46 protein-coding genes and 1 pseudogene are annotated in these 57671 nt (G+C 62.1%); 17 read left to right on the top strand and 30 right to left on the bottom strand.

Going from position 1 to position 57671, the window contains the following annotated elements; genetic code table 11:
• Positions 1–423: 423 nt before the first annotated feature.
• From Q5Y72_RS16225 to Q5Y72_RS16210, 4 genes are all read right to left on the bottom strand, one after another.
• Positions 424–1182 carry a glutathione S-transferase family protein gene (locus tag Q5Y72_RS16225; RefSeq protein WP_305964467.1) on the bottom strand — a complete coding sequence of 253 codons (759 nt, stop codon included), beginning with the start codon at positions 1180–1182 and terminating at the stop codon, positions 424–426.
• A 32-nt stretch (positions 1183–1214) separates the two neighbouring features.
• Positions 1215–1478, bottom strand: coding sequence for a DUF4242 domain-containing protein (locus Q5Y72_RS16220; protein WP_305964466.1), 264 nt, complete (start codon positions 1476–1478; stop codon positions 1215–1217).
• 102 nt (positions 1479–1580) lie between these two features.
• On the bottom strand, positions 1581–2192 hold the full coding sequence (locus Q5Y72_RS16215) for a DUF6647 family protein (protein WP_305964465.1): 612 nt from the start codon (positions 2190–2192) through the stop codon (positions 1581–1583).
• Positions 2189–2392 carry a hypothetical protein gene (locus Q5Y72_RS16210; RefSeq protein ID WP_305964464.1) on the bottom strand — a complete coding sequence of 68 codons (204 nt, stop codon included), beginning with the start codon at positions 2390–2392 and terminating at the stop codon, positions 2189–2191. Before Q5Y72_RS16210 ends, Q5Y72_RS16215 begins: the two co-directional genes overlap by 4 nt.
• 118 nt (positions 2393–2510) lie before the next feature.
• Here Q5Y72_RS16210 and Q5Y72_RS16205 point away from each other — a divergent pair, with 118 nt between their 5' ends.
• Positions 2511–3650 carry a LuxR C-terminal-related transcriptional regulator gene (locus tag Q5Y72_RS16205; protein ID WP_371930853.1) on the top strand — a complete coding sequence of 380 codons (1140 nt, stop codon included), beginning with the start codon at positions 2511–2513 and terminating at the stop codon, positions 3648–3650.
• An 87-nt stretch (positions 3651–3737) separates the two neighbouring features.
• Here Q5Y72_RS16205 and pdxR read toward each other — a convergent pair whose 3' ends face one another.
• Positions 3738–5534 (bottom strand): MocR-like pyridoxine biosynthesis transcription factor PdxR, encoded by a 1797-nt coding sequence (gene pdxR, locus Q5Y72_RS16200; RefSeq protein WP_305964463.1) that lies wholly within the window; start codon positions 5532–5534, stop codon positions 3738–3740.
• Positions 5535–5775: 241 nt separating this feature from the next.
• On the opposite strand from pdxR, the gene Q5Y72_RS16195 reads away from it, so the two are divergent.
• Positions 5776–6459, top strand: coding sequence for a winged helix-turn-helix transcriptional regulator (locus Q5Y72_RS16195; protein WP_305964462.1), 684 nt, complete (start codon positions 5776–5778; stop codon positions 6457–6459).
• Between the two features lie 78 nt (positions 6460–6537).
• Here Q5Y72_RS16195 and Q5Y72_RS20040 read toward each other — a convergent pair whose 3' ends face one another.
• The 6 genes and pseudogenes from Q5Y72_RS20040 to Q5Y72_RS16160 form a co-directional block, all read right to left on the bottom strand.
• Positions 6538–7371 (bottom strand): DNA cytosine methyltransferase, encoded by an 834-nt coding sequence (locus Q5Y72_RS20040; RefSeq protein WP_504222736.1) that lies wholly within the window; start codon positions 7369–7371, stop codon positions 6538–6540.
• 47 nt (positions 7372–7418) lie between these two features.
• Positions 7419–7685: pseudogene (locus Q5Y72_RS16180) on the bottom strand (Arm DNA-binding domain-containing protein); the annotation flags it as partial.
• A gap of 202 nt (positions 7686–7887) precedes the next feature.
• Positions 7888–9165 carry a phosphopyruvate hydratase gene (gene eno, locus Q5Y72_RS16175; protein ID WP_305964470.1) on the bottom strand — a complete coding sequence of 426 codons (1278 nt, stop codon included), beginning with the start codon at positions 9163–9165 and terminating at the stop codon, positions 7888–7890.
• Positions 9166–9190: 25 nt separating this feature from the next.
• Entirely contained in the window at positions 9191–10594 is a 1404-nt protein-coding gene (pyk, locus tag Q5Y72_RS16170; RefSeq protein ID WP_305964461.1) for a pyruvate kinase, read from the bottom strand.
• A 19-nt stretch (positions 10595–10613) separates the two neighbouring features.
• The gene (locus Q5Y72_RS16165) at positions 10614–11870 is read right to left on the bottom strand and encodes a glycerate kinase type-2 family protein (protein ID WP_305964460.1); all 1257 of its coding nucleotides are present in this window, start codon (positions 11868–11870) and stop codon (positions 10614–10616) included.
• Positions 11871–11878: 8 nt separating this feature from the next.
• Complete coding sequence (locus Q5Y72_RS16160; RefSeq protein WP_305964459.1) at positions 11879–12952, bottom strand: tartrate dehydrogenase; 1074 nt, start codon at positions 12950–12952, stop codon at positions 11879–11881.
• A 185-nt stretch (positions 12953–13137) separates the two neighbouring features.
• Between Q5Y72_RS16160 and Q5Y72_RS16155 the strand changes: the two genes are divergently transcribed.
• From Q5Y72_RS16155 to Q5Y72_RS16140, 4 genes are all read left to right on the top strand, one after another.
• Positions 13138–14052 (top strand): LysR family transcriptional regulator, encoded by a 915-nt coding sequence (locus Q5Y72_RS16155; protein WP_305964458.1) that lies wholly within the window; start codon positions 13138–13140, stop codon positions 14050–14052.
• Between the two features lie 134 nt (positions 14053–14186).
• Positions 14187–15452, top strand: coding sequence for an SLC13 family permease (locus Q5Y72_RS16150; protein ID WP_216034465.1), 1266 nt, complete (start codon positions 14187–14189; stop codon positions 15450–15452).
• Positions 15453–16138: 686 nt separating this feature from the next.
• Positions 16139–16333, top strand: a complete 195-nt coding sequence (locus Q5Y72_RS16145) for a hypothetical protein (RefSeq protein WP_305964457.1) — start codon at positions 16139–16141, stop codon at positions 16331–16333.
• Between the two features lie 94 nt (positions 16334–16427).
• Positions 16428–17900, top strand: a complete 1473-nt coding sequence (locus Q5Y72_RS16140; RefSeq protein ID WP_305964456.1) for a hypothetical protein — start codon at positions 16428–16430, stop codon at positions 17898–17900.
• Positions 17901–17906: 6 nt separating this feature from the next.
• Here Q5Y72_RS16140 and Q5Y72_RS16135 read toward each other — a convergent pair whose 3' ends face one another.
• The 12 genes from Q5Y72_RS16135 to Q5Y72_RS16080 all read right to left on the bottom strand — a co-directional run bounded on the left by Q5Y72_RS16135 (position 17907) and on the right by Q5Y72_RS16080 (position 30415).
• On the bottom strand, positions 17907–18251 hold the full coding sequence (locus Q5Y72_RS16135; RefSeq protein ID WP_305964455.1) for a DUF2190 family protein: 345 nt from the start codon (positions 18249–18251) through the stop codon (positions 17907–17909).
• 2 nt (positions 18252–18253) lie between these two features.
• Entirely contained in the window at positions 18254–18463 is a 210-nt protein-coding gene (locus Q5Y72_RS16130) for a phage head-tail joining protein (protein WP_104493564.1), read from the bottom strand.
• A 1-nt stretch (position 18464) separates the two neighbouring features.
• Positions 18465–20282: a prohead protease/major capsid protein fusion protein gene (locus tag Q5Y72_RS16125; protein ID WP_305964469.1), complete on the bottom strand. Its 1818-nt coding sequence runs from the start codon at positions 20280–20282 to the stop codon at positions 18465–18467.
• A 22-nt stretch (positions 20283–20304) separates the two neighbouring features.
• Entirely contained in the window at positions 20305–21714 is a 1410-nt protein-coding gene (locus Q5Y72_RS16120; protein ID WP_305964454.1) for a phage portal protein, read from the bottom strand.
• Between the two features lie 92 nt (positions 21715–21806).
• The gene (locus Q5Y72_RS16115) at positions 21807–22292 is read right to left on the bottom strand and encodes a hypothetical protein (RefSeq protein WP_305964453.1); all 486 of its coding nucleotides are present in this window, start codon (positions 22290–22292) and stop codon (positions 21807–21809) included.
• The gene (locus Q5Y72_RS16110) at positions 22292–22801 is read right to left on the bottom strand and encodes a hypothetical protein (RefSeq protein WP_305964452.1); all 510 of its coding nucleotides are present in this window, start codon (positions 22799–22801) and stop codon (positions 22292–22294) included. Before Q5Y72_RS16110 ends, Q5Y72_RS16115 begins: the two co-directional genes overlap by 1 nt.
• A gap of 84 nt (positions 22802–22885) precedes the next feature.
• Complete coding sequence (locus Q5Y72_RS16105) at positions 22886–24115, bottom strand: DNA methyltransferase (RefSeq protein ID WP_305964451.1); 1230 nt, start codon at positions 24113–24115, stop codon at positions 22886–22888.
• 124 nt (positions 24116–24239) lie between these two features.
• Positions 24240–26033 carry a phage terminase large subunit family protein gene (locus Q5Y72_RS16100; protein ID WP_305964450.1) on the bottom strand — a complete coding sequence of 598 codons (1794 nt, stop codon included), beginning with the start codon at positions 26031–26033 and terminating at the stop codon, positions 24240–24242.
• Positions 26023–26535 carry a hypothetical protein gene (locus tag Q5Y72_RS16095; RefSeq protein WP_305964449.1) on the bottom strand — a complete coding sequence of 171 codons (513 nt, stop codon included), beginning with the start codon at positions 26533–26535 and terminating at the stop codon, positions 26023–26025. The genes Q5Y72_RS16100 and Q5Y72_RS16095 overlap by 11 nt, the downstream gene beginning before the upstream one ends.
• Positions 26536–26874: 339 nt before the next feature.
• Positions 26875–29337 carry a DUF7146 domain-containing protein gene (locus Q5Y72_RS16090; protein WP_305964448.1) on the bottom strand — a complete coding sequence of 821 codons (2463 nt, stop codon included), beginning with the start codon at positions 29335–29337 and terminating at the stop codon, positions 26875–26877.
• 79 nt (positions 29338–29416) lie between these two features.
• Complete coding sequence (locus Q5Y72_RS16085) at positions 29417–29677, bottom strand: hypothetical protein (protein WP_305964447.1); 261 nt, start codon at positions 29675–29677, stop codon at positions 29417–29419.
• Between the two features lie 15 nt (positions 29678–29692).
• Positions 29693–30415: a hypothetical protein gene (locus Q5Y72_RS16080; protein ID WP_305964446.1), complete on the bottom strand. Its 723-nt coding sequence runs from the start codon at positions 30413–30415 to the stop codon at positions 29693–29695.
• Between the two features lie 128 nt (positions 30416–30543).
• Here Q5Y72_RS16080 and Q5Y72_RS16075 point away from each other — a divergent pair, with 128 nt between their 5' ends.
• Positions 30544–31647 carry a site-specific integrase gene (locus Q5Y72_RS16075; protein WP_305964445.1) on the top strand — a complete coding sequence of 368 codons (1104 nt, stop codon included), beginning with the start codon at positions 30544–30546 and terminating at the stop codon, positions 31645–31647.
• Positions 31648–32066: 419 nt separating this feature from the next.
• Positions 32067–32513 carry a hypothetical protein gene (locus Q5Y72_RS16070; RefSeq protein ID WP_305964444.1) on the top strand — a complete coding sequence of 149 codons (447 nt, stop codon included), beginning with the start codon at positions 32067–32069 and terminating at the stop codon, positions 32511–32513.
• A 320-nt stretch (positions 32514–32833) separates the two neighbouring features.
• Here the strand turns inward: Q5Y72_RS16070 and Q5Y72_RS16065 are convergent, their stop codons facing one another.
• Positions 32834–33967: a Fic family protein gene (locus Q5Y72_RS16065; protein WP_305964443.1), complete on the bottom strand. Its 1134-nt coding sequence runs from the start codon at positions 33965–33967 to the stop codon at positions 32834–32836.
• Positions 33968–34256: 289 nt separating this feature from the next.
• Positions 34257–34634: an XRE family transcriptional regulator gene (locus Q5Y72_RS16060; protein ID WP_305964442.1), complete on the bottom strand. Its 378-nt coding sequence runs from the start codon at positions 34632–34634 to the stop codon at positions 34257–34259.
• Between the two features lie 126 nt (positions 34635–34760).
• Between Q5Y72_RS16060 and Q5Y72_RS16055 the strand changes: the two genes are divergently transcribed.
• The 3 genes from Q5Y72_RS16055 to Q5Y72_RS16045 are packed head-to-tail and all read left to right on the top strand — an operon-like array spanning position 34761 to position 38157.
• The gene (locus Q5Y72_RS16055; protein ID WP_305964441.1) at positions 34761–36338 is read left to right on the top strand and encodes a recombinase family protein; all 1578 of its coding nucleotides are present in this window, start codon (positions 34761–34763) and stop codon (positions 36336–36338) included.
• On the top strand, positions 36335–37225 hold the full coding sequence (locus tag Q5Y72_RS16050) for a ParB/RepB/Spo0J family partition protein (protein WP_305964440.1): 891 nt from the start codon (positions 36335–36337) through the stop codon (positions 37223–37225). Before Q5Y72_RS16055 ends, Q5Y72_RS16050 begins: the two co-directional genes overlap by 4 nt.
• On the top strand, positions 37222–38157 hold the full coding sequence (locus Q5Y72_RS16045) for a plasmid partitioning protein RepB C-terminal domain-containing protein (protein WP_305964439.1): 936 nt from the start codon (positions 37222–37224) through the stop codon (positions 38155–38157). The genes Q5Y72_RS16050 and Q5Y72_RS16045 overlap by 4 nt, the downstream gene beginning before the upstream one ends.
• 354 nt (positions 38158–38511) lie before the next feature.
• Here the strand turns inward: Q5Y72_RS16045 and Q5Y72_RS16040 are convergent, their stop codons facing one another.
• From Q5Y72_RS16040 to Q5Y72_RS16025, 4 genes are all read right to left on the bottom strand, one after another.
• The gene (locus Q5Y72_RS16040) at positions 38512–39909 is read right to left on the bottom strand and encodes an McrC family protein (RefSeq protein ID WP_305964438.1); all 1398 of its coding nucleotides are present in this window, start codon (positions 39907–39909) and stop codon (positions 38512–38514) included.
• Positions 39906–42767: a DUF8426 domain-containing protein gene (locus Q5Y72_RS16035; protein WP_305964437.1), complete on the bottom strand. Its 2862-nt coding sequence runs from the start codon at positions 42765–42767 to the stop codon at positions 39906–39908. Before Q5Y72_RS16035 ends, Q5Y72_RS16040 begins: the two co-directional genes overlap by 4 nt.
• A gap of 592 nt (positions 42768–43359) precedes the next feature.
• On the bottom strand, positions 43360–43749 hold the full coding sequence (locus Q5Y72_RS16030) for a hypothetical protein (RefSeq protein ID WP_305964436.1): 390 nt from the start codon (positions 43747–43749) through the stop codon (positions 43360–43362).
• A gap of 71 nt (positions 43750–43820) precedes the next feature.
• Positions 43821–44408 carry a YqiA/YcfP family alpha/beta fold hydrolase gene (locus Q5Y72_RS16025; protein ID WP_295015102.1) on the bottom strand — a complete coding sequence of 196 codons (588 nt, stop codon included), beginning with the start codon at positions 44406–44408 and terminating at the stop codon, positions 43821–43823.
• Positions 44409–44819: 411 nt separating this feature from the next.
• Here Q5Y72_RS16025 and Q5Y72_RS16020 point away from each other — a divergent pair, with 411 nt between their 5' ends.
• The 6 genes from Q5Y72_RS16020 to Q5Y72_RS15995 all read left to right on the top strand — a co-directional run bounded on the left by Q5Y72_RS16020 (position 44820) and on the right by Q5Y72_RS15995 (position 56696).
• Positions 44820–46823, top strand: coding sequence for an AAA family ATPase (locus Q5Y72_RS16020; protein WP_305964435.1), 2004 nt, complete (start codon positions 44820–44822; stop codon positions 46821–46823).
• 7 nt (positions 46824–46830) lie between these two features.
• Positions 46831–47859: a helix-turn-helix transcriptional regulator gene (locus Q5Y72_RS16015; RefSeq protein ID WP_305964434.1), complete on the top strand. Its 1029-nt coding sequence runs from the start codon at positions 46831–46833 to the stop codon at positions 47857–47859.
• Positions 47860–47865: 6 nt separating this feature from the next.
• Positions 47866–49461 (top strand): ADP-ribosylglycohydrolase family protein, encoded by a 1596-nt coding sequence (locus Q5Y72_RS16010; protein WP_305964433.1) that lies wholly within the window; start codon positions 47866–47868, stop codon positions 49459–49461.
• Between the two features lie 112 nt (positions 49462–49573).
• The gene (locus tag Q5Y72_RS16005) at positions 49574–52126 is read left to right on the top strand and encodes a PD-(D/E)XK nuclease family protein (protein ID WP_305964432.1); all 2553 of its coding nucleotides are present in this window, start codon (positions 49574–49576) and stop codon (positions 52124–52126) included.
• Entirely contained in the window at positions 52123–55305 is a 3183-nt protein-coding gene (locus Q5Y72_RS16000) for a UvrD-helicase domain-containing protein (protein WP_305964431.1), read from the top strand. Before Q5Y72_RS16005 ends, Q5Y72_RS16000 begins: the two co-directional genes overlap by 4 nt.
• A gap of 179 nt (positions 55306–55484) precedes the next feature.
• On the top strand, positions 55485–56696 hold the full coding sequence (locus tag Q5Y72_RS15995; protein WP_305964430.1) for a PD-(D/E)XK nuclease family protein: 1212 nt from the start codon (positions 55485–55487) through the stop codon (positions 56694–56696).
• A gap of 7 nt (positions 56697–56703) precedes the next feature.
• Here the strand turns inward: Q5Y72_RS15995 and Q5Y72_RS15990 are convergent, their stop codons facing one another.
• Positions 56704–57042 carry a transposase gene (locus Q5Y72_RS15990; RefSeq protein ID WP_371930852.1) on the bottom strand — a complete coding sequence of 113 codons (339 nt, stop codon included), beginning with the start codon at positions 57040–57042 and terminating at the stop codon, positions 56704–56706.
• Positions 57043–57671: the final 629 nt, after the last annotated feature.

The following is a 57671-nucleotide window of genomic DNA, read 5'->3' as shown; positions in this document are numbered from 1 at the left end:
GGGAGGCGGAAGGTGGCGGAAGTCGGTGGGAGGCGTGCCGGTTGGGTGAGTATATGAGGAAAGCGGGCGGTGAGCCGACATGCGGCGGTAGGCTTCGCAACTGCGGCAATTGGCAACAGCCGCTGTTCGCGCGCACTACGGCGGAGCCTTTACAATAGCAGGCACATTGGACTGGTCAGCGGAAGTTCGTCGGGGGTGCGAATACAAAGCTTATCCATGGCGCATGTGGCAATTTGCGACGTTGGATCGCTCAGGACAAGGGAATTTCTGTGTGCGGCTGCGGCACCTTCTTCCCGGCCTGAAATTCAAAACTGACAATGCCGCGTTTCCGCATATCTACCAGTACAAGAACACATCATTGGGCCCGCGTGTCCATCTGGGCTAACTGACCGGAGCTGCATTGGCCCTGCCACCGCCGGATCGTCAATCGTGACGCGGGCGCAGGCGCGCGACGCTGTCCCGTTTTGACACTGCCGCATGCAGGCTTGTCAGACAGGGTTTGGCAGCCAGCGCGATGGGATTGTCGCCAAAGAACTCGATCAGCATATAGACATAGAGATCCAGCGCGCTGATCCCCTCAGCCAGAAAGAACGGCGTGCCGGCGATGGCCTGATCGAGTAGCGTGAACTGGTCGAGCAACCGTTTTCTTGCATTGTCGATCAGGGCCGGATGGGTTCGCGGATCGTCCAGAAACCGCTCGGGGTGGTTGAACTGAACAAAGGCCATATGGGGGCCAGCGGCCATGTAGATGAGCCAGCGCAGGAATGTCGCCCTGTCGGGGTGGTCGGGGCCGGGAACCAGCGGCGTGTCCGGGTGATGTTCGCCCAGGGCAATGATGATCGCGGCGGTCTCTCCGATGACCTCGCCCGTCGAGAATGCCAGGGCGGGAACCTGCCCGGTCGGGTTCACCGCCAGATAGGCCGGCGACCGGTGCGCGCCGGCCGCCATGTCGATCGCGACGCGCCGATAGGGAAGCTGCATCTCTTCCAGCAGAATCTCGATTACCATCGCCCCGGACATCTTCTCCCAGAAAAGGCGGTAATCACCTGCCGCGACCTGAGCCAATTCAGACCTCCGTTCTGCCGTTTCACCCAATGCCGGACGGCCTGCATCGATGGGCCGATCCCTGTTCTGGCCGGATGATCTGGCCGAAGACCCGACCGTCAGTTCGCCACCGGACAAGCCGACCACCCCATGGGTTCAGCCGGAAAGGATCAACTCTTGGCCGTGAGCGGATCGATCACCTGCGGAATCTCCGTGATCGCGGCGACCGGGATGCCCGACAATTCCGAGTGCCTGATGATCGCGTCCTCGCTCTCGGCCAGATAGACGCAGAAGGTCTTGTCGCGCGCCACAAAGCTTTGCACCCACTGAATGCCGTTGCCGATCCGTTCCAGCGCCTGATTTGACGCGCGAGCGGCCCCGCAAAGCTCGGCAGCCGACATCTGGCCAATCGCCGGAATGTCGCGCTCGATCATGAAGCGTTTCAACTCTGTCATCGGATTATCCTTTCTCATGCTGCGTTTCCGGCAGGTCGCCGGCTTTCAGGTTCAGGGGCCATTCCATCGAGCATCCGAGCCTCAATGCGTGCAGACGCTCGAAACGAGCAAGGCTGCGGGATCGATGTTGACCGCGCTGGTTAAGTTCTCCCCAAAGAGCTGCAGCCAGGCGTCCTGCGCCTCATAGGCAAGCCTTTCCCGCTCGGCCGGACATGCGAATCTCATGTCGGCAGAAGCCTGCAGGTGGTGGACCATTTCGTGGACCAGTACCGAAAGCTCGGCCGCGTCATGCCCCCTCCAGCCATCGATCAGATAGATCGTCCGGCTGCCATGATCATAGGCGGCAACCACGTCACCCGGGCTGACGGAGCTGTCCGGTCCGTAGCGGAGCGCAACCAGATCGGCGGCAGTCATGGTCCCCAGCGCCGGGGGGTTTTCCGCCGCCGGGAGGTCAAAATTTGCGACCAGCCACAGTTCGATTGTCTCCAGAAGTGATGGTTCTGATGGCTGCCCTGCGTGAGCCGCGCCAAACGCGGCGCTGAGGCAGAGGGCGGCTGTGACGACAATGCCGGCGGTATAATCCCCCGGCAAAGGCTGGTCAGGGCCCTGGCTCTGCTGCGAGATCACATGACCGCGCTGGCGATCGGAAGCCGGAAGAAATCCGTTACCTTCCGTGATCTGTGGCGCTGTCATGCGTCGGCTCGCGTGGGGTCGAATACCCGACAGAAATGCCGCTGCACCCGCCAGTCCGGATGGTCACTGGCCCAGTCCGCCGCCAGAAACTGCATGCTGGTCATGCACTGGATCAGCGTCAGGTCGGTCAGCAGGCGGGTCTCGGTACGGCAGTTCTCTGGTGCGCCTGACAGGCAGGCGACAAGGATGAATTCAATCATGTTGCCCTCCACGGGGTGGGGGCGAGCTCGCGTTGGATGAGGTTTCAGTCTAGCGAAATGACCTGCCCCGGCAGAGGGCCAGTTTGGCACCGGTTCAGCGGGCCGGTCACACCGCCAGGTGAACATATTGCGTAGTATTGTGCATCCGTGGTCTAATGAACATGGCCAGATCGGGCAGCAAAGGTTCGGATTTCCGCACGAAATTCCGTTGCGGGTGCAGAAAGGGGGCGGTGTGTCCTGGCCCCACGACAGACTGGGAAACCCGAGCGCGCTGTCACCGCGCGAACGAGCGTGCCTCGATCTCGCCGCCCGTGGCTTGACGGCACTCGAGGCGGGAGAGCGGCTTGGCATCAGCGGCTCGACCGTCAACAAGCTGCTGGCAAGTGCGCGCGCGAAGCTGGGCGCTTCACGCACCGCCGAAGCCGTGGCGCTGTGGGTGGCGCGCGGCGAGATCGGCCCGGCGATTCAGGCCTGTCCCGATCCCGTTGAAGCGAGACTGGTCAATGATCGCCATGTGCTGCAGGCTTGTGAGGACCTGGCCTCCGACCTGCGGTCCTGCCCGTGCTTTGCGGACGCCTGGTTCGTCCTGCGGCGGCACATCGCGCGCCAGGGGGCTTCATCGGTGCAGTTCGCGGTTCATGCCGCCCCGAAAGGCAGGTTGACGACGGGCGCGCGGATGATCGCGATGTCATTGCCCGACGAGTTGCTTGGCCTCTATGGTGATGCAGGGGGAATGGAGGCTGACCCCTTCGCGGGATGGTTGGCGAACGGAGGCGGCTGGCTCTCATTGAAGACAGATCGTGTCCCTGCGCCAAATCTGCCGCGGCATTCGCGCGGGATGTACGATTTTGCCAGCGCATTGCCCGATCACGGCTATCGTTGCATCCTTGGAACCGTCATGCAGGATCCTGCGACAGGCGCAAGTTTTGCCCTGCCGTTCGGTTTCCGGTCGGGTGCCGCCGACGATGCGATGCGGCATGAAGATCATTACCGCCGTCTGCAATACATGATGAGCGCGACCTTCTGGCAGGCCATCCAGGAACGGGCCCTACTGCGCGAATTCGTGCCGCTCAGCGCACGGATGCGCGAGGCGCTGCAGGATTCGGCGCGTGGCCTTGGCGCAGCTGAGAGCGCGGCGCGCATGGGCATCTCGCGCCGGGCGGTCGAGAAGCTGCTGTCGGAGACACGACAGGTCTTTGCGGCGCCGACCACCGCGGCGGCAATCTATCGCGCCAATGTTTATCGGGTGCTTGGCTGAGGCGCGGCGCCTGCCGTCCATAGGCCAGCCGGCGCGGCAATCTTCCTGGCGGGTGCGGGGCAATGCGACGCAGCTGCATCAGACTGGTTAAAGGCATGGCCTGACCGCTTCTCGCAGACGCATGATCATATGGTCGATGTCCTCGGCCGGAACCGCCGCAAAACCCAAATGCAACGCTTCGGGTGCGCCGCCAGCATAGCAATAGACACCCATCGGACGGGCGACGAGACCGGCAGCGGCCGCGAGGCGGGCCGCCTCTATGGCCGAGACGCCAGCCGGAAGATGCGCGATGATCTGCAATCCGCCAGCCGGGCATTCGATCCGTAGCAGGTCGCCGAAATGCCGGCGCAGCGCCTCGATCAGCCGGGCGCGGCTCGATCGGTAGCGTTTGCGCATCCGGGTGATATGGCTGGCGAAGGTGCCGTCGCGGATCAGGTCCGCCAAGGCGGCCTGAATATGCAGGGCCGGCTCGACGCCCTGACGAAAGACCTCGGTCTCGAAACGCTCGACCAGATCGGCTGGAACCACGAAATAGGCGGTCCGTATGGCCGGGACCAAGACCTTCGAGAAGGTCCCGACATAAAGGACCTGACCCGGACCCCGCGAATGAAGGGTTGGTAGCGGTGGGCCGTCAAGACGGAACTCGCTGTCATAGTCGTCCTCGATGATCCAGGCCTTGCTGCGCGCCGCCCAGTCCAGCAGCGTGGCTCGCCGTTCGTCCGACAGGGTGGTGCCGGTCGGCCATTGATGCGCCGGGGTCAGATAGGCGCCGGCACAATCGATCCTGCGCCTGATGAGGTCATCGATGCGGGCGCCGCTGTCATCCACCGGCACCAGCAAGAGGTCGTGACCGAGGCTCGCCAGCGCACGCTTGGCCACGACATAGCCCGGATCCTCGACCATGATCCGCGATGCGCGCGGCCACATGATGCTGGCAATCGCGCGAATGGCGGCGCGGGTCGATGTCACCACGATGACCTGCTCGGCACGGCAGACCACGCCCCGCGACATGGTCAGATACTTGGCCAGTTCCTGCCGCAAGGGGGCATAGCCGCCCGGATGCGCGTAGTCGAGAATGGACTGATCGCCTCGCAGCGCATGTTGGCGCAGCAGGCGGGACCATTTCAGCCGAGGGAAGGCATCCAGCGCCGGGATGCCCGGCTGAAAGGCCAGCGCCGCCGGTTCGCCGATATATTCGTCGAGATCCTGCGGCCGAAACTCCTCATGCGCGCGCAGGGTTCGGAACAGTGCCCGGGTCTCTTGGGCGGTTTCCGATCCCAGGGGGGCCTGCGACGGCGCGACGCGCGTGCCGGACCCGCGAATAGACTCCAGAAAGCCGTCGGCCACAAGCTGATCATAGGCCCTCGCGCAAGTGTTGCGCGAGACGCCCAGATCACGCGCGAAGGCGCGTGAAGCGGGCAAATAGCTGCCCGGGCGCAGGTTTCCCTCGACCATTGCAAGACGAAGCTGCTCGACGATCTGGTGGTACAGCGGAACCGGACTCTGACGCTCCAGAACGATCCAGTTCAGCAGCGCGTTCTGTCGGGACGACCGCTTTTCCATCAGCGTTGATCCATGCTTCCAGCAAGCCTTGATGCTCAGGATAGCACATATTCGCGTGCATCCCGCCGCCGTCGGTCTACGGTGAATGACAAACGCCATGACAAGAGACCTGTAGCCTTCGTCACAGAAAGGAGTGAGGGATATCGGTTCGCCGGGCATGTTGACGCTACGATTCCATAGGATCCGCCCGTCAAATGGCGGCAAAGCGGGACAAAGCACACCTCGCTTCCGGCGAACAGTTTTCCTAGCTGCGGGATATTCTGGGATTGGAACGGCTGGATGTTCGAGTGGCAATCCGCCGACGCCGCCAGATTGCAACAATCGATCGAAGTGCCCCCTGAAAGACTTTCGCTCGGGCTGCCTCCATAGATCGTCGATTTCGATCGTAGATATGTCTCATGGCGTCACCCCATCTGACAAGTTACGGGCCTTTGATGCTGACCAGTTTCGCCGCAGGGCTGCTTTCCGGCCAGTGAATGGACGGTATCGCCGCCGGTACAGTATCAGAACTAGGTGAAAGTGGCTGCCGGCGGTTAAGCTGGCTTGGCAGGAGGACAGGGAAATGGGTGAGAAAGGCTACAATCTCTTTTGCCCGCTTGCGATGGCCTGCGAGGCGTTGGAGCCACGCTGGACATTGCTGATTTTACTTGAAATGTGGAATGGTTCAACGCGGTTTAATGAGTTGCGTCGTGGTGTGCCGGGAATTTCGCCAAGCCTGCTATCCAGACGCCTCAAGGATATGGAAGCGCAGGGGTTGATCGAGAGGCTGCACGATCCAGCCAAGGACGCTGTGGATTATCTGCGAACCCCAATGGCTGTCGAACTGGAGCCGATCATCGATCAGCTTGGTAGATGGGCACGGCGACACATGCGGGCTGATGTGGCGCTCGGCGATCTGAACCCGGACTATCTGATGTGGAATCTGCGCAGGAAGATCGATCCGTCCGCCCTGCCCAAACGCAGGACCGTCGTTCGCTTTCACTTCACGGATTGCACTGGCGATCAGGAGCATTACTGGCTGATCGCAATGCCCCGTGGCGAGGTTGATCTTTGCAAGAAGGACCCAAAATTCGAGGTCGATCTGTTCATCGAAGCAACAAGCAGGTCCGTTGCCTCAATCTGGCTGGGCTATTCCTCATGGCAGGCAGAGGTAGCACGCGAGCGCATATTTATTACAGGCGACCGGGTGCTGGCGAAGACAATTGACAGATGGCTGTTGGAGTGCGGCTTTGTTGGCCGGGGCTAGCACGGGTTAGCTTCGTAGCTCATCTTCAAAATGTCACATTGGGCTCGAAGCTGCCTTTGAGCTTGTTAGCCCATCGGATCACCCGTCGTCCAGCAACTGATGCGCCAGAGTTCGGAGCGCATGCGCCGCAACCAAGGGGACCACGCCATTGCCACAGAGGCGGAGCCGGTCCACCCTATTGGCCAGCCCATCAGCGCCTCGACGAATAGCGGGTTCAAGGTCCGGCGCTGATCGCAGGTATCGCTGCCAGCCATCGGCGTCGTGAGGACCTGGCGGCCAAGCAGGCCGTTCACCGGCGTATTCGCCAGTGTCGTCGCCCCATCCTTGTGATCCCGTGCCGTCGGCGTCATCCACATCCGGCTGGCATGGGTCAGATCGGCCGATTTGCGGTTGCCAGCGCTCGGTTTCGCGCCATCCGTCGTCAGTGGCGTCGGCCATTGCGCGGCCGTCGTCGCAAGGTTCATCCCGTGCTTGCCCGCCGCCTGCGATGGCGTCGGTCTGGTCTGCCGGTTCTCGTTGGCGCGGGCCCGGGGCGTCGGCCAGAGGCGCAAGAGTTCCGTCCGGTTCCCGCCGCTCGAACGGGTGCCGGAGCAGGCGCGCGGGGTCGGCCAGTTCGTCCCCTTCCCGGATGGCGAGGATGAACAGGCGTTCCCGGCGATGCGGGGCACCGACTTCCGCCGCCGTAAACAATCCTGCCGCAAGCCTGTAGCCCATGCCGACCAGTCCTCGGGCGACCTCGGGGAAGCCGAGGCGGAGATGATGGGCGACATTTTCGAGAAGGACGAATGGCGGCTCAACCTCGCCGATGATGCGGGCGACATGCGGCCAGAGGTGGCGCGGGTCGTCGGCACCCCGGCGCTTGCCCGCCACGCTGAACGGCTGGCACGGATAGCCCGCAGAGACGATATCCACCGCGCCGCGCCAAGGCTTACCGTCGAATGTGGCAATGTCGTCCCAGACAGCGGATCGCCCCCGGCATCGATGTCACGCCGCAGCTCCTTGGCCCGTTCCCGTGCCGCCGCCGTGGACCATTCCGGCCAGCGCCCCAGCGTCATCCGCCGTTGCCGCCCGGCATGGCGGTAATCCAGCGTGAAGGCCCGGTTGCCGGAGCGGTAGATGCAGATCGCGAACCCCCGCACCTCGCTATCAAAGATCTGGTAGTCCCGACCCGGTTCCGGAACTGCCTCCCGCACCGATTTCTCGTTCAGTCTCAATCGCTTCACCATGCCCAGCGCCTCCTTCTTGCATCCCACATGAGGCTCAGCCTCGCGCGCATGGCAAGTCATACATCGGCCATCAGACCGGCAGGGAGGCGGAAGGTGGCGGAAGTCGGGGGGAGGCGTGCCGGTGGCGCCTTCGTTGAAAGGACTCGAAGCGTTACTGAAGGCCGGAGGCGCACTGAAACGGACCTCGAGAATCGAAAGGAGCTCACGCGCGCAGGATCGACCGGCCTGCGTAAACCGCCGAAGCGCCCAGCATTTCCTCGATACGGATAAGCTGGTTGTATTTTGCCAACCGGTCAGAACGGGCCAGTGAGCCAGTCTTGATCTGACCGCAATTGGTAGCCACCGCCAGATCGGCGATAGTGGCATCTTCGGTTTCGCCCGAACGGTGCGACATGACTGACGTATAGCCCGCACGATCCGCCATTCGCACGGCATCCAGCGTTTCGGACAGCGTGCCGATCTGGTTGACCTTGACCAGCAGGCTGTTGCCGCAGCCCTTCTTGATACCTTCGGCCAGACGCTTGGGGTTGGTCACGAACAGGTCGTCGCCGACCAGCTGCACCGATCCGCCCAGCTTGTCGGTCAGCAGCTTCCAGCCCTCCCAGTCATCCTCGGCGCAGCCATCTTCGATGGACAGGATCGGGTAATCGGCGCAGAGCGCGGCCAGATAGTCGACATTCTCGGCCGAAGTCAGGACCTTGCCCTCGCCCTTCATGTCATATTTGCCGTCCTTGAAATATTCGGTCGAGGCGCAGTCGAGCGCCAGCATGATGTCGTCGCCGGGCTTGTAGCCGGCCTTTTCGACCGCCTTCAGGATGAAATCCAGGGCATCGCGGGTGCTGGACAGGTTCGGGGCAAAGCCGCCTTCGTCGCCGATGCCGGTCGACAGGCCTGCCGCCGAAAGTTCCTTTTTCAGCGTGTGGAATACCTCAGAGCCCATGCGCACGGCCTCGCGGATGTTTTCCGCGCTGACGGGCATGATCATGAATTCCTGAATGTCGATTGGGTTATCGGCATGTTCGCCGCCATTGATGATATTCATCATCGGCACCGGCAGCACATGCGCGCCGGTTCCGCCGACATAGCGATAAAGCGGCTGGCCCGTCGCCTCGGCCGCCGCCTTGGCCGTCGCCAGCGACACGCCAAGGATCGCGTTCGCGCCCAGACGGCCTTTGTTCGGGGTGCCGTCCAGTTCGATCATGATTCCGTCAATGGCGCGCTGATCGGTGGCATCTTCACCGACCAGATTTTCAGCGATCTCACCGTTCACGGCGGCGACGGCCTCCAGCACGCCCTTCCCCATGTAGCGCGACTTGTCGCCGTCACGCTTTTCCGCGGCCTCATGCGCGCCCGTCGAAGCGCCCGAGGGCACAGCCGCCCGGCCCATGGTGCCGTCTTCCAGCGTGACATCGACCTCGACAGTCGGATTGCCACGGCTGTCCAGAATCTCACGCGCGTAAATGTCGATGATGGCGGTCATGAAGCTGTTCCTTTCGTCGGAAGCGTCAGGCGAATGTTGCGACGCGAATATTGTTGGTGCTGCCGGATTGGCCGAAGGGTACGCCGGACAGGATGACGAGGCTGTCACCGGAACTTGCCGACAGAAGCGGGCGGCTTTCACGCAGGGCGGTCTCGACCATGCTGTCATAATCATTGACCGAATCCTCGGTCAGCGCCTGAGCGCCCCAGAGCAGCGCCATCCGCCGACCGACATGCGGGTCGCGTGTCAGGACGATCAGTGGCAAGAAGGGCCTGCGGGCAGAAATCCGGGCGGCGGTACTGCCACTGCGCGAATAGGCGACCACGGCGCGCGCGCCAAGTGCGGAGGCAAGCATGGCGCCATGATCGGCAATCGCATCGGCAGGGGTTGCCGCCGCTTCGCGTGAGGCGGTGATGACGCGGGCGTAATATGCGTGGGCCTCTGTGCTGCGGATGATGCGTTCCATCACCGCGACGGCTTCGGCCGGATAGGCACCCGCCGCGCTTTCGGCCGACAGCATCACCGCATCGGCGCCGTCATAGATCGCGGTTGCCACGTCGGATGCTTCGGCCCGGGTCGGCGCGGGCGAGGCGGTCATGGATTCCAGCATTTGCGTCGCGACGATCACCGGGCGACTTTCCCGACGGCACAGCGCGATCAGTTCCTTTTGGCGGGCCGGCACCTCCTCGGGCGGTATCTCGACGCCCAGATCGCCACGCGCGATCATGATCGCATCGGATCTGGCAACGATGGCGTCGATATCTTCCAGCGCCGAGGGTTTTTCGATCTTGGCAACCAGACCGGCGCGACCGTCGATGATGCGCGTAATTTCGTCCAGATCGCTGGCCTTCTGCACGAAGGACAGCGCCACCCAATCGACGCCATGCGCCAGCCCGAATTCAAGATCGCGACGATCCTTCTCGGTCAGGACTGGGAGGTCCAGCACCGTATCGGGCAGGTTGACGCCCTTGCGGTCGCTGATCTTGCCGCCTTCCAGCACTTCAGCCTCGATCCGGTCGGGTGCCACCCGGCGTGCAGCCAGCCGGACCCGCCCGTCGTCGATGAAGAGGCGGTGGCCGGGCTGAAGTGCCGCGAAAATCTCGGGATGCGGCAGGGGAAATGCGTCGGCGCTTTCGTCAGGCGCAAAGGCGACCGTCTGACCGCGCTCCAGCATGTGCGGGCCGCCGCCCAGTTTGCCGAGTCGGATCTTCGGGCCCTGCAGGTCTTGCAGGATGCCGATGGGGACGCCCATATCTGCCTCCAATGCGCGGATGGCGGCGATCACACCGGCATGGGTCTCATGTTCGCCATGGCTGAAATTCAGGCGGAAAGTATCGACGCCGTTCTGGAAAAGCTGACGCAGCATGTCGGGTGCCGCGCTGGCCGGGCCGACGGTTGCCACGATCCTGGCGCGTCTGTCTCGCATCATGGGATGTTCCTTTCGGGGTTCAGGCAATCAGGATCGCCCGGAAATCGTTGACATTGGTCAGTGTGGGGCCGGTGCGGATCAGCGCGTCGATCCCGTCGAACAGGCTGTAGCTATCGTGATCTTCCAGAAAATCGCGTGGTTTCAGGCCGGTGTTATCGGCCTGCGATAGCGTATCCGGGGCGATGATCGCGCCGGCGGCATCTTCGGTGCCGTCGATGCCGTCCGTATCGGCGGCAAGCGCATGGATGCCGGGATGGCCGTCCAGTGCGACCGCGAGGCTCAGCAGGAATTCGGTATTGCGCCCGCCGCGCCCCGGCTTTCTGTCGCCGATGGTCACCGTCGTCTCTCCGCCCGACAGCAGCACGGCGGGCGGTTTGACCGGCGTTCCATGTGCGGCGCATGCCCTCGCGATGCCCGCCATGGCGATGCCAAGCTGGGATGCCTCGCCTTCCAGCGCGTCGCCCAGAAGCAGGGGGGTAACGCCCGCCTTGCGCGCGACCTCGGCGGCTGCCTCCAGCGACATCTGCGGGGCGGCGATCATGCGGAAATCAGGCGTGAAAGTGGGCTGCGACTCGGCCGGGCGCAGCAGGAGTTCGCGCGCGGCATCAGGCAGGTTTGGACCCAGTTTCGCGACCAGATGCGACAGATCCTCGCCCGCCGTCGGGTCGGGCACGGTCGGACCCGAGGCGATGGCCGCCGGATCGTCCCCAGGCACGTCCGAGATCGCCAGCGTCACCAGCCGCGCCGGGGCGGCTGCCCGTGCCAGCCCGCCACCCTTGACCAGCGACAGGCGGCGGCGGACCCTGTTCATATCCTCGATGGTCAGGCCAGAGGCCAGCAGCAGCCGGTTGACCTGCATCTTCTCATTCAGCGTCAGCGGCGGCACCGGCAGGGTCATCAGCGCCGAGCCTCCGCCCGAGATCAGCGCCAGCACCAGATCATCCGGCCCCGCCGATTGCGCGAGCGCGAGGATTTCCGCCGCCGCCCTGTGCCCGGCCTCATCCGGCACCGGGTGCGAGGCTTCGCGCACCACAATCCGGTCGGTCTCGATGGCGTGACCGTAGCGGGTCACGACAACGCCCGACAGATCGACATCGGGCCAGGCGCGTTCGACAGCGCGGGCCATCGCTGCAGCGGATTTGCCGGCCCCCACCACGATGCAGCGGCCAGCGGGCTTCTCGGGCAGATGCCGGGCGAGGACGGCGGCGGGGTCAGCCGCCGCAATCGCCGCATTCAGCATCCGCTTCAGCAGGTCTTTTGCGTCCTCCTCCCTCATGGCGGACCTCAGATGTTCTCGCCGCGGATCGCCTCGACGACGGCATCCGTGACCTGTTGCGTATTGGCGCTGCCGCCGACATCCGGGGTCAGCACACCATCGGCGCAGACCTTTTCAACCGCGCGCATCAGCCGGTCGGCGGCGGCGGGCTCGCCCAGATGTTCCAGCATCTGCGCGGCGGTCCAGAAGGTCGCGACCGGGTTCGCGATCCCCTTGCCTGTGATGTCGAAGGCCGAGCCGTGAATCGGCTCAAACATCGACGGAAATCGCTTTTCCGGGTCGATATTGCCGGTCGGCGCGACGCCAAGGCTGCCTGCCAGCGCGCCGGCCAGATCGGACAGAATGTCGGCATGCAGGTTGGTGGCGACGATGGTGTCGAGGCTTTGCGGGTTCTTGACCATGCGCACGGTCATCGCATCGACCAGCATCTTGTCCCAGGTCACATCCGGGAATTCCTTCGACACCTCGGCGGCGATTTCGTCCCACATGACCATGCCATGCCGCTGCGCGTTGGATTTCGTCACCACCGTCAGGAACTTGCGCGGCCGCGATTGCGCCAGTTTGAAGGCATAGCGCATGATCCGCGTGACGCCGGCGCGGGTGAAGATCGAAACCTCGGTGCCAACCTCTTCGGGCAGCCCTTTATGGGCGCGGCCGCCATGGCCGGAATATTCGCCCTCGGAGTTTTCGCGCACGATCACCCAGTCCAGATCGCCGGGGCCAACGCCCTCCAGCGGCGACTTGATGCCCGGCAGGATCTTGGTCGGGCGCACATTGGCGTATTGGTCGAAGCCTTGGCAGATCGGCAGGCGCAGCCCCCACAGCGTCACGTGATCGGGCACATCGGGCGCGCCGACCGCGCCAAAGAAGATGGCGTCAAAGGCTTTCAATTGCTCGGGCCCGTCCTCGGGCATCAGCGCACCGGTTTTCTTGTAGCGATCCGAGCTCCAGTCGAACTCGGTCACGTCAAACTGGAAGCTGCCGTCGCGGCGCGCCAGAGCCTCCAGCGCCTGCAACCCTGCGGCGATGACTTCCGGGCCGATACCATCGGCGGGGATCGAGGCGATTTTGTAGGTTTTCATGGGCTTTCTCCTCATTCGGTTAATGGGGCCGAATGCGTCGCCGGGCGGGCCGTGAATGCCCCTCGTATCTCCTCCCTTGCGACGCCCTGCGGCGATCACAGGACGAACTTGCGCCAGGCGAGACGATCCCTCAATTTGCGTAGAATTATATACAGAAATGCAATAATATGATCGCGGAGGAGATCATGGATATTCAACAGATCAGGTGTTTCCTGGCGGTGGCCGAGGAGTTGCATTTCGGTCGCGCGGCGCAGGCGATAGACATGCTACCTGCCTCGCTGAGTCGGCAGATCCGGCTCTTGGAAGACCGTTTCGAGACGCGGCTGTTTCTGCGCACCACTCGCAATGTCGCGCTGACCGAGGCTGGCACGGCGATCCTTGACGACGCCCGTGCACTTGTCGCGCAGGCCGATCTGTTCGATCAGCGCATCCGCGCGGTCAGGCGCAGCGAGACCGCGGTGCTGAAGGTCGGCGCCATCGACAGTGCGGCGGCCGGGCTGATGCCGCAGCTCTTGCAGCTTCTGCGCGCGCAGCGCCCCGAGATCGAGGTGCAGCTGGTCGAGCAGAAGACCATCCATCTTTTGCCGCGCATTCTTAGCGGCAGTCTCGATATCGCCTTTTGTCGCCCGCCCGATATCCGCGATCCCAAGATCCACTTCCAGACATTGTTCTTTGAGACTGCCGTAGTCGCATTGCCCGAAGGTCATGCCCTGGCTGATCGCGCCGAACTGAAGGTGCAGGATATCGCGGATGAGCCGCTGATCGTCCCCGACCGCCGCTCGCGTCCACATTCGCATGATCTGACCATAAAGCTGTTCACCGATGCAGGGCTGACGGTAAGAATAGCGCAGATCGCCGAGGAAAAGCACACCATCGTCAACCTGGTGGCGACCGGCACGGGGCTTGCCATCGTGCCGCGTTGGGCATCCCGCATCGCGATTCCGGGCGTCAGCTTCGTGCCCTTGGTGCTGCCCGAGGGCACCACGCGTGGCAAGCTGATCCTCGCCGCCGCCTGGGCGCGTGGTACCCGTGACGACCAGCGTGACGCGCTACTGGCAGTGCTGGACGAAAACCTGCAGGCGATCGAAGCGAGCGCGTGACACCAATAATCGCCGATTATTATCACGAAATTTAATATAATTCCTGGCAAATTTATTGCCGGTCATCTCCCGCGTATTCCGGTTCCGATCTGTGCCCTTCCGCAGGGCCAGAACCGGAAATCTGGGAGGAAACCATGGACCCTGCAAACATTACGCTTCTATTACTGCTCTTTGCGATTGTCATGTTCGTGTGGGAGCGAGTGCCGCTGGCCGTTACGGCCATGATCGTCTGCGTCAGCCTTGTCCTGACCGGCGTGCTGGACGCGGGCGAGGCGTTCGACGGCTTCGTTAACAGCAATGTCATCCTGTTCGTCGACATGTTCATCATTGGCGGTGCGCTGTTCCAGACCGGCATGGCGGCCGAGATCGGCGGGCTGGTCACGCGCTTTGCCCGGACCGAACGGCAGTTGGTTGTCGCGATCATGCTGATCACCGGGCTGATGTCGGGTGTTCTGTCGAATACTGGCACGGCTGCGGTGCTGATCCCGGTCGTGATCGGGATTGCCGCGAAATCGGGCTTCGCGCGCTCCCGCCTGCTGATGCCGATTGTCTTTGCGGCCGCGATGGGCGGCAATCTCAGCCTGATCGGCGCACCGGGCAACATGATCGCCCAGGCTGCGTTGCAGGAACAGGGGCTCAGTTTCGGCTTCTTCGAATATGCGCTTGTAGGCCTTCCGATCCTGCTGGTCGGCATCCTGTTCATTGCCACCGTGGGCTTTCGGCTGCTGCCCGATCACAAGACCGAAGAGATGGCGGCGGACAGCCTGAACTTGACCAGCCCCTCAGTCCCGCAGTGGAAGAAGAACGCATCGCTGATCGTTCTGGTTCTGACCATCCTCGCCATGGTGTTTGAAAAGCAGATTGGCATCCGCCTGCATATCAGCGGCGCCATTGGGGCCATTGCGCTGATCCTTCTGGGCGTCATCAGCGAGGATGAGGCCTATCGCTCCATCGACGCCAAGACGATCATCCTGTTCGGCGGCATCCTGTCGCTGGCGACCGCGATGGAAAAGACCGGCGCCGGGCAAATCATCGCCGAAACTGTGCTGGGCATGACCGGGCCTGAGACTCCGATGTTCGTCTTCCTGCTGGTCATTTTCCTCTTGGCGGTGGTCATGACAAACTTCATGTCGAACACCGCGACGACCGCGCTTCTGGTGCCGATCAGCCTGTCGATCTCGACCCAGATCGGCGCCGATCCGCGCGCCGTTCTGATGGCAACGGTGATCGGCGGCTCGCTGGCCTATGCCACGCCCATCGGCATGCCCGCGAATGTGATGGTATTGGGCCCGGGCAAATACACATTCATGGATTACACAAAGGCTGGTCTGCCGTTGATCGTGGTCTCTACAGTGGTCGCCATGATCCTGCTGCCGATCCTGTTCCCGTTCTTCCCGTAGAACAGGGCAGACCCTTCATCAATCTTTGCTGGGCCGTGAGGTGAACCTCACGGCCCACATTCCCTTGCAACGCATGAACGGCAGGCCGGAGGCCCAGAAATGAGATTTGGCCTTTGGCCGAAGGCCAGGCGTGATCGTCACTTGGAGAATGCGACCGTTCCGCCAAAAAGAAATGCGAGCCAGTCATTTGGTAGGATTTTGCCTCGCAAACTCGATGGTAGGCTAATCGCGTACCTCAACGCCACCTCAACCCTTGACAGCAGTTTTCGTGCAGGTTTTGTCGTCCAAAGCCGCTTGATGCGGTCGGATGTCGGAAAGGAAATCTCGAGAAATCAAACGGTTTTCGCGTAAGGTGTTGAATTCATTAGGTTTCGAGATTTCCGCTCTGATCGGCTCATAACCTGAAGGTCGCAGGTTCAAATCCTGTCCCCGCAACCAAAAATTCCTACAAAATATCAAAGGCTTAGGCCGAAACAATGCGCCCCGAGGGGCGCTTTTTGCGTTGCAACACAGAACAACACATTCCCCAAAGATTCCAAACCCTTACGATCACTCCCGATTCCTCCGTGCAACACCCATGCGACACGGGATCGGCAGGATGTTCGTGGGACGTTCCGTGTCCGATTGAGCTTGACCCAAAGGCAGACCAGAGCCGTCATGTCCTCGCAACCAACTCGGGGACCCTCATGCCCAAGACCAATGATGCAGCGCTGGACGCCTTCATCGCCGCCAAGATCGAGATCGACGTCCTGCTGGCTCGGCTGCTGGCTCACAGCGCCGACCACTTCGGCTACGACCCGGATGAGGTAAACTGGGGCCATGTCGGCACATTGAAGCACTACCTCGAGAAGCTCCGCGAGATCACCGACATGGCGTCCTAAGAGGACCGGTGTCTGGCTTGAAGCCATGAGCCAGCCTGCGTCCGCAACACCAACCACGAGCGGTGACTAATTCTCCGTTGACGCCGCAAAGAGGATGCCTGATCTTTCAGGAATGCTCCCATTTTCAACAGAATTTCCCGTCCGAGCCAGCCCCAACCGTGCCGCCTTCGTCTCCGAAGTAGTCGGCTGGTTGCGTGGTATGAAGCATCAGACCGTCCTTTCAAGCGCTTCAGAGGCGGAACTGGATGGTGCGAATGTTCACGTGCGATCGGCTACCGGCGAAGAACTCCGGATGCGGGAGCTTCAAACCGCTGACGGCTGGTCCGCGATTGGCGCGCGACATGACTTGCCTGACGACCTGGGACGGGTGTGGCGTACCGAATGTGTTCTGCGGCGCGGGGCGGCAGAGGGTGGACAGGATCTTGTTCGTCTTCGCACCCAGTGCATCGCGACTACTGCTGGCGCGAAACTGGAAACTCCGAGAAAACCCTACCTCATCAAGGCTCTTATCAAGAACGGCTGGGGAGGCCAGGACCGCCAGCTCGCGGTGTCGGATGCCGCCATATGGCTGAAGAATGATGGCGAGGGCCTCACCACTGCCAGGTCGGTGACCGTGGGTGATGCCACTAAGTGGCTTCCCGTGGTATACGTGTCCGCGACCGGCAAGTCGACGTGGGTGCTGAATCAAACTGAGATCGAGAAGCTGGCCTATGATCTGGGCGGCATTGCACACGTTGTTGTCGAACCAGACCGTGCCTTCTCGTTTTCTCTTCGCGAGCAGACTGACGCAAGGAATGCCTACGGTGGTACCGTGGCTTTGTCAGCACCGGGCCAAGGCATTGTCAGAAGGTACTTCATCGGATGGCAGATCCAGGATGGGGTCGAACTGGCAGCAACGATTCGGGAGGCTACAGCAAGCCTTCGGAGCCAGATGCCTTCCTTTGGGTGGGATTGGACCGAACTGCAGGAACAGGCCCTGCGGGCGCAGCGTTCAAGCGAGAAGTCGCGGCTAACTGCGGCTGAAAGCGAGCAGCTGTACCTCGAAGAGATCGAAAACCTGCAGGACAGGATAAAACAACTCGAACAGGCACTTGTTGCCCGGCCGGCCGATAGCGTGGGAACCGATGAGGGAGAGTTCTCGGCTGACAACCTCATTCGGCGTATCGGGCCGGAAATCTATTCCGGCGAGGTTTCGGATAGACTGCGCTTTGCTGCCAGAACAACGCTGGTTGTCGCTGATCAGATCGGGTTGGACACTCGGTCCAAGGTGATTCTGCAGCGCGTTCTTGATCGGCTTCCGGTGTCGCCTGCTCTTGCCGAACTTTCGCAAGACTTGGCGAGGGCAACAAAGGACCCGAAACGCATTGCGAGCGAACTGACGTCGCTACTGGCGCGTCATGGCTACTCGGAGAAATCCGACAACAAACACATTCGAATGGAAGCTGATGACCTGTTCGAGGGCCTGGATGCTATCACCATTCCCAAGACGCCCAGTGATCATCGAGGTCTGACGAACTTGCGAAAGCAAATCGAACGCACGCTCGGCATCACCAAACTTGACGGATGACATTGCTCACGCCGCCACGGTCCCCACGCCATCCAGCCGCACCGCGACGCTGGTGATGCCGTTCCCGGCGGCCTCGGTTGCGATCCCCACCGGGAAGCGCCCAGCGCCCGGTACGTTGATGTTCTTTGCCGTGTTGTCCCACGCCACGCGGGCGCCGACCGTCAGAACCGCAGCGGTGGCTTTCGGCAGTTGATAGACGCCGGTGGTGGCCAGTTCGAGCGGATCGCCAACGGCGGCCGCATAGGCGGCAATGCCGAAGATGTTGCCGACGATCACGCCCTCGCCAGAGACGGTGCCGCCTGCGGGCGCGGGCACGGTGATGACGTCGCCTTTCTGAATGTAGTTTTGCATGGTCAAAGTCCTTTCGAGGATTGGATGCGGACCACGGCGATGCGTGCCGTGGTGCCGGTGATCTGTCGGTTGAGGTCGCCCAGCGCGGCCGCCATTTCCGCGTCGGTGGCGTAGGTCACCCGCTTGCCGTCGTATTCGACGGTGCGAATGCCCTGATAGCGGGCGGCCATCAGGGCATCGCGCCAGGCGGTGAGTTGGGCGAGGTCGGCCATCTTACGCCCCGGGGTTCTGGAACCAGCCGCGGTGGTCGATGAAGCCTGCGCCGAAATCGAGGATCACCCGGATTTCCACGCCGTCCACATCCCAGCCCGAGCGGCTTTCGACCTGTGGCCCCTCATGGCCAGAGAGATAGGCGAACTCGAGACCGTCGATCTCGCCGGGGTCGGCGGTGACATACCAGCGGGTGGCGCTGGACAGACGGGGTTCGACCACCAGAGACATGGCGCCCGAGAACGGGTTCACATCGGCGGCTGTGGCAGGTGCAATGGTCGCGAGCCACTTCTCGGCCACCGTTTCCAGCGCGGGCGGAACCAGGAGGTTCTTCGGCGTCACGCGGATGGTGCGACCGTCGATCCCCTTTTGGGTGCGCAGCGCCAGCCGAGCAGCGGACAGGGTTGCATCGGAAATCACCGCGCCAGCACCGGCCTTGTTGCCATGATCGACATGGAACAGGGCCTTGCTGTCCGACAGGGTCGGGCCGTTGCCGCTGTTCGCCTCAAGCAGGGTGACGAGGATCCGTGCCTCCGTCTCGGCGGCCCCCTGGCCCATGCGGCGAGCAAGGTCCGCGAAGGCGCCGAGGTCGTCGTTCACCAGCACCTGCCGGGTGATGCCGATCTTCTTCGCCCAGGTCTCGATCTTGTAGGCCTCCCGCGCCTCTACCATGGTCCCGGCCTTGATCTCGCCCGCCTCGTTCAGCTTTTCCAGCAGCGGGGCCTCACCCAGCATGATCTTGTTCACCGACCGGAAATCCCGTGCGGAGGTCTGGCGGCCAAGGCGCCGGATGCCCGAGGGCGCGGCCTGGTAGGCGTCGCGCAGCAAGCGCCCGACCGTGTCCCCGAGGATAATGGGGAAGTCCGAGGTCGTGTGCAGCGCGCGGGTCACGAGGCTTGCGGGCGACAGCGCCATGGTTGAGTCGCCCCGCAGGGTCAGCAGTTCCTTGGCCATGTCCACGGGGGTGGCATAGGCATAGCGGCGAGCCGGTTCACTGAGGTCGTGGCGCGGGTTGATGCGGGCGTAGAGCGCCTCGCCCATCTGGCGGGCGCGAAGGGCCGGGTCATCGTGGCTCTCTCCCATCTCGACGCGGACCTGCTCCGTGCGGATCGTCGGCGCGCTGCGGGTCGCCAGCGCCTCGAAGGCGGCACGGCGGGCGGTGTCGGCATCGGCAGCGGCGTCGATCTGGCCGTCGATCCAGGACTGATCCAGTCCCGCGATGCGGGCAATGGAGCGGATCTCGGTGTTGATCGCGGCGCGGGTTTGCGCCTCGGGCGGGGAAGGGGTGATGGCGGTGTCGGTCATGTGGGTCTCCATGCGGATGTGGGCACCCGGGTCAGCCGGGGTGGGGACAAGGGAAATCTCGTGGGGTGTCCAGCGCACAGCAGTCAGCACTCGCGCGCCGTTCTCTGTGGTCTCGGCCCATTCCTCGACGGAGTAGCCGACCGAGACATGGCGCAGGATCCCGGACAGCACGTCCTGCCAGAGAGGTTCCACTTCCGGCCGCGACGAGAAGCGGATCAGTGCCGTGCCGCGCTGGCCATCGACGCTGGCGGATTGCACGCTGCCCAGCACATCGCGGACGGCGGATTGGCGGTGCGCATCCAGCACGCTGGCTCCTTGCAGCCGCGACAGGTTCACCGCCTCGGGCGCAAGGCTGAGGCGTTCGACATAGGGGCCAGCCATGTCGCGTCGGCGCACGGGCGCGCCGGTGGACCAGATCACCTCCACGGTGCGAGCGTCGCGATCGGCCGTGGCGGGTGCGAGTGTCGCGCGGCGGGTGAGTAGGCAAACGTTGCCGTTCCCAACGTTTGATTCCATCGGTGTCGGGATGGTCGTGGTGTCATTCATTGGGGACGTCCTCTTTCTGGACAGGCGGCGCAGCGAAGCTCAGGCCCAGCGCATCGGTGCGCGCCTTGTCGGCGGCAATCTCGGCATCGACCTGCTCGGCGTCGTAGCCCCGTTCGGAAATCGCCTGCGTCCTGCTCTTGAGCCCGGCATTGATGGCGAGGATCTCGGCCTCGACGTCCTTCTTGGGATCGACGTAGTCAAACTTGGGCGGCAGCCATTCGCAGCCGAGATATGCCGCAGGATCACGGTCGAAATCGCGCGCGGGCAGATCGCCTGACAGGACCGCCAGCCGCACGAAGCGGTCCCAGACCGGGCGGCAGAACAGATGCACGACGACATTGTGCTGCAACTGTTCAACCCGGCGGCGAAACTCGATCAGCCCGGCGCGGATCGAGGAATAGGTCACGCCCTCCAGATCGCCCGACACCAGTTCGTAGGGCAGGCCCATCCCGGCCGCGACGGCACGCAGGTGGTTCTTCACGAAGGGTGCGTAGGCGTCGTGCTCGGTCGGGTTGGAAAAGCGGATGTCAGTGCCGGGCGGAAGGGGGATCAGGCTGCCGGGTTCCATGCCGACCGTCAGCGCGCCGTTGGTGTTGGTCCCGGTCAGACCGCCCGCCGTGCCATCCGGATCGGTGATGAAGCCGGTGAACAGTGCCGCCACCTTGGCCTTGACCAGCGCGGCATCCTCGAACTGGTCCAACTCGTGCAACCGCAGCAGCACTGGCGCAAGCCAGGTGATCCCGCGCAACTGGCCAGCGGCGAGCGGCTTGAACAGATGCAGGCAATCGGTGGCGGGCAAGCGCAGCGGTTCCAGCCGCAACGAGGTGAGCGGATCGCCGGGCCTGTCCCGCATCACCCAATAGGCGGTGCGCTGCCCAGCGCCGTTGAACTCGATCCCCGCCCGGATGCGAGCGCCGCCGCCAATGTCGCGGTGCAGATCCAGCGGCACCTGGTCCCGGTCCAGCAGGTCGATGTGCAAGGGAACGCCGGCCGCATCCGGCACCACACGCAGCCGCGCGAAGCTCTCGCCGCCCTCGACCATCGCACGCACGGCCATCGCCTGCAGCCCGTAGAAATCCGCCAGACCACCCGGATCCGCATGATCGGCCCAGCGCAGCCACAGCACCTGAAGCCGTTCGCGCACCGCCCTGTCGGGATGCGTGGATTGCGGCTTGATACCGGCGCCGACGACATTGCCCACCAGGCTGTCTACCGCCGCCGCGACCCAAGGGTTGTTCCGCGCATACCACCCGGCCCGCCGCGCCGCCGTGGTCGCGCCTGCCAGGATCGCCGCGTTCAGCCCGTCGACCGTCCGCGCCCCCTCCCAACGCCGCCCGCCACCCGCAGCGTCAAAGCCGCGCGTGCGAGTGAAGCCGAAAAGGCGATGGAGGAGCGTCCGCATGGCGCGGATTGTCTCATTTTCGCCGTTCTCGGGGTATCAGAGCGGTTGGGAAGGACCGGGAACGATCCGCGGTGGCCCGGCCCTTCGTGCAGCTAGAAGCGAATGTCCTTCTGCAGTTCATCGAGAAACTTGGCGCGAGAGACTTTCGCATTTGCGCCAAGGCGACGCTCACGATGCCAGCGGAATACGTTTTCAACTGGCACCACGAAGACGTCGACTACCGGAAACTCGACGATGTCGGACAGGATGAAGCCTTTGATTCCAGATAACTTCGCCGTGAAGCCGTCCTCATTGAAGACACGTCCGGAGCCTACTTGGTTGCTCGGGTTGAAGTAGACCCCTTGCCTGGTGATCGACCTGACTTCCCACATGTTGCCATCCGGATCGAGCAAGTCGTATCCGGCGCCTTCCGAGGGCGCGAGCTTCCAGCCGGGGTTCTCCCACTTTAGCCGTCTTTCAATGATGAACGACACTCGGCGTCCATCCGTCAGATACTCGCGGACATCCGCCGTGGTCACCTTGAACGCACGAGCGAGTTCTTCCTCGTCCCAACGGAGTTGAAATCGCTTGTCCATCATCAACCTTCCTGACCGGCGGACTGAAAGGTCTTGAGCGCTGGAAATGCTTCCATTGCCCTTAAGTCCTTGATGGCAATGTAACGGCAGCGATAGCCGCCACGACCACCACCTTTTGCCCCGAAATCCCTGAGCGGCGCTTTATCAACCTCATCAGGTGTCGCCCAGCCCGAAATACGGCAGTTCCAGCCAGGCTGGATGTCCTGCGCATCTCGGTTTGGCGCGTCGACAATGACTTGGACGTAGTATTCGGGCCGCCGTTTTTCAGCGTAGTCTTCCCGAACCAAGAGGTTCAGGCGATCCGACCAAGGGTATGCGCTTGTCTTGACTTCGATTACTTCGAGAAAGTCAGGTCGTCCCTTGGTGTCACGAACATCATGTGCTTTCCAATCACCAAGAAACCACTGCGCGAAAGCCAGTTCGCCTATCAGACCTGTGAGGCTGTCGATCTTTGATGCCCGCGTTCTGTGGACTCGAACGTCCTCTTCTGCCGCGCGAGCATATTCAAGCATCTCTGCCGTAATCGGGACGTCAATATAACGCAAAATCCGCCTCCCAGTTCACTGGAGTAGTAAACTAGAGGGCAGCCTGAGAGTCTAGAGCCGCTGAAGAAGGACGATGCGGTTGGTGTTTGTTCCCTGCGCTCCGTTGGATACGCCCCAGCAGTTCGCTGTCTTGGTGAACTCCTGGTCATTTACCATCACGCCTATCCGCCTGAACGGCAACTCTTCCGCCGCTTTCCAAACAAGGCGCTCAAGCAGGACCTTTCCGTTTCGAACTTCTCCAACCTCGAAGGCAACGTAGCCACCGGGACGTAGCATGCGGGCTTGTTCTGCCAAGACACGATGAACCATCGCCGTCCAAGCGTCCTCGGTCCGGTGCATGTCGATGGCAACCGTCTCTGGGTCTATGCCGGCGAACCAACACCGCAACCAGTTGTCGGCGGCGTAGTGGACGATGTCGAGGAAAGGCGGCGAGGTCACGGTAAGATCAACGGTTGCATCCGGGATCCCGGCTACGTCCCATGCTGCACCAATGTGGAGGCTGGACCGCACTTGGCTTGGGGCGCAACCGTCTTTGAGCAAAGTCTTCGACTTCTTCATAATCACTGCTGCGACGTCGCGCTCCGGCGGTGACACCCCTAACTTCTCGTTGATCTTCAATTGCGCCTTGACCGATACGGCTTGGTTCGGGGGCATCGAGCGACCTGAGAAGAAGCCGGGCGAGTGTCCGGATAGGCGATTGATTGCCACCATCCGGATCCAGTCAGCAACCGGGTCAACCTGCTCAGCGCCGAGGGGCGCGCGTTCCGCCAGCCAGAGGCGCAGTGCTTCAAGATTCCTAAGCGTGGCTGGGTGGTAGAATGCCAGCAAGTCTTCGCGTTGGATAGCGCCCCGCGACCAGTCCACCGTTTTCAGCGCTGCCGCGACCGCTTGCAGGGAAATCGGGCGCAAACGGGGGCGGGTCAGCAGGGTCGATAGCGGATTGATATCATTACCGAAGGACTGACGGCCCATTAAGGCCGCCTGAACTGGAGTTGTTCCCCGTCCCATGAATGGGTCGAATACTACGTCACCAGGATTGGTTAGCCGCGAAATGAAAAACTCTGGAAGTTGGGCTTTGAAGCATGCGCGGTAGGATACTTCGTGAATAGAATGAGCCTGACGCTGGCCGGCAGTCCAAAATTCATTAACGAAATAGCGAATGCCGTCGATATCCTCAATCGATGTCTCTTTGCCAAAATCAGCGAAGTTCGAGATTTCCTCCACGAAATCTTCAGTGGAGGATGAGCGGTCGGCCAGTGGAAAGAGAGACAATTGATTCATCGACTGGCCTTCATGGTTCGCGGGTCTTGTCCAGCTAGGGGTAAGTTCGAGGGTGTTGCAAGTGGGTAGATCATTGAAGGTTCTGCTGCTTGACGCCGTTCATGCGATTGCTGATGCAGGACTTTCACGACAACCAAGTGGAGCGTATCACCTTGGGCGGCGATGTGACAGCCCGGCTCATCGACCCATCCTTCCCCTCCACCTCCTCGTTCAGCCGCATCCCCATACTGATCAGCCCATGCAGGGCGGCGTGGGCGTAGACGAAGGTGTCAAGGGCTTCGTTGCGTTCGCCGTCGCGCTTGGGTTGCCAGGAGCGGATGGGGCGCCCGCGTTCGAAGCGGGTGACGACGCGTTCGGCGGTCAGCTGGCGGAAGTAGTCGGCGTCGAGGCGGCGGGGGAAGTGGATGGCGCCAGGGCCGGGTTCTGTCAGCTTCAGGCGGGCGTAGACCGCGTCCTTCACAGCATCGACGCCGACGATAAACAGCGGGATCTTTGCCTTGTTGCTGCGGGTGGGGCGGCGGGGCCAGACAGGAATGCCTGGACCGCCGCGGCCCTTGATGGCCCAGACGTGGCGGGCGAGTCGGGTGCGGCAGAACTCGTAGGCCATCTTGGTGTGATGGCCGCCGGTATCCACGGCGACAGCGCGCACCGGCAGATCGCCGTATGCGCCGTTCAGCACGCCGTCCAGATCGGACCAGAGGCGTGGGCCGGAAGGGTCACCCCAGAGCACGCGGTAGTCTATGACCCATGCCTCCTCGTCGCGGCCCCAGCCGACGATTTGCACCTCGATGCGGTCGCCCTGCACATCGACACCTGCCGTCAGCACGGCCACGCCGGGGGCGAGGTCGCTGCCCCAATCCTCGCGCCGCGCCATGAGGGGATCGGCAGGGACGGTATCGCCCGCCTGGTCCTCCCAGGACTCGCCCAGCTTGGTGTTGACCCATACCTGAAGCCGGGCAGGATCTTTGGCGACGCGGGCATGTTCCTGCGCGATCTCTGCCCAGGTTTCCCATGGCGAATAGAGCGACGACAGGTGGAACCCTGCCGTGCGGCCATCGCCTGGCGCGGTCGGACGCCATTCACCGGCGGCTAGCAGGCGGGGCTTGTCGTGTTCGTGGTGAACGCCGCCGCAGGCATCGCAGACCAGATAGGCAGCGTCGCGTTGCCCCTCGGGCCAGCGGATGCGCGCCCAAGTGATCGGCGCCATGTCGCCACAATGATGGCATGGCACATGGAAATACCGCTGATCGCTCTCAAGGTAGGCCGCCTCGATGCGGGAATGGCCTTTCAGGGTCGGCGTCGAGACCATGTAAATCTTGCGCCGCCCCCGGAAGGTGGTGGTGCGCTGGATCGCCAGATCGACGGGATCGCCTTCGCCATCGGCATCGCCGGGATAGCCGTCCACCTCGTCGAGGAACAGGTAGCGCACCGGCGTGGATCGCAGCCCCACGGCGCTGTTCGCGCCGGTCATTACCAACTGGCCGCCGGGGAAGGATTTGCGGAACAGGCTGTTCCCGGCATCGCGTGACCTCGGGGCCGAGACCAGATCGCGCAGGGCAGGGGTGGCCTCGATCAGCGGATCAATCCGCACCGTCGTGTTGCGCCGCACCATGTCGAGCGACGGCATGACCAGCATGGCGATGCCGGGCGCATTCTGGATGATGTAACCCAGCCAGTTCAGCCCGGCCTCGGAGCCACCCGTTTGCGCGCCCTTCATCAGCACGACCCGTTCATAGGGGCTGGAGGTGGTTAGCGCATCCATAACCGCGCGCAGGTAGGGCGTGCGGTCGGTGCGCCAGCGGCCCGGTTCCGCCGAGGTGGGCGGCAGGATGCGGTGCCGGTCGGCCCAGTCCGACACCGGGATCGGCGGTTCGGGGCGGATGCCGCGCCGCCAGGCGAGATCGATGTCAGGCACCATCGCCAAAACTCCCCAAGGGCAGGTCGGCCAAGTGTTCGAGATGCTCGCGCATCATCCGGTCGAGGGCGGCGAAGGTGGCACGCGGATCGGCCCCGACTTCAGCCGCTAGCAGCGGGGCTGTGCGCTGGACCCAAGCCATATGGGCATCGCGTTCGGCACGCGCGCGGGCGAACACCGTGCGCGTGGCGGCGGCGGTTTCCACGAGCAGGCCCTGTTCCTTCTCGAAGGCCAGCTTGGCGCGCTGCACCTTCACGATCTCATGCAGCCGCTTGGCCTCAGCCAGCGTGGTCGAGACGCGGGCAGGGGCGGGGCTAGCACCGCCCTTGTTGCGGCGGGCTGGGTCGAGGTTGTCCTCGATCCAGGCCAGACCCACCGCCACGTCGATCTGCCCGTCCGCGCGCACGGGCAGGCCCTCGGCCACCAGTTGCGAGATGCGGCCCTTGGTCAGCCCGACGCGGGCGGCGAAGGCGGTCTTGGTCTCGGCGCTGTCGAGTTTAGTCATTTTCGCCCCCTGACGCTGGCGGGGTCATGCGCTGTGCTCCCCCGCATACGAATTGGCCCGGGAGGAACCGCCGCTTTCCCGATCCTTCCCGATTGAAGCCCCTCAGACCGGCCCGAGGGTTGCGGCGCATGACGCAAGAATGACGCAGGAATGACGGGTTTTGGGGTGTAAGTGTTTGATAGTGTTGAGATGACGCACCTGCCCGGGGAACATTTTATATAGGGGGTAATTTGGGCCTTCAGGGTTGGGTGATTTTCCCCCTTTATCAAAAAGGTTGGAGCCAAGTGCGTCATCTCAACACTTTCAATGGGTTGCGCGCCAAAGTCCGTCATTCTTGCGTCACCACTGCGTCACTGTGATGCCGAGGAAGAACCGGCCTGCGCTGGTGCGCTTGTGCTGGATCCCGGCCACTTGGGCCTGGACGCGCTGCACGAAGCCGTTGATCGCGGGGATCTTCTCGGGTTTGAAGCCCTCGGCCTGCGCCCAGTTCTGGAACCGCAGATGCGCATCGCGGGTGGCGAGCATCGGACCGCCGTTCACGATGGGCACGACCTTCACGCAGGCGTCGATCCAGGCCAGCACCGGGTCTTCGCCCAGCACCCACTCGATCAGCGCCTCACGGCAGCTTTCCGGGATGGCGAAGTTGCGCTGGCGGATCAGCCGCGCAGCCCCGTCGACCGCCCATGCCAGCAGCAGGTCGGCTTCCTCGGAGGCGATGCGCTTGCCGATATCCTCGATCCGCTCCTCAAGGGGGATGGTGCGGGTCAAGGGGATCAGCAGCAGGCGGCGCTGCACGCCCCGGTCCACGCCGCCCTTGAAGCTGGGCAACTGGTTCGCGGCGAACAGGTTCTGCGCCACCGAGCGGAACTCGACCCGGCTCTTGTAGACATCGCGCCCCTCGATCGGCTCGCCGGTGACAACGGATTTGAAGATGTTGGAGGCGATGGCCTCGGGCGACAATTCGTCGGAGGCGTTCAGGAGTTTCCCGACCAGCCCGGTGACATGCCGCTCGTCGCCCATCTTGGCGGCGGGGACGCAGCAGATAGCGCTGGCAGGCAAGAGGCCGCGCGCGAGATCGAGGATCTGGCTCTTTCCGTTCTCGGCGGTCTTGCCGTGCAGCACGACGGCGCGGGGCTGTACCAGGCGCGTGGCATAGCCCAGCGCTGCCGATCCGCAGACCTCGGCCAGCAGATCGCATTTTGCCCGTGCCTCCGGGTCGCCCTTGAAGCTCCCGGTCAGCAGGCGGCGCAGCATCGAGCCCTCGGGCGGGATGCCGGAGGTGCCGGGGGTCCAGCGGCCGGGCAGGGTGTGACGGCAGCGGTGATTGCGATGATGCGGTTCCAGATGCGGCGTTCCGTTCGCATCAAAGCGCAGGAAGCCCGAGGCGCAGTTGATGCCAGCGGGCGGGGTGTCGAAGAAGCCGGGTTCGGCGCAGAGGGCTGCACATTCGTTCAGGACAGAGTTGACGCGGGTCTGAGTCAGCTTGACGTTCGAGGGCTCGCCTGCGGGCGTCTCGAAGCTCGCGCCGTCATAGGTGTGGACCGGCAGGCGCAATTCGTGGGCCGGGATCGCCTCCCAATGGGTGCCAATGTAACGCCAGAACTCGCCCTCGGCATGCACGATGCGGCCATGGCGTTCGGTCAAATCCTCGCGCACGCGCTTCGCCATCTCCACGTCCGACCCGATGTAGAGGCGCTTGCGACCCTGCTCGGCCTGGTCCGGGCGAAAGAGTTCAGCACCGGCGATCCGGTTGCGAATGGCCTCCTCGCCCTCGCGCAACAGCACGTCGTTGAAGTCCTGATCCTCGGGCGGCGTGGCGATCATCACCGTCAACCCGCGCAGGGCGAGGGCCGTGGCGGCGCGGGTTATCATTCCCTCGGCTTTGCTGCCGGGCGCTTCGCCATCGCGGGCGATGATGACCGTGGCCTTGTCGGGGACGGGCGCGCGGCCGATGTTGGAGATGCCGAGGCAGGCCCAGACCTCCTGACCGGTGGCCTGCCAGACCGACAGCGCGGTTTCGACACCCTCGCAGAGCACCAGCGGTTCCCGCCCCGGCAGGCGCACGGCGGAACGTTCGCCCCATCCCTCGACGGCCTTGTTGGTGCGCTTGACGGGATTGACCGGGGCCTTCTTGCCCTCGGCTGTCAGATAGACCTGCTGGATCGCCAGCACCTCGCCCGCCGCATCGGTCGCCAACGCGACCATCGCGCCATAGCTGCCATAGGCGTTCCGGCGAAAGCGGATGCAGTCGGGGGGCTGAATGGCGATCCCGCGCCCCACCAGATAGGCATGGGCCGGTGTGCCATTCGGAACCTCGGTCTGGCGCACAATCTCTGCGACCTTGGCTGCGAGTTCGGCTTCCGACAACTCCACGGTGTGGGCCGGGCCAGATGCCGGTGCCTTGGCGGGTTTGTTGGTGGCGGGTTTGGAGGCGGTCCAGGAGGCAGGCATTTCCGCATCGCCCAGCCAGTTGCGCGCCCAGTTCCATGCTGCCTTTTCGTCCATCCCGAAGTGGTGACGGATCAGTTCCGGCCCAGCGCCGCCCGTTCCGGCCTCGTGGTCATACCAGCGCCCGGCATCCTTGCCTGCGATTTCCACCGCGATGCTGCCCTTGGTCCCGAAGCGCAACTGCTGCGCGCTGGACAGGGCGCGGTTCGGGGTGCCGAGCAGTTCCACCGCAAGATCGGCGATCCGGTCGTTCAGCAATTCCGCCACCCGGGCCACCGGCATGCGCCGGGACGTACGGCCTTTGCGCGTGGGCGGCACGTCGTTGAAGTCGAGCGGATTGTCCTGAAGGGTCATGGGGCGGGGGTTCGCTATGTAACTGATGGAAGTGGAGCCCGCGAGTGGATCGCGGACCTCAGGACATTTGCGGCTGCCGTCACTCGCCCGGGGTGAAACGCTCCTGCTGCGCAATCCAGTTCAGCAGCGTGCTTTTTCGGGCGCAGATCACCGAACCCATCTTGAAGTGCGGCATGCCCCTCGGTGCCTCACCGGTCAGGTAGTAGACCTTGCGGCGGTGCTTCACGTCGCCGAACATGAACCTGGCGATCTCGTCCGCGCCGCGAAGGAGGTCATCGCCGAGCGTCACCTCGGTTGCGGTCTGCTGAAGGTTCTCGACGGAACCGGGGTGTTTGGTCATGGCTGGGTCTCCTTTCTAGCGCAGGGCTTCCTGCAGGAAGTGGGCGTCAAGTCCGTGGAGGCGGCGCCAAGCGGCGCGAACCTGCATGCTGATGTTGATGCTGGCGGTGCTCAGCGCGTTGGCGCGGGTCGCGATGGCCAGCTTGTAGATGCGTTCGGCGGCGGTGGCCTGCGCCGGGGAAGTGGCTTTCGAGAGCTTGGCGAGGCCCTGCGGACTTCCGGCCAGCCACGGCAGCATCTGGAAGGTGTCCTTCGATGTCGCGCAGCCGATGATGAGGTCTGCCTTTCCCGACGGAGCGTCGTGGAAGATGGTGGCGAAAAGGGGCGGCAGTCGCAGGAACAGGAACTTCCGGTCGACCAGGTCGAGATACCAGTCGTCCGGGGTTGATCGCACCAGCGGTCCGTCTTCGGTTGAGATGGTCTCCGCAATCGAGGAAGTCAGCGCGGACCACGTGCCGGGTCGTGTCTTGGCCATGGCCTCGGCCACGATGCGGATGTTCCAGGCGAAGTGTTCGCTGATCGCGGCGCCGATGGAGGCGATCAGCACATCCTCCTCGCGCCACATCCGCTTGAAGCCGCCATGCTCCTTGGGGGTTTTCTGCGCCTGAATGGCACCGGCAGCTTGCAGGACACGCAGGCTGGGCAAGGGCATCCCCGATGCCGCCACCGCTTCCGCGTCGCCATGGAAGAGCGGTTCGGGCGCTTCCGCACCGTTCCGTTCGCTGGCTGTCATTGTCATGGGCTCCGATCATGAACTAGGGCTTTACACACGCAACAATCCGTTGCAAGTGCATCTGAGACGGTTCATATCACCATTTAACGGGCTTTGACAACTGGTCCCGTTTCTTACGCTCACGGAGGGAAATGATGGCCACGATCCGCAAACGCACGCTGCCCTCGGGCCTGGTCCGGTGGCAGGTGGATTTCACCGACCAGGCTGGCAAGCGGCGGTCCAAGCTCTTCCCGCGCCGCAAGGATGCCGATGTCTATCTGGTGAAGGTCCGCTCGCTGGTTGCCAACCACACCTATCTGGCCGACAGCGACAGCACGACGGTGGCCGATGCCGCAAAGGTGTGGCTCGACCATTGCGAGGTGCGCTGCAAGACCGGGCGGCGGATGGAGAAGTCCACCCTGCGGGGTTACAGCGACTATGTGCGCCTGCACATCACCGCGCCCGAGATCGGCATCGGGGACAAGCTGATCGCGCAACTCACCCGCCGCCATGTCAACGAGTTCCGCGACCGGATGCTGCTGAATGGCCGCTCCGAGCACCTGACCCGCCGCGCGCTGTCGGTGCTGAAGCTGGCGCTGGACCACGCCATCGACAACGGCCAGCTGTTCACCAATGCCGCCCAAGGCGTGCGGGTGATCAAGTCCAGCCGGATCGAGCACAAGGCCCCGGTGCCGACCAAGGAAGCGATCCGCGCCCTGATCGAGGCGGCCGACGAGGATTTCAAACCGCACCTGATCGTCTCGGCCTTGGGCGGTCTGCGTGCCTCCGAACTGCGGGGCCTGCGCTGGCAGGACGTGGATTTCGACAAGGGCTTCATTCGCATCCGCCAGCGCGCCGACGCTTACAACCAGATGGGCGAGCCGAAATCGCGGGCCGGGTTCCGCGACATCCCGGCCGGGCCCATGGTGCTGAACGCCCTGCGCCGCTGGAAACTGCGCTGCCCGAAAAGCGAGTTGGGGCTGGTGTTCCCCGCGCCGCAGGGCGGGATCCTGCAGCATACCCGCACACAGGACCGCTTCCGCAAGCTGCTGGAAAAGGTTGAAGTGACGATGCGCTGGCACGATCTGCGCCATTTCGCGGTCTCGCTGTGGATCGAGCAGGGGTTCTCGATCAAGGAGATCATGACCTTCGCGGGCCACTCCTCCATCCAGATGACCATGGAACGGTATGGGCACCTGTTCCCTTCGCCAGATCACCAGAAGGCCATGGCCATGGTCGAGGCGAAGCTGCTGGGGTAGCTATTGTTCTCAACCCGATACACCATCCAAATGGTGAACAAGTGCGTCCTGCTGATGGCATATCGGGCGAAGCCACGTACTCGCACCTCTACAAAACGGGTGTCCGGACCAGACGTACATATCCTGCGCGCTAGATAAAAAAGCTTGATCTGCTGGCATCGTCAGATGAAGAAGGCAGGGAGTGCTTGTTTAGCGGGGCTCTGCCAGTGATCAAAACCATGAGTCTCAGTGCGGTCCTCTCGCTTGTCTGGGCCACAAGCTCATTTTCTGGGGTTTGTGACTATCGCCTTAGCCAGTTGGCCAGTCCTACGGCTGCGACCGCTGTGGTCACAGGCGGTGGCGCAACGGCGACCGTTGGCCCCACTGCCATGGCTTTGGGCGGACTTTACTTCTTCCCACACGCGACCAGTGGAACTTTGATGTTGGGGTCGACGCTTGCTGGGGCTTCGGGCGCCGGGACCGTAGGTATCATCGGAGGCAGTGGATTCGCGGCGAGTGTGCTTGCCTTCCTTACCGCGCCAATCACTTTGGTCGTTGCTGGTGGCACGGCGGTAACGGTTGGCGGGCTGGAAGTCGGCTGCTATTTTGTCGACGAGCGGATCACCGACGAAGAAGATGTCCTTGCAATCTTGAGGCAAGTTTCGCTGACTGCCAATGAGGATTACTTCAAGCTGTTTGACGTCAGCGCCCAAGAGGCCGCCGAAACGGGGGCAATCAGCCGTGTTCGCGTCCCTGATGAGGATGGAGATTATCAGTTCTACGAGGTGGAGAATCTCTACATCGTAAATGGAGAATTGCTGAATCGCGATTGGTTCTTCAACACTTCGCTTGGTAACATCGGCGCCGCGCTGGTTTCAGAGCCGTAGCCATCCTTCTGGTTTTCTGGAAGAAGTACCGTTCCTTTCCAACTGTTTGCGGCTGTTCCGTGCGACACGACGCCGACGTTGCGACTTCAAAAATCAGACAACAATTTGAAACTACAGGATTATTCCGGATGCAGGAGTAGCCCTCATAACCTGAAGGCCGCAGGTTCAAATCCTGCCCCCGCAACCAAAAAATCACGTAAGATCAAATACTTCAAAGCCGAGCATAACGCTCGGCTTTCGTCATTCCAAATTCTTGTCAACACCTGGTCAACGTTTTGCGAGGCCCCCATCGACGGGCGACATGATCGTCGCCATGACCTTCACACCTTCAACAGATCAAGCAGCCGATCAAAGGCGTACATCGCCGCGCGTCGCCCCGAAGCCGGTTCAATGGTGCGCAGCATGCCAGCCTCGACCAACCGCCGGGACAGCGCGCGCGCGGAGGACGGTGGGATCCCCGAGCGTTCCACGAAGCGGTCGTTGCGGAAGATCGGGCTCGCGAAGACGAAGTCCAGCGCCTGATCGTGGAACTGTGAGTTCAGCACTTCGCGGAACCGTTCCCGCATCTCGCCGTGAAGGCGGAAGATGGCGTCCGCCGTCTGGATGTTGACCGTCGCCTGGGCGTGCATCGCCTTGAGGAAGAATACGACCCAGCCGGTCCAATCGCCGATGGCCGAGACCGCGCGCATTCGTTCGATGTATTCGTCCTTGTTGGCTTCGAAGTAGCCCGAGACGAAGAAGTTCGGCTGATGCAGGACACCGAGTTTCCACAGCATCAGCGTGATCAGCATGCGGCCGATCCGGCCGTTGCCGTCCTCGAACGGATGCAGAGCCTCGAATTCGACATGCGCGATGGCGGTGCGGATCAATGGCCGCATCGTGCTCTCGTTGATGTAGCGGACCAGTTCGCCCATCGCCGGGCCCAGCTGCTCCGGGGCGATCGGAACGTAGTAGATCCTTCCTCGCCGTTCATCCCCGATGTAGTTCTGCTCAACCTTGTAGCTGCCGGGGCGCTTGCGGGCACCCCGTCCAAAGGACAGCAGCTGTTGGTGGGCCGTCCGGATCAGGTGTTCGCCCAGCGGCGCGCCGTCGGCAAGCGCCTGTTGAGCATTCCGTAGCGCGCGGGAGTAGAGGTAGGTCTCGACGTCGTCATTGCGCGCTTCCCGATAAGGGTCGGCGCTGCCCGCGTCTTCTTCGGCTTCAAGGCGGTACAGCTCTTCGATGGTCGAGATCGTCCCCTCCATCCGGGACGAGGTGACCGCATCCTGGCGACGCAGGGGGGCAAGGAACAGCTCACTGTTCACCATGCCCGACATCTTGGCATCGTACCGCGCGAGGGAGGCCGCAGCCTCTTCGAGCGGTCCGAGAAGCACCTCGTAGTCGAGTGAGCCAGGGGGAAAGCCGCCGGTGTGATAGGTAACGGCATCCGCAAGATCGTAAGGCTTGGTGATCATCGTTGTGCCGATTCTGTCATCAACGAGGTTTGACGCCAACCTAGTCACGACAAGTGCGCTTGGCAACAGAATATGGCTCTATTCTGACACCAAGGGTTGTTGTCGCCAGCAGTCTGCCGTCAATCCGGTTTGGTGGCAGAGACAGGCGGGAAAATGGTATCAAAGCAGGATCCCCTGTCATTCGCCGCAACTCATGCGGGGAATAGAGGGTCCAATCTCCGCATGAACGTTATGGTGACCTGTTTCTTGAACGACTGGGTCGGGCTGAGTCCGGCCGCTCCTTTGCATGTCAGAAACCCTCGGACAATTTCCATTCCTGTCCGAGGTTCTGCAACACCAGGTCGCGCGCGGGGCAACCGGCACATCTGTGCCGCGGTTTCTCCGATAGTCGCTCGGCCATGGTCAGGATGGTGATCAACACCGCATCGGAATGCTGCGCGAGCCGGATCAGATGCTCCCCGCTCGGCCCGCGTTCGCCAGACAGCCAGTACTTGGCCGTCCGCTCACTCGCTCCGGTCCAGCGCATCACTGTCTTGATGGCCTGATGTGTGGGCCCCAGTTCGCGCCGCAGGGTGTCGGCAATGGCCTTGCGATAGGCGGCCTGATCCGCGTCTAGGTGCACAGTTGTGCCCATTTTCGGCACAGATGTGCCCATCTTGATCCGCATCGCGGCGTCCTCCTCCGGTAAACCTTTGGGGAAGACAACACAGCGGCAGATTCCATTTTGCGCCCCAGCCAATACCCTGGGTCCGACCAGACGGAGACGCCTGCATGAACTGATCTGGAGACGGGAATGGCAGGCAGAGAGCCGCCCTCAACAAAAGAACCAGCGAACTCCCCGCCAAAGCGCCGTGCGGTCGAATATGTCCGCATGTCCACGGACCATCAGAAATACTCGACCGAGAACCAGTCGGATGCGATCCGCAGATATGCGGAGGAACGCGGCTTTGAATTGGTCCGCTCCTATGCCGATGCCGGAAAGAGCGGGCTGAGGATCGAGGGCCGCGAGGCGCTGCAGCAGCTGATCCAGGATGTACAAGACGGCACCGCGGATTTCGAGGTGATCCTTGTCTATGACGTCAGCCGATGGGGCCGTTTTCAGGATGCCGATGAATCCGCCTATTACGAATATGTCTGCCGTCGCGCCAACAAGCAGGTCGAATACTGCGCCGAGCAATTCGAAAATGACGGCGGCCCGGTTGCCACGATCGTCAAGAGCGTCAAGCGCGCGATGGCCGGGGAATACAGCCGGGAACTTTCCAACAAGGTATTCATCGGACAGTGCCGCCTGATCGAACGCGGCTTCCGTCAGGGCGGTGCGGCGGGCTTTGGCCTTCGCCGGGTTCTGCTTGACGAACGCGGCGAGGTAAAGGCCGAGCTGAAGCGCGGTGAGCACAAGAGCTTGCAGACAGACCGGGTGATTCTGGTGCCCGGGCCTGAGACCGAGGTAAGAACCGTTCGCTGGATATACAGCCGGTTCCTCAAGCACGGCCGTTCGGAAAGCGAAATCGCTGCAGAACTGAATGAGCGCGGGATACTGACCGATCTCGACCGGGCCTGGACCCGCGCCACCGTCCATCAGATCCTGACCAACGAGAAATACATCGGCAATAACGTCTACAACCGGCGCTCCTTCAAATTGAAGCAGAAGCGGGTCGCGAATGGCCCTGAGATGTGGATCCGGTCGGAAGGGGCGTTCGATGCCATCGTTGAGCCGAAACAGTTTCAAAAGGTGCAGGCGATCATAGCCGCCCGCAACCGCCGGTTCTCGGACGACGAGATGTTGGAACGGTTGACGCGGCTGTTCCAGCGCCATGGCTACATATCCGGTCTGGTGATCGACGAGGCCGACGGCATGCCGTCCAGCGGCGCCTATGCCCACCGGTTCGGCAGCCTGATCCGGGCCTATTCCCTCGTCGGCTTCACACCGGACCGGGACTACCACTACATCGAAGTGAACCGCTTGCTGCGGCTGTTCCACGGCGACGAGGTGGAGCGTGTGATCCGCGAGATCACCCGACTCGGCGGCACCGTGACGCGCAATCCGGCGACTGACCTGCTGACGATCAATGGCGAATTCACCGCCTCCGTCGCTGTCGCCCGCTGCCGCGCAACCCCCACCGGCGGCCTGCGCTGGAAAATCCGTTTCGACACCGGCCTCGTGCCCGACATCACCATCGCCATCCGGATGGACCGAACGAACACCGCCGCGCTCGACTATTACCTGCTGCCCCAATTCGAGATGCGAACAAAACCCTTGGGGCTTGCCGAGGAGAATGGCCTGATGCTGGACGCTTTCCAATTTGAAACGCTGGATTTCTTCTTCGACATGGCCCGCCGGGTTCCGGTTGCCGAGGTGACACCATGGTGAGCGAAGTCGAGATGCGGGACGAAGTGCAGATGATCCCGATTTCCGCCATCACCGTGGAAAATCCGCGCGAACGCTCGGAAAAGACCTTTCGCGCGCTCGTGGACAGTATCGGCAAGGTCGGGCTGAAAAAGCCGATCACCGTCGCCCGGGTCGATGAAGGGGCGGGAGTGTCCTATCGTCTGGTCTGCGGTCAGGGTCGGATGGAGGCTTATGTCGCCCTTGGGGAAACCCACATCCCGGCCATCGTCGTGGATGCGAGCGAGGCCGAGCGCCTTCTGCGCAGCGTGATCGAGAATATCGCCCGCCGCCAGCAGCGGCCGCTCGAACTGTTGCAGGACATCGCCATCCTGCGCGACCGGGGATATTCAGACCATCAGATCGCCGACAAGACGGGGCTTTCCCTCGCCTATGTTCATGAAATCGGCGAGTTGATCGCCAACGGTGAGGAACGCCTGCTGATCGCGGTCGAGACCGGACAGATGCCGCTCAGCGTCGCGCTCTACATCACGCGGGCCGAGGAGAAGGACGTGCAGAAGGCGCTGGAGGCTGCTTACGCCTCCGGTGAACTGCGCGGAAAGAAATTGCTGGAGGCGCGGCGGCTGGTCGAGTTGCGCCACCGTCACGGCAAGCAGCGAGGTGGCGCGCGTAACAAACAGCCACGCGCGCGAATGACATCTGCCGCGCTGGTCAAAGCCTATCGCGCCGAGGCCGAGCGTCAGCAGGACATGGTCCGCAGGGCGCAGTCGACGCGCAGCAGCCTGCTGTTTCTCGATGCAGCATTTCAGTCGCTCTTGAAGGATGAGAACTTCTTGACGCTGCTTCGTGCCGAGGGGCTCGATTCCGTGCCGCGCATGATCGTCGATGGCCTTCAGGAGCCAAAATCATGACAAACATGGAGAAAATGCCTCCACCGAAGAGCCCGGGATTCGAGGCGAACCTACGCACGATCCAGATCGACACGATCCTGCCGGTCAAGCAACTGCCGGCCACAGTCCCCAAGAGCCAGAAGTATGGACAGATCGCCGCGTCGATCCGCGAGGTCGGGCTGATCGAACCGCCGGTGGTCGCCCGTGCGGCAGGAAAGGAAGGGTCCTTCATCCTTCTCGATGGCCATGTTCGGCTGCATGTTCTGAAGGAAATGGGCGAGACGACCGTCACCTGCCTCGTGGCGACAGACGACGAATCCTTCACCTACAACAAGCGCATCAGCCGCCTCGCCACGATCCAGGAGCACAAGATGATCCTGCGCGCGGTCGAGCGCGGCGTATCGGAGGCCCGCATCGCGGCAGCCTTGAATGTGAACATCGCGGTGATCCGGCAGAAGCGGACCTTGCTGAACGGCATCTGCCCCGAGGCGGCCGAACTGCTGAAGGCCCGGCACTGCCCGATCAACAGCTTCCGGTCCCTGCGGAAGATGAAGCCCCTGCGGCAGATTCAGGCGGCGGAACTGATGGTTGCGGCTAACAACTACACGGTGCCCTATGTCGATGCGATCCTCGCAGCATCTGACGCCGGTGACCTGGTAGACCCGGCTGCAAGGAAGACACCTGCAGGTGTGACACCCGAACAGGCCGAGCGGATGAAGGCCGAGATGGCCAACCTGCAAAAGAACATAAAGCTGATCGAAGGCACCCTTGGGCCCGACCACCTCCGGCTGGTGGTGGCCGGTCGCTATGTCGAGCGGCTCCTGCAGAATGACCGTCTTGCCCGCTACCTCGACAAGAACCATGGCGAGATCCTTGGCGAGTTTCGCAAGATCGTGGCGGGCCTCGCGCAGCCAGTTTCCTCGACGGAGGCGGGAAGCAACAAAGACGCGTAGCTCTTCGGTCAGCTTGTTGTCGACGATGGGGACCCGGACCCGAAAGCGCGGGGACCGCGGGAGACGCCGGACAGAGGGCCGGATCAAGCGCGGCGGCGGGGATGGCGGCGAACCCGCTCGGAGCCCGCCAGGCTGGTTTGAGTTTTCACCGGCCCAATGGTCGGTGTCCGACCATTGAAACAAGCGGGCGCATTCGCCTTCAATGGCGAATGTGCCCGCTTGTCACCGGTAGGCCCTGAAGTTCCTCACTGCACAGGACCCGCCTCTTCGGAGGCAGCCGGATTTGCAGTTGCGTGGCCGCCCGCCATGGCCTTCATTCGCACGTCCGCACTTGGTCCCGCAGCGCGGCGCAGATCAGCGACCGGCTCCGGTCGCGGCTGGATGAAAGTTCAGTGGCCGGTCATCTGAGGGCGCATTCTGAAGCCCAACGTAGTGCCTGTTGTCTGTTTCCAACCCAGAGTCCGTCGCAACGAACGCCATCACCAGCTGTCGCAGCGTATTTCGATTCTCCCGCAGTGTACCCCCAAGATCCTGAGTTGCCACAATGAGCGTCTCAACCGCCCCCTTGACAGCTATCGAATACTTCTGACGGACAGGGTCAGGAGGCAAATCGCCGTGATGCGGGTAGAGCAGCATGACCGTCGGGCAGTCATAGAGTTGGCCGTAGGCCATCAGCTGGTAGACGTCCGCCTGGCTGACCCCTTGCTTTGGATCGTCGATGCGCGGCGTCATGCGCTTCCACTTGGTGTCGATGATCAGCACTATCTTCTCGCCCTGCCGGACGATGAGGTCCGGCCTTGTGCGGAAGCGGCCGGTCTCGCCCTCGTAGAGACAATCCCGATGGCCGCCTTGCGACGACACACGGAAGCCCGTGCCGGCCAGAGCACGCGACAGGGTCCGTGCGATGTATGCTTCGAACAAGACGTTCATCTCGAAGAGTAGCGCGTGACCGTCGATGGTCCCCGCGCTCGTCTGCTGGTGCCGGTCCGATAGAAAGAGGCGCGCGAGAGACAGGAGATCCCGCCAACGACGATTGGTGCGGTCGAGGACGATGCGGTCCCAGCGGAGGGCGTTTGGGGGAACTTCGGCTATGTCGGCGTACACGAAGCTCAGTTCGCGCAGCGAGCGCTGATTGTCCGGTGCGCCAGATAGGCGCGATAGCTTGCTGACCGTCGCACGCATCACCTGGTTCAGCGCTATGTTCGGCGACAGTGCATCGAAACGACAAGCGAGCTTCTGTGGCGAGACCGCGAGCTTCGAGAACTGCCGTGTCACATCCAGGCGTCCCCGAAGCGCTGGCAAGTCATCTTCGTGTTCGAGGTAGTGACGCGGCATCCCCTGCCGGACCGCGTCGGTCAGCTTCGCACAGAACAGACGGATCAGGAGTTCGAGCACGGTCTCGCGCTGCCAGCCGAGCTGCGTCATTCCGCCGGCTTCGATTGGCAGATCGTATGTCACCGCAAGCATGTGGATGAGGCGCTGCCTGAGCACAGCATCCGACACCCCGCTCTCGCCGCCCCCCTCGATCTTTGGGAGAATCTCCAGTTGGCAGCCGGGGATAGCAATGACGCCGACGACGCCGCGTGCGCGGAGCCCCTTCCGCCCGTGCTCCAGCACACCTTCACCCCCGCGTCCGGAGAAGGTCGAGGCCCGCGCAACCGCGGCAATCCGGTCTGCTTGCGTCTCCGCGATCTCGGTGTCGCCGGATCCGTAGGCGATGCGCTCCCACTCGCGGATAGTGCGGCGGATCATGTCCCGACCAACTTGCTGTAGTCGAAGCCCTCATCGACGGAGCGGACCTGCCAGCGAAACCGGGCGACAGCATCGCCATCCTCGAGACCCGGAGGCGGGTTCAGGATCGCACGCTTGAGAAAGCCACCCGAGATCGAACCTTCGCCTGGTTCCAGGTCGCCGAGCACCGCCGCGATCTTGGCCCAGTCTTCGAAAAAGTATTCCGCGAGGAGCGGGATGACCTTGTGGCGCATGACCTCGTCGACATCGGCTTGCGAACGGCACGCGGTGAAGTAGGCGTGACCGATTTGATGCTCCCGGTCGTAAAGGTACTCGATCCGCTCGTTAATCTTGGTGAGCAGTTGCGGCAGGTCGATCCTGCATTTCTCGGCAGCGTCTTTGAGGATTGACGCGTCGGGCATCATCTCACGGAAGGTGAACCGGCGCCGGAGTGCAGTGTCGAGAAGCGCGATCGATCGGTCGGCGGTGTTCATCGTGCCGAGGATGTGCAGGTTGGACGGGACGCCGAATTCGTCCCCGGAATAGGGCAAGCGGACCCGCACCGCATTCGGCTGATTGAGCCGCTTGTCGGCCTCGAGAAGGGTGATCAGTTCGCCGAAGACCTTGGAGATGTTCGCACGGTTGATCTCGTCGATAATCAGGACGAACTGATCGGGCTCGCAATCCCCGTCGTTCCTCTGACTGTTCATGTAGCGCTCGAGCGCCGGAATATTGAGCTCGCTGTCGTAGAGCAGATAAATCGACTGCTGCATGAAGCCGCGGCTGTAGATCTCGCTGACCGGTACCCCGTCACGATCCGCCCAAAGCCATCGCACCGCGCGCCGGTGGGCATAGCCCCCTTCCGGCCGTGGCTTGAACTCGTAGTCGCCGACGAACTCCCCAATGGCACGGAACTGCTGGTTTCCCTTCGACACGATCACGATGTCGCCTTGCCGGACCCAGTTCCGGAATCGGAAGGGCATCTGGACCCATCCGGATCTTGGATCTAAGTCGCCGCCGTCTCGATGGTTCTTGCAGGCCTCAAAGATCGCCTCACGGCTGGCGTACTTCTCATCGCTCCAGTCGATGTCGTCGAAGCCGAGGAGTGTGTAGCCGCCCTCTATCGCTTCCTCGAACAAGTGCGCGTCCTCGGGGTTGTTCGCTTCGCCGATCGACATTTTGAAGACCTGGCGGCCCTCTAGCCTGATCATGTCATCGCCCGATGAGCGGCCACGGCTGGTCTCCGCGCGCTTCGCGATCCGCCTGAATACCCCGTGGACCGTTTCGAGCCGGAAGCCGGAAGACTCCGCCTCGCCGTCTCCATCCACCCCGGTCATGGGCTGCCGACCTTCGATGAAATCCTCGTAAGACATCGACTGGTGGAATGTGACGAACTCGATGCGCCCGGCCGCCACGAGCCTCTGGTAGACCGCCATGAGCTCGGCCCGATCCTGCGGAACCGGCTCGCCACACAGCCGCACTGCCTCGGTAGCGGTCGAAAAGGTCTTCCCCGTGCCTGGTGGGCCGTAAAGGATCAGGTTGACGGGTGAGATCGACATTGGCGTCTCCGCATTTTCATTACTTGCGGCGGCCTCGTTTGGCTTTGCCGGTACTTCGGTGGTCTTGTCGTTTGCAATCCAGAGAAAACCTTGGATGTCGAGCCAGTCCTGAGGTTCCCAGCGCCACTCGTCGCGCATGATTTCACAAATTTCGTCAAAGCCGTCGGCGAGCCGCCGATAGTCAGCTCCGATGTCCGCGCTTGCTTCAACGAACAGCTTTTCGCCGGTCAACGTTTCCCAGACTTCGTTGATGCGGGTGATCTTCAGTGGTGCCATCGCTTTCGGGTGAACCATGGCGAGAGCAGAAGACAGGATGTTGATCCGTTCGCCATAGGTCAGCGACGTTGCGCCCCGACTACGCAGTCCATCAAAGGCCGCATGTGCCGTAGAGAGCGCAACCTCCGGCGCTTCTTCGGATCTGACCAAGCGACCTATAGCCGTGTGAAATTCGGCGAGCAGGTCGGGTGTGTTCTTTGCGATGGCGTCCTCTGTTTGCCATCTGACCAAGGGGCCGTCCTTTGCAGCCGTCTTCAGTATCTCGAAGACGCTCCGTCCCAACAGTTCGTCCGTTGCATCACCAGACAGCGCTGACTGCACCCTGCCGATTGCGGCAACCTTGTATGCTTTCTCTCCGTGGGCCCAGCCGGTTCCGGGTTCGACAAAGCTCCTGAAATCGGGGCAGAGGGCAAGAAACCTGGTGCGCAGCTTCTCAAGCGCCGGTCGGCTGATGCGTCGCCCCCGCACATCGAAGCGGAAGACAGTAGCCGAGCTTTGATCGGCTCCGACCTGCTCAGGGGGTGGAACCTGAGCGAGGTCCTGGAAGATGCGCCCCTTGAGCGCCTGACAGATGTTCGGCCACGCCTGATTCAGGCCCAGCGCCGCATTCACCTCGCGGACAAGGACTTCCACCTGCCCACGCCCATCCTCCCGAGCGGGTTCGATGTAGTGCTCAAGAACATACTGCCGAATACGGTCGGCATCCTTGCTCGACCCGGGCAGCTCGCCAGCAAGGAACCGTCCGTACTGTCCGAGCCAGCTTCCCCAGTTCGCAAGCCGATTGTGGGGATTTTCCGAGTCTGGCATCAGGAGCCGATAGTCCTGACCACCGCTGCGCGCATCGTCGCGCATCTGCTTCAATCTTGCACGAAGCGCAACAAACCGGTCGCCCTCCCAAGCTTCGTCAAGATCCTTGAATGGCATGCCCAGTGCCGCAAGGTTCTTCTCTATTGTCCGGATGGCATAAGCACGCGAATTGCGTCCGGCCTCCGTCTGAGCACCGCCTTGCTCGAGCCAAGCCTTGTAGTCGACTTCCTTATTCATTGCCGCGTCACCGCTCCACAGAATGTCCCGATGCACATCGTGACGACCCGAGATAGGCGGACCGAGAAGGAATGTGGTAGCTGCCGGTCTGTATTGCTGTGCACGAGACTCCCCAATCAGAAAGGCACAGCAGGAACTGCCGGCCGTCGACTATTACTTTCAAACATTGGGGACATTTTGAAGCCGCTCATGCCTCCCGCAGAAGAAGATTGATAACTGAGCCTCCCGTGACGCAAGCACTAATCATGGCAGTGGTGCACCCGAAGAAATCTCTCGCGGACATTTTTTCATTTCTGGCACCTCAGAGGGGCGGCACCGCACATCCTCATGTTTCCCGTGCGAGCCAGCCGACGCGGCCGATGATGAGTATCTCATCGGTCTTGCGCTGGTATCGAGGCCAACCCGTCCCGCGCGATCAAACCAACCTTCGACCCCGACCTATATGGCGAACGCCACAATGCTGAAGACCTCTTCCGGCGGATAAGGCGCTTCCGTCGCAGCGCCCTGCGTTTCAAGAAGACCATTCCAAGTTTAGTGGGCTTCGTCTTCCTCGTCTCCGCACTCGACTGGCTCAGGTGAATGCAGGCACGCCCTAGAAGTTCTCCCAATAATCAGGATCGTCCCTGTGCGCAAACTTTAGCGCCTCCATGAACCGCAGCATGGCAGGCACATAGCCTGGAATGCGCGGCTCACCCTCAGCATTCATGAAATGAGCTTCGACCATTTCCATTGCCTCAGGCCCAAGTTCGGGGTGAATATCGAGGAAGATGCAGGCTGGCCCGCCTTCAACCCAAACGGTATCCTCGTCGAAGCCTGCACAGAGCCTCCAGCCGATCTGCTTCGCATCCAGCCAGTCTGTGATTTCAGAAACATCGGTGTAGATATCCCTGAAGCCACCGGCCTCGTCGACGAGCGCAAGATAATACACGTCCCGATTGAGGCGCCGGGCAACCCCATCGATGGTCTCAATTTCTCCGGCCATTTGCCCCTCCACTGACATCGCGGTGAGTGATGCTCGCAATTTGGCGGTATCCCTGCACACGCTTCATCTGGTTAACTGTCTCGGAACAGATCTGGTCGACTTTCGATCAGCTCTGCCATGTGGTCAAACCGGTGTGACCCACCCTCGAAAACGACGACCGGCAGACGCCCTTTCACAAAATCAAGCGTTGCCCGCGAGTCGAGGATTTCATCACCGAGGTCGAGAACGATCGTGCCTTTCCCGTCCATACGAAAGCTGAGCGCATCATAGGCTTTCACGCAGGCCTCAGTCAGTTCAAACGGCTTTCCGACATGGGTGACGCCGTGGCCAATGTGGGCCTGCAAGGTCTTGCCCGGTGTGATCGCTGGGTTGATCGCGACGAACGGACAGCCGAACTCGGCACCCAGCCAAGCGGCAAAGAAGCCGCCAAGGCTTGTTCCAATGACAAGCCCCCGGGGGTGCAGCTTCAACCGTGAGGCATGGTTCTCGAAGACCTCTTGTGGGTGCGTCGTGTAGTCGACGGTTACGCCGTCAACCGGGCGCATCGAGGCAAGGGCGCGGATCTTGTCCTTGCTGGGGTCGAACTCTGAGCCCCATCCATGGCAGTACAGAATAATGCCGGATTCCTGCCCGCTTGACGTTCTCGATTGGCTTTTCATGTCCGGTCCCCGAGTGCAGATGACGCGTCTTCTCATAGGCCAACGTCAAAAACGGACGTGTTGAACGATCGATTGGGTGTCAACAAATCGACTCTTCGGTATGGTTGTCACGAGGCCGAGACTGATGAACAAATCCTGGGTGCTCAACTTGTTCCTGCAGCAAGGATCCGCAGGAATGATTGACCAGCCATTGGCTCGCAAGAACTCCACACCTGACTGACACGATCTCCGCTTTTATCCCTCTCACAAAGCCAGACCGTCCACAGGTCGCGTATGCCCGTCCATCACCGCTCGTGTGTGCGATGAGAGATCGTTGCAGTGCTGGATCTTTTCGGTTTTTTCGGAGCCATGATGGTCTGACCAGATCTGACGTATGCCCCTGCCATCCCTGTCACATAGACGGAGATGAGAATGAGCCACGAACAACGCCTTGCCCTTGAACTGATCGCCCGAATGGCCACTCGCTTCGGCCCGAAAAGCCGCATTGCCAAAGAGCTGCCCGGTTGGCTGGAATACTTGACTGAGGTGGACTGCCCCGAGCGTCCGCACACTCGGCCAAGCCAAGTCTGGTGGCAGAAGGTGCGCGACCTTGTCAGCCGCCTCGCGCCCACTGCGGGTGGAGGCGAGGGCGAGATTGTTCAGCGCAACGCCACCCTTCTCGGTGACCACCTCGGCTTGTCGCCAGTCGAAAGGTCCATGCTTGCCTTCGTGGCGTTCTACAAGATATTCGACGGGTTCGAGCATGTCGTCGACGGAGCTGTCGAAACGAAGGAGGTCACCATACCTCTTCTTCTGTCGTGGTTCTGTCAGGCACCCGAGCCCGAGATCCGGGCGGCCATGCGCACAAATGGCCGGTTGGTTCGTTCCGGGCTGGTGCAGCGCAACCGCGGCCGACGGCATGACCGCATGCCCTTTGTCCTGTCCGAGAGGCTGACCTTCGCGCTCCTCGCGGAGGTGGACAGCATTGCCGAACTGATCGCGCTGCTGTTTCCCGTTGCGCCTGCACCGGACGCGGAATGGCAGGATTTCGAAGGACTGGGGCGGGATGCGGATCTTCTCCGCGGCCTTCTGTCCCGCGCGCTCGCGGACCGAGAAGCGGGCATCAACGTCTTGCTCTTCGGCCCGCCGGGCACCGGTAAGACCGAGTTTGCCAAGGTCCTTGCCGCCGAGATTGGAGCCGTGCTGCGCGCTGTGGGGGAAACGGACGATGAGGGTGGAGAGCCGTCGCGTCATGAGCGACTGGCGGAACTGAGCGTGGCGTCCCGAATGTTGGGGCAAAGATCGGATACGCTGCTATTGTTCGACGAAATGGAAGATCTCTTCGGGACGCGGGGGTCCTTCTTCGGTCGTGAAATGCCGTCGAAGGTCCATTTCAACAGGATGCTGGAAACGAACCCGATCCCGGTCATCTGGACCACCAACTCCGTTGATGCCTGTGATCCTGCCTTCCTGCGCAGAATGAGCTATTCAGTTCTCATGCGACCACCATCGGGCCGGGTCCGGTCACGGATATGGCAGCGGCTGGAGGCCCGGCATGCCGCAGGCATCCCGGAGACAATTCTGCCCGCGCTGGCAGAAAGGCACGATCAGGCGCCAGCGCTCGTTTCGGACGCGATGCGGGTGGCGCGGCTGTGCGGTGGTGGGCACGCAGTCGTTTCCCAAATGCTTGATGCGGCCACACGTCTGGCAAAGGGTGGGGTGGACAGTCCGCCGCGTCATCACGCGGAAATATCCTGGCGACAGGACCTTGCGCGTGCTGACTCCGATCTGGCTCGCCTTGAGGCCCGGCTGGCGGCCCCGGGCGCGACCCGTCGGGTCAGTTTCTGTCTGGAAGGCCCTGCAGGGACCGGCAAAAGCGCCTGGGCACGGCATCTGGCGGGGGTCATCGGCATGCCGGTAATCGAAAAGCGCGCGTCGGACCTGTTGTCGAAATGGGTCGGCGAGAGCGAGCAGAACATCGCGCGCGCCTTCTCCGAAGCGCGGGCTGGTCATGCCATGCTGATTCTTGACGAGGCAGACAGCCTGCTTGCCGACCGGCGCGGCGCGGAACGCAGCTGGGAAGTCTCTCAGGTGAACGAAATGCTCACCTGGATGGAAAGCCACCCGCTGCCTTTTGTCTGCACCACCAACTTCGCCGAAAAACTTGACCCGGCAACGCAGCGCCGGTTCACCTTCCGTATTCGGTTTGATTTTCTGTCTGCCGACCAACTCCCGCTTGCCTGGACTGCTCATTTCCCTTGTCCGCCACCGCCCGGGCTGTCCGCTCTCGAACGGCTGGCTCCTGGAGATTTCTCTAACGTGGCCCGCAGGATGCGAGCACTTGGGGAGGCTGATCCGCGAGAGATCTTGCGTGAACTGACGCGCGAGGCAGCCTCAAAGCTGGGGGCAGGGCGTCCGATCGGCTTTGGCCGTTGACGGCCCGATGGGTCGCCGCAAAGGTGTCGGTGTGTTGTCCGGAGGATCCATGCGTTACGCCCGTCAGGAAGATCTGCAGAAACTGGCGCTGCGGATGCAGGGATCGGCCGAAGGTATATCGCTTGCTGATATCGAACGAGATTTCGGCGTATCCCGGCGCACGGCAGAACGCATGCGCGATGCCGTGCGCAATGCCTACCCCCAGATCGAAGAACTGTCCGGCGAAAGCGGCCGCAAGTACTGGCGATTTCCACCCGGATCATTGGGCCGGATGGTGGAGCCAACGCTTGATGAACTGACCGCCGGGCATCGTGCCGCCGCGATTGCCCGGCGCGAGGGAGATGAAGCCACGGCTGATGCGCTTGAGCACCTGTTGACCAAGGTGCAGGCCATGTTCCGTGAGGATAGGCGCCGAATGATTGCCGCCGACCTGGAGGCACAATTGATGGCAGACGGCGTGGCCTTTCGTCCCGGACCACGCGAGAAGATTGCTCCTGAAATTCTCTCGGCCCTCCGTGAGGCGATCCTTGCAGGAGTGATGATCTCTGCAGACCACCGCGCCCGAAGTTCCTCCAAGCTTTCTCGCAACGCCAGGCTTGGGCCGATTGCGATGCTCTTCGGTCAAGGGCGCCAATACTTGCTTGCCTGGAGCGAGTATCAGGACGATCTCCGTCTGTTTGCTCTCGCTGGCTTCGAACGGGTTTCGCTGGAAGCCGACATCTATGCGCGCCCCGATGGTTTCGACCTACAGGAATGGCTCTCCGAAAGCTTTGGTGTCTGGCGCGAAGAACCGCAGGACGTGGAATGGCGGTTCCTGCCAATAGTGGCGGATGAGGCTGCCGGGTATCTGTTTCATCCAAAACAGCAGACTGCGCGGCTGGAAGACGGATCTCTGATCGTCCGGTTCCGTGCGGGGGGACGACAGGAAATGGAATGGTATCTGGCGAGGTGGGGGGACCAGGTTGAGGCGCGGTTCCAGACCAATTCGCATTGTGCCGCTGGCGATACGACCGGAACTGACGCAGGTGATCCATAGTGTCGGGTGAACTCCACCGAAGAGGAACACCATTTGATTCGTGACAGCAGTACCCACCCACTTCGCATCGACAGTCTGCCGATCGGAAACGGCCATCTCGGCCTCACTCTTTGTCCGGGCAAGAAGGGCGAAAGCGTCTTTGGCGGGGCATGGGACCGCGATCTGGAGGCCGATATGGACGTCATCAAAGGCTGGGGGGCGAAAGCTGTCGTCAGTCTGATTGAGGACCATGAGTTCGATCTGCTGTCGGTGTCGGGGCTTGGCGATGCCGCAAAGGCACGAGACATGGACTGGCATCACTTTCCGATCCGAGATCTGGATGTGCCGACGCCGAAGGCCATGGAGCTATGGCGCCACCTCTCGCCGAGGCTCCATCGAACTCTGGAACGCGGTGGCCGTGTGCTGGTCCATTGCCGTGGCGGGTTGGGGCGCGCAGGAACGGTTGCCGCACTTCTGCATGTCGAGCGGGGTAAGTCAGCGAACGAAGCCAAGGCTATTATCCGGGCCGCGCGACCAGGGGCGATCGAGACCACAGCACAGGAACGGTTCGTGGCAACTCATGGAAGTCACGGAGGGCTGCGGTCAATCCAGCTTCACGCCTGTCTTCTCGGTGGTGCCATTGGCGACAGTCTCGGTGCTGAGATCGAATTCCTCTCTCTTGCCGAAATCCGCCGTCGCTACCCCGACGGCATCAAGGACCTGCCTCCGCACATGGGGCTGCGCGGTGCAATAACAGACGACACTCAGATGACCCTGTTTACGGCCGAAGGGGTCTTACGCGCGATGATCCGCAGCGCGCTCAAGGGCATCTGCCATCCGCCATCGGTGATCCATCACGCGCTGTTGCGATGGTACAAGACGCAGGGCGGCAAACCGACGATTCAGACGGATGAAGTGGGTCTGATCCTGGATCCACGTCTCTGGTCTTGCCGCGCTCCGGGCAATACTTGCCTGTCTTCGCTGAAGGCGAGCGGGCGTTTCGGGGATGTTGCTCAGAACAACAGCAAGGGATGCGGCACAATCATGCGCGTTGCGCCAATCGCCTTGATGGTTCCAAGGGATCAGGTGCGCCAGATGGCGATCGACACATCAGCGCTGACGCATGGTCACGTCACGGGTCAGCTTGCTGCCGCAGCGTGGGCAGAAATGCTTGCGGATGTGGCCGCGGGCGTTGATCTGAAGGAGTGTGCAGCGAAGACAGTGAATTTCTATTCGAGGCTCGAAGGGGGCTTGGAAACAGCACGGGCAATTCAGGCAGCACTTGAGGCCCTTCGAGACGGATCAGCTGGAACAGTCGAGTCCCTTGGTGGCGGTTGGACGGCAGAAGAGGCGTTGTCGATTGCACTCTACGCCTGCCTTGCAGGCAACTCCTTCGAAGAGTCTCTCGTGATTGCGGTTACCCACGGCGGTGACAGTGACTCGACAGCTGCGATTGCCGGCAACATGCTGGGTCTGCTCGACCCAGTTTCCGTACTTCGACACAGGTGGGCAGAGGTTGTCGAAGGTGGAGATATCATTTCGCGGCTGGTTCGTGATTTCGGGCGCCTTTCTTCTGACATCGATTCAGCCGAGGAGTTGGCTGAGTTCTACCCTGGAGCATGAATGACGGACATATCGGCTCGGTCACAAGATTGCCCAAGAATCCCGGCAAGTCATTGAATCAAGGCTGACCGTCCATCGACTGATCCTCACTCTTTCTGTCTGCAGGCAAATGATGTTCTATCCTTTTCTCGTCGCTGATCCGCGTTCTGGCCTGCACTATCGCCTTTCCGATTCAGCGCTCGCGGAGCTTTCACTGGCCCCAAGAGCGCCGGAATGGGCTCCCGGGCGCGCGATTGCGGACGTGCCCGATCCCGTCTGGCAGGACAGCCTTGCCAATGCGCCGGTCGAAACGATTTCCGCCGTCACCGCGGCTTTGGAGGATCTGGTGCTGGCGACACCCGATTTGCGCGTGCCTGTCGCGAGGGTGGTGGCAGACAGTCGTGCCAGGCGCCATCTGGATGCGCTGATCGGCCTTTGGGGTCGTTTGGGCGATGCACTGCCTGAGGGGCTTGCCCCGGTACGCCATGTCCTGGAGCTGCCGCATGGGCAGTTTCTTGATCCGGTTCCGGTGGTGCAAGGCTCCCTCGATCCGCATGCGCCAGCTGCTGTGGCAGCGCTTTATTCGCGGCTGGAACGGGAATTCGGCAGCGTGGCTTCTCCGGCCCAAGCGCGTGCAGCCATGTCTGGAACCCGGCTTCATGCCTTGCAGGCGGGAATTGCCACAGCGAAGGTCGCGGCCGGTGCCAAGGATGACAGCTTGGCCATTTACGGCCTTCGCGATCTTGCGACCTGTGCTGATTTTGCGGCCGCCCGGGCCCGAGCATTGATCGAGGCCGGTATCCCGGCACGCGAAATCGCAGTCCTGACGGGTGGCGATCCACATCAGATCGCGCGAGCCTTCGCCGCTCAGGGCGTCCCGCTCTCCGGCCTTCCCGCCAGCCTGCCCGAGCGCGATATCGTCGGTGAGACAACTCTCCATCTTGTGCTTGCCAAGCGGCCTCCGACTCCTGCGATGGTGTTGGCTAGCCTCGCGCTGTCGCCCCTGATGCCGTGGTCTGCACAGACCGGCCGTGATCTGGCGGAAAGCCTGATGGGCGGCGATTTCCGGGGCGAGGTCCTGTCTCCGACCCCCGCGCACAAGGAACTCTGGACGGACATTCGCGCGGCGGCGGGTAGCCTCGCGCAGTTGCGGTTCCTGATTGACCGCATCTGCGACCAGATCGCTCAAGGCGCAGAAGTCCGCGCCCGCCTGCCAATCCCTCCTGGCGAGGGTAGCCCGGACTGGGAGGCGATCCTTCGCGGCATCCAGATCGCGCCGCCTTCGGCTGGCGACCCAGAACATAACCTTGAAGGGGTTAGCCTTTGGTCAGCGCAGGAAAGCCCATGGCGCCCCTGTCGACACCTGATCGTGACGGACTTTACCGACGGATTGTACCCCACGCGCCCCCGTGCAAATCTGCTGTTCCTGGACAGCGAGATTGCGCGCATTCGCGACGCCACTGGCCTGCACCTGCGCGGCAGGGCCGAACGGCTGGCACAGGCACTGTCCCTGTTCGATCAGCAGCTGCAGGCTGTTTCCGACTCTGTCACCTTCTTGATCCCATGGCGGGATCTGTCAGGCGCACGGCTTCAGCCGTCGGCAGGTCTGTCGCTGGTTGCGCGAGTTGTCTCGGATGTCGAGGATGCATCAGACCTGATCGCAGACTTGTCGCGCATGCCGCCCGGAGATTGGCCGGTGGCGCATCACCGCCTGCCTCCGCTTCAGGAGCCTCCGGAATTGCCTGAGGCCCTTCATTTTGTCGGTCGTGACCTGTTGGCTTTGCGTCGCAAGGATGACGGAACGACAAAGCCGCAATCGCCCTCGCGGCTGGAAACGCTTCTGGTCAGCCCTCTTGCCTGGCTGCTGGCCGAGGTCGAGGCCAATGACATGTCATGGTCCGCCGAGGAACTGGACGTCATGGCGAAGGGCAACATCGCGCATGATGTGTTCGAGCATGTGTTCCTGAAGGATCAACCCATTCCCGACCATGCTGCTCTCACGGACGCGGTGACCGCCGCCTACGACCGCGCGCTGACCCGCCATGCCGGTTTTCTGCGGACCGCGTCCTGGGACATGGAACGCCAGGGATTGGAGCGCGAAATCCTTCAGGCTGCGCTGCGTTGGCGCAATCATTTGCTTGCGCTTGGAGCAAAGATTGTAGGGAACGAGATTTGGTTGTCGGGCGAAGCGCATGGCATCAACCTGCATGGCAAGGCGGACGCGATCCTTGAATTGCCGGACGGAGCCCTTCTGATTGTTGACCACAAGAAAAGTGGCACCTCAGGCCGCCGTAAGCAGATGGAGGCGGGCTGGGACCTGCAGGCGGCGCTATATCGCGACATGATCGCCCGTCCGATCCGACGAGAGGGCGACGGCATGGACGCCTTGATCGGTCGATCCGTCGGTATTGCATATCATTTGATGAATGACGGTGGTCTGCTGACGTCTGGGCTGGTGCTGCCAGAAGGATCTCCGGCGCAAGATATGGGCGATGCGATCAACGCGGCAGCGGTCGGGCGGCTGGCGGAACGGCTCGCGGAGCTGGGTGCAGGGCGCGTGGTTCTGAACACAACGGCTGACGAGGGTTTCTTCAAGAAAGAGGCAGGGTTTACCCCCTATGCGCTGACGGACGGCTCTGCCCTTGTCACCGCCTTCATCCGCACGATTGAGGACACGGAAGCATGAGCCAGAACCCGTCGGATTTCGGTCTGGTCATCGTGCCTGCTGGTTCGGGTGCGGGGAAGACCCATCGCATCAAGACCCAGCTCTCTGACTGGGTCAAACGCAAGGTTGTGCGGCCTGAACGTATCCTTGCCGTGACCTTTACCGAAGCGGCGGCCGGCGAATTGCGCGAACGCATTCGGGCGGGTCTTCTGGTGGATGGTCTGGTCGAGGAGGCCATGGCGGTCGAGCGGGCCTATGTCTCGACCATCCACGGTTTGGGCCTGCGGATTTTGACAGAACATGCCCTTGCGGCAGGCGCCTCCCTGCAACCGCGCCATCTGGTCGATGCCGAGCGCGATCTGCTGATCCGGCAGGCACTGGCCCATGCTCGAGCGCTCGACCCGATCAAAGCTGCGCCCGAGCGGTTCGGCTATCAAGCCAACTGGCAAAAGGGAGAGACGGTCGAAGACGCCTTGCGCGCCCGCGTGCTGGCTATGATCGACCTCTTGCGTGGGTTGGGCGATACGGGTCGCGATCCAAGCCTGATCGCCTCGGCACTGGCGCGGCTTGATCGGGTCTATGGCGTCACACTCGCTGACCCAGTTGCAGCGCGCGATGCGTTGCTGGCGGCAGTCTTGGCCATGCTTGCAGCCTTTCCTGACGGCGGCATGGCCACCGTGACGGCCAAGGGGCCGCGCGAGACCTTGGAAAAGAACCTTTCACTGTTTCGCCGCATTGAGCGGGACCCCGCGCTTCTGGATCATGACTGGAGCGTCTGGCAATCGCTGCGCGGCCTCTTCGTCTCGAATAGCCGCACAAAGACGCCTGAAGCCTATGATGATCTGGCGACTGCAATCATGCAGGCCGCCGATGTTCTGCCCACACATCCCGGTCCTCTGACGGATGCAAAACTGCACCTGTCGTGCCTGATCGCCTGTGCTCAAGAGGTGATGGGAGCCTACGAGACCCGTAAGAAGGCGCTTGGCCTGATCGACTTTGCCGACATGATCGCTGGAGCGGAACGCCTGCTGCGCACTGATCCGGCCGTGCGGCAGGCTGTGCTGGACGAAATCGATTGCGTCATCATCGATGAATTCCAGGATACGAACCCGGTTCAGTTCGCTCTGCTCTGGCAGTTGGGCGCGCGTGCGCCGCGCACATTGCTGGTGGGCGATGTGAAGCAGTCGATCATGGGGTTTCAGGGTGCAGATCCGCGCTTGTCGCAAGCGCTGGCGGAGGCAAACCCGGACGCCACACAGCCACTTGATCGCAACTGGCGCTCGACGCCTGCCGTCATGCAGTTCGTCAACGCCCTTGGGGCAGGACTATTCGGCGCGCGTTACAACCCGCTTGCCCCGACCCGTGATCCAGTACCCGGTCCTGCGCTTGAGGTGCTGCAGACGGTGAAAGGGCGGGGAGTGAGAAACTCCTCCAAGCCCCAGGAGCATGTGGCAGAACGGATTACGCGCATCCTGACCAGTGGCGAGACTATCACCGATCGGCAAACAGGTGCAATGCGTGCTGCGCGCCCATCGGATATCGCGCTATTGATCTGTCGCCACACCACGGCCGGACGCTACGCCGAAGAACTTCGTGTTCGCGGCGTTCCAGTTCGCATCGCCGAAGACGGCTGGGCGGCAAATCCATTGGTGCAGGCGGCGCGTGCGGCGCTCAGCTATGCCGCCAATCCGGCCGATGCCCATGCCGGGCTGTTGCTGCGCACGCTTGGCCCAGATCCGCTTTCCCTGCAGGATGCGATCGCCGCGCAGATCGACGGGCGGCTGGCGGATGATCCAGTGCTGATGAGACTTGCGGCCCTGTCTGACCGACTATCGCGTCTGCCAGTGGGTGTCACGCTGGACCTTGTGCTTGACGCAACGGGCATGCGCCGCTGGGCGGCGCGCCAGCCTGATGCGGCCCAGGCGCGTGCCGACCTTTTGCGCCTGGAGGCAGAGGCCAGCGATTTCGAATCCGCGCATCGCGACCTGAAGGCGGCGTCCGGTTTCCATGGCGAGACGGTCAAGGTGTTCCTCGGCTGGCTCGATGCCCGCGGGGGTGATCGCGATGCCGACCGTAGACCGGACCCTTCGGCAGACAGTGCCGAGGCAGTTGAAATCGTGACCTGGCATGCGTCCAAGGGGCGGGAATGGCCAATTACCGTGGTCGCAGAGTTCGACCACGGCATCGAGGAATGGCCCGGTACCACGGCCACCCGGTTCGACGCGCTGGGCAAGATCGACGACATGGCTGTTGTGCTGGCCTCCGCCGCACTGATCCACACGCCAGGATTTGCCGCGCCGGAAGCGGAGCGACGTTTCATCGAAGACCGTCGCGTGGATTTCGAGGCAAATGCCAAGAACCTGCTTTATGTGGCGCTGACGCGTGCGCGGGACCGGCTGGTCCTGGAATGGCCAAGCTTCCTGAAGGCACGCAACGAGGAAGCGCCCGAAGCCAACAGCCTGTTCCACGTGCTGGAGGACAGTTGCGCTCCGATGATTGCAGGCGGGATGCTGCGGATTGGTGGGATTGATTGCCCCGCGGTGATCACGCAGTTACCCGAACATGCTGGCGCCACCGACTATGCACCAGGTTCAGGTGGCGATGTGCCCCTCTTTGGCGGCGATGCGCCGATGCCGCCCACATCGTTGACACCATGGCGATTGCAGCCTTCGCAGGCCAGAACGGCCGATGCCGCGCCGGACAGCCGGGGCGTGATCCTCGGCGCACGATGGCCACAGACGGTCAGCGACGTGACGCGTGGATCCGCGCTGCACCTTGCCATGCGAACATTCCTGACGCGGCCCGATCTGGCGACAAGCTTGCCCAGCGCCACTGGGCTGGATGAGGCGACCCTCAAGTTGGTGGCAGAACGGGCAAACGAACTGAAGGCGTGGCTCACGGACCAGGGCTACACCGAGCTTCACTGTGAGATCCCGGTTTTGGGACGCAGCGCTGAGGGTGCTGAAATCCCGGGAACCATCGACCTCTTGGCCGTCGGGCCACAGGGTTGCCTGCTGATTGACCACAAAACCGGCGGCGCTGGCGTGGGATTTGGCCCCTACTGGCCGCAACTCTTCGCATATTCCGGATTGGCAGATAGTGTGCTTCGTGGACACAGAGTGCGGGGAGTTGGCCTCCACTGGATGGATCACGGTCGGATGGACCTTGTGGAACTTCCCGTGACGGTCGGGGTGGAATGAAGGTGCCAATGATTGGGAGTGCAGGCGATCATGCCCATTGTGACCAGACAAGGGATCGTCACTGTTTTCGGGGAAGAAAACCGATAAATGCGGAAAGCTTACGCAATCGGAAAAATTCAGGCAGCTTGTCCTATTCAATGCTGCCTGACCTGCACATTTATTAACCCTATGGGGGCGTGATGGACGTACAAAAGTTAAAAGACTTGGTGGATGGAACTGGTTCTGAGCACCTTGCAACCGTTTCAAGAAACATGAAGGTATTCTGCCCGTTTGAAGCGGTCGGAATGGCTCGGCAGGAAATCAGGCACTCGAATTTCCTGGCATATATTCTTGATCCGAACAGACCGCACGAATTCGGAACCCTGCTGCTTGAGGCCTTCATCGCGATCTTCACCGATGAGGTGATTTCTGAAACGCGCCTGCATCGCGCAAGAATTTATCGGGAGCTGTACAATGTTGACCTCATGGTCGAGATCCCGCCTGAAAATGGCGGCAAGGGCCTGGTCATCGCCGTTGAGATCAAGATCGATGCCGGAGAGCGCCGCGAACAGCTCAGGGACTATCAGCTCCGGGTGAAGACAGCCTGGCGGAACAGCGAAGTGAAATTCGGATTCCTGACGGTCGACGGACGTGAAGGCACGACAAGTGCAGACAAGACCTGGCAGCCAATCTGTTGGACAGGTCTAATTGACGCTCTTGATCGCGCTTTGGAGAGCGATGGCCGCTCGGCGATCGGGTATCAAATGTATGCCGCCTACGTTAGCATGATGAGGAGACACGGTATGGCTGACAAGAATTCCAATACGCTGTTGGATGACGCAGTATTCACGCTGTGGTCCAAACATCGGGAGGCCTTGGATTATCTTTTTGAAAATCGTCCGGACCCCATCAGCGATCTCATGCGCAAGATCTCGAAGAATATGGGCGAGATGGCGGAACTTCTGAGTTCATCTCTCGGTATTCCAGTGAAGCCGGCATCGAGTACACGCTCATACCTGCGTTTCTCCTTTCCAGAACTCGAAGCTCGTTACGGAGATCTTCGCAAGGGCAGCAAGAAATGGGCTGGAGAAACCGCTTCAATTATTCTACTGGAAATCTATCGAAATGGTGATGGTATCTCGGCATCGATAGTAGTGGGCCCTGCAGATGGTGCGCCCGAATTCAGGAAGCGGTTGATAGGAGCGATGAACCGAAATGACGGAGGAAGCCGTCGAGCTGGGGCTTCTGGATGGTCGCATAATTGGCAGACTACTTTGGGGGAAGCTGCCCTGACTGAAGCAGGGATTCCCGTGGGGAACTGGATGCTTCACTTTGCCAATCAGATAGCCGAATCCCTGCGCAGCGTAATGGATCGCGAGCTTCCTGCCCTGCTGGATCAGGCGATCTCGTAAATGCTTGCTACCCTACGCAAGGAGATCGTGACACGGGCTGATCCAAGAGAACGTCGGGTGGAAGTCCGTCTGCTTGCCGCGCGACTTGGCAGACGCAGAACCTGTCGAAAGCGGTCAACCGCGCGAGGTTCAACGTGCTCGAACGGGTATCGAGAGCGCGCTCTCGATACCCGTTCGAGTAGGTCGAGCGTTCGACACTGCGTTCATGCCGGCCAGCGCCGATGATGCCTTCCACATAGGTCTCCATGATCAGTTCCAGCACGGCTTCGGCAATGCCCCGCAGGAAGTCGCCGCCCTGATCGTGCTCGGCCAGAAGCTCGGACAGGTACATGTTCGCCTTGGTCATTGGGGTCTCCGTAGGGTCCGTAGTTGAAGTCGCCAAACTCCAACTCGGACATACACCTCGATGGTCACTAGGGATCACACCGCCAGCGGCAATGAAATTACACCAGCTCCGCGGACGCTAACTGATGTTGCTGCCCATAATGTTCGCGTGCGCCCGCTTGGAACGATACTCGCGCTTGCACCATTGGATGGAGGCGCCGGCCCTGCCGCCAGACCCGGAGCAGATCCTCGGCGCCATCAGAGCCAGGGCCGAGGTCGGCAGTCAACTGGCGTCAGCTTCCTCATAATGCAAGCGCCCCCCGGGGTTCGCGCGGGCGTTAAACTCCTATCGGACATGACCCTCCAGCACCCTCTGCATGATTGCGGTCTCGACCGTCAGCCCCGGACTGCCGTTCCACCTCCTCCATGATCTGTGTCGCTATCAGCCCGGCCATCCGCATCGACTATTCCGCCCTTCCCGAGGGCTTCGAACTGAGCCGCCCGGACGCCATCGCCGAGGTCATCGAGTAGGCGCTGCGCGAGAGCGGGATCCCTGCCGAGGCATCCGACGTCCTGTAGCACCTGAAGATCGAACTGCCCATTGTCCAGCTGGGTGCCGCCAGCCGCACGCTGGCCGAGATGCGGCTGATC

Origin of the sequence: Paracoccus spongiarum (assembly GCF_030732095.1) — a bacterium.
Classification (GTDB): Bacteria; Pseudomonadota; Alphaproteobacteria; order Rhodobacterales; family Rhodobacteraceae; genus Paracoccus; species Paracoccus spongiarum.
The sequence above is the reverse complement of the archived record's forward strand: the minus strand, read 5'-3'. Positions and strand labels throughout refer to the sequence as shown.

What these genes read in the sequence shown, in the direction of transcription:
- Q5Y72_RS16220 (WP_305964466.1), bottom strand. Translation starts at nt 1,478, where the DNA reads ATGATCGAGCGCGACATTCCGGCGATTGGCCAGATGTCGGCTGCCGAG.
- Q5Y72_RS16215 (WP_305964465.1), bottom strand. Translation starts at nt 2,192, where the DNA reads ATGACAGCGCCACAGATCACGGAAGGTAACGGATTTCTTCCGGCTTCC.
- Q5Y72_RS16210 (WP_305964464.1), bottom strand. Translation starts at nt 2,392, where the DNA reads ATGATTGAATTCATCCTTGTCGCCTGCCTGTCAGGCGCACCAGAGAAC.
- Q5Y72_RS16195 (WP_305964462.1), top strand. Translation starts at nt 5,776, where the DNA reads ATGGGTGAGAAAGGCTACAATCTCTTTTGCCCGCTTGCGATGGCCTGC.
- eno (WP_305964470.1), bottom strand. Translation starts at nt 9,165, where the DNA reads ATGACCGCCATCATCGACATTTACGCGCGTGAGATTCTGGACAGCCGT.
- pyk (WP_305964461.1), bottom strand. Translation starts at nt 10,594, where the DNA reads ATGATGCGAGACAGACGCGCCAGGATCGTGGCAACCGTCGGCCCGGCC.
- Q5Y72_RS16165 (WP_305964460.1), bottom strand. Translation starts at nt 11,870, where the DNA reads ATGAGGGAGGAGGACGCAAAAGACCTGCTGAAGCGGATGCTGAATGCG.
- Q5Y72_RS16160 (WP_305964459.1), bottom strand. Translation starts at nt 12,952, where the DNA reads ATGAAAACCTACAAAATCGCCTCGATCCCCGCCGATGGTATCGGCCCG.
- Q5Y72_RS16155 (WP_305964458.1), top strand. Translation starts at nt 13,138, where the DNA reads ATGGATATTCAACAGATCAGGTGTTTCCTGGCGGTGGCCGAGGAGTTG.
- Q5Y72_RS16150 (WP_216034465.1), top strand. Translation starts at nt 14,187, where the DNA reads ATGGACCCTGCAAACATTACGCTTCTATTACTGCTCTTTGCGATTGTC.
- Q5Y72_RS16145 (WP_305964457.1), top strand. Translation starts at nt 16,139, where the DNA reads ATGCCCAAGACCAATGATGCAGCGCTGGACGCCTTCATCGCCGCCAAG.
- Q5Y72_RS16140 (WP_305964456.1), top strand. Translation starts at nt 16,428, where the DNA reads ATGCCTGATCTTTCAGGAATGCTCCCATTTTCAACAGAATTTCCCGTC.
- Q5Y72_RS16135 (WP_305964455.1), bottom strand. Translation starts at nt 18,251, where the DNA reads ATGCAAAACTACATTCAGAAAGGCGACGTCATCACCGTGCCCGCGCCC.
- Q5Y72_RS16130 (WP_104493564.1), bottom strand. Translation starts at nt 18,463, where the DNA reads ATGGCCGACCTCGCCCAACTCACCGCCTGGCGCGATGCCCTGATGGCC.
- Q5Y72_RS16125 (WP_305964469.1), bottom strand. Translation starts at nt 20,282, where the DNA reads ATGGAATCAAACGTTGGGAACGGCAACGTTTGCCTACTCACCCGCCGC.
- Q5Y72_RS16120 (WP_305964454.1), bottom strand. Translation starts at nt 21,714, where the DNA reads ATGCGGACGCTCCTCCATCGCCTTTTCGGCTTCACTCGCACGCGCGGC.
- Q5Y72_RS16115 (WP_305964453.1), bottom strand. Translation starts at nt 22,292, where the DNA reads ATGATGGACAAGCGATTTCAACTCCGTTGGGACGAGGAAGAACTCGCT.
- Q5Y72_RS16110 (WP_305964452.1), bottom strand. Translation starts at nt 22,801, where the DNA reads ATGCTTGAATATGCTCGCGCGGCAGAAGAGGACGTTCGAGTCCACAGA.
- Q5Y72_RS16105 (WP_305964451.1), bottom strand. Translation starts at nt 24,115, where the DNA reads ATGAATCAATTGTCTCTCTTTCCACTGGCCGACCGCTCATCCTCCACT.
- Q5Y72_RS16100 (WP_305964450.1), bottom strand. Translation starts at nt 26,033, where the DNA reads ATGGTGCCTGACATCGATCTCGCCTGGCGGCGCGGCATCCGCCCCGAA.
- Q5Y72_RS16095 (WP_305964449.1), bottom strand. Translation starts at nt 26,535, where the DNA reads ATGACTAAACTCGACAGCGCCGAGACCAAGACCGCCTTCGCCGCCCGC.
- Q5Y72_RS16090 (WP_305964448.1), bottom strand. Translation starts at nt 29,337, where the DNA reads ATGACCCTTCAGGACAATCCGCTCGACTTCAACGACGTGCCGCCCACG.
- Q5Y72_RS16085 (WP_305964447.1), bottom strand. Translation starts at nt 29,677, where the DNA reads ATGACCAAACACCCCGGTTCCGTCGAGAACCTTCAGCAGACCGCAACC.
- Q5Y72_RS16080 (WP_305964446.1), bottom strand. Translation starts at nt 30,415, where the DNA reads ATGACAATGACAGCCAGCGAACGGAACGGTGCGGAAGCGCCCGAACCG.
- Q5Y72_RS16075 (WP_305964445.1), top strand. Translation starts at nt 30,544, where the DNA reads ATGGCCACGATCCGCAAACGCACGCTGCCCTCGGGCCTGGTCCGGTGG.
- Q5Y72_RS16070 (WP_305964444.1), top strand. Translation starts at nt 32,067, where the DNA reads ATGTTGGGGTCGACGCTTGCTGGGGCTTCGGGCGCCGGGACCGTAGGT.
- Q5Y72_RS16065 (WP_305964443.1), bottom strand. Translation starts at nt 33,967, where the DNA reads ATGATCACCAAGCCTTACGATCTTGCGGATGCCGTTACCTATCACACC.
- Q5Y72_RS16060 (WP_305964442.1), bottom strand. Translation starts at nt 34,634, where the DNA reads ATGCGGATCAAGATGGGCACATCTGTGCCGAAAATGGGCACAACTGTG.
- Q5Y72_RS16055 (WP_305964441.1), top strand. Translation starts at nt 34,761, where the DNA reads ATGGCAGGCAGAGAGCCGCCCTCAACAAAAGAACCAGCGAACTCCCCG.
- Q5Y72_RS16045 (WP_305964439.1), top strand. Translation starts at nt 37,222, where the DNA reads ATGACAAACATGGAGAAAATGCCTCCACCGAAGAGCCCGGGATTCGAG.
- Q5Y72_RS16040 (WP_305964438.1), bottom strand. Translation starts at nt 39,909, where the DNA reads ATGATCCGCCGCACTATCCGCGAGTGGGAGCGCATCGCCTACGGATCC.
- Q5Y72_RS16035 (WP_305964437.1), bottom strand. Translation starts at nt 42,767, where the DNA reads ATGAATAAGGAAGTCGACTACAAGGCTTGGCTCGAGCAAGGCGGTGCT.
- Q5Y72_RS16030 (WP_305964436.1), bottom strand. Translation starts at nt 43,749, where the DNA reads ATGGCCGGAGAAATTGAGACCATCGATGGGGTTGCCCGGCGCCTCAAT.
- Q5Y72_RS16025 (WP_295015102.1), bottom strand. Translation starts at nt 44,408, where the DNA reads ATGAAAAGCCAATCGAGAACGTCAAGCGGGCAGGAATCCGGCATTATT.
- Q5Y72_RS16020 (WP_305964435.1), top strand. Translation starts at nt 44,820, where the DNA reads ATGAGCCACGAACAACGCCTTGCCCTTGAACTGATCGCCCGAATGGCC.
- Q5Y72_RS16015 (WP_305964434.1), top strand. Translation starts at nt 46,831, where the DNA reads ATGGGTCGCCGCAAAGGTGTCGGTGTGTTGTCCGGAGGATCCATGCGT.
- Q5Y72_RS16005 (WP_305964432.1), top strand. Translation starts at nt 49,574, where the DNA reads ATGTTCTATCCTTTTCTCGTCGCTGATCCGCGTTCTGGCCTGCACTAT.
- Q5Y72_RS16000 (WP_305964431.1), top strand. Translation starts at nt 52,123, where the DNA reads ATGAGCCAGAACCCGTCGGATTTCGGTCTGGTCATCGTGCCTGCTGGT.
- Q5Y72_RS15995 (WP_305964430.1), top strand. Translation starts at nt 55,485, where the DNA reads ATGGACGTACAAAAGTTAAAAGACTTGGTGGATGGAACTGGTTCTGAG.
- Q5Y72_RS15990 (WP_371930852.1), bottom strand. Translation starts at nt 57,042, where the DNA reads ATGACCAAGGCGAACATGTACCTGTCCGAGCTTCTGGCCGAGCACGAT.